This is a genomic window from Butyrivibrio sp. XPD2006, from assembly GCF_000420865.1.
Classification (GTDB): domain Bacteria; phylum Bacillota; class Clostridia; order Lachnospirales; family Lachnospiraceae; genus Butyrivibrio.
In genome coordinates, this window is sequence record NZ_ATVT01000003.1 from 229,980 (window position 1) to 287,650 (window position 57,671).

Consider the following 57,671-nt stretch of genomic DNA (forward strand, 5'->3'; position numbering starts at 1 on the left):
GACTTTAATCTTCTGCCAAACGACAAGCTCTCAGAGAACGGCGTTATGGCTGAAAGAACCATGAATACAGCGCTTCACGTGCTTGAGGCCTACACGCTTTTATATGAGGTGACAGATGATCCTGATATAAAAAGGTGCATAGGAAAGAAGCTTTCTGACCTGCTCCGTATCTTTAAGGACAGGATCTACAACAAAAAGAAACACAGGCAGGAGGTTTTCTTTGACATAAACTACAACTCTCTGATAGACCTTCACAGCTTCGGCCATGATATAGAAGCATCCTGGCTGATCGATCTTGCTCTCGATACCCTTGGCGGTGAGTACTTAAGGGCAAAAGATATAGAGGAGATTCGGAGCATGACTTTGGAAATGGTTGAGAATACCTATAACAAAGCCTTGATTGACGGATCCTTTGTAAATGAGTGCGAAGCCGGAAAAAGAGATGATACCAGGATCTGGTGGGTACAGTCGGAGGCTATGGTAGGTTTTGTAAATGGTTATCTGAGGAGTGGAAAGCCTGAGTATTTACAGGCTGCAAGGAGCATATGGCAGTACACAAAGAGTAATATCATCGACAAGAGAGAGGGCTCTGAGTGGTTCTGGCAGGTTGATGAAAACGGGAATCCGGGCAAAAGACCTATAGTAGAGCCTTGGAAGTGTCCCTATCACAACGGCAGAATGTGCTTTGAAATGATGAACAGACTTAAAAAAGGAGCAATAGATGATTCACGAAAAGTATTACGAGGAGCTTGAAAAGCAGGAGAGGCTTATCACAAGGAGGAATGAGCCATCTGACTTCTATAACGGCCTCTATAACAGATATATAAATCCTGTTCTTACAAGAGAACATATTCCGCTTACCTGGAGATACGATCTTGATAAAGACGAAAATCCCTACTTTATGGAGAGACTTGGCGTAAATGCAGTAATGAATTCGGGTGCTATCTATTTAAACGGTAAGTACTACCTTGTTGCTCGAATCGAAGGAAATGACAGGAAGTCATTCTTTGGAGTTGCAGAGAGTGATAATGGAATAGATGGATTCAGATTTTGGGATCATCCGGTTCTTTTGGAGGATACCTGCAAGGAAGAGACAAATGTTTATGACATGAGACTTACGCAGCATGAAGACGGATATATCTACGGAGTTTTCTGTTCGGAGAGTAAGGATACATCAGTCAGTGACCTCTCAGCTGCAGTGGCTTCTGCGGGAATTGTAAGAACGAAGGATCTAAAGAACTGGGAGAGACTTCCAAACCTTGTCACCTTGAGAAGCCCCCAGCAGAGAAACGTTGTTCTTCATCCGGAATTTGTCGATGGCAAGTATGCCTTCTATACAAGACCGATGGATGATTTTATTGAGACGGGAAGTGGCAGCGGAATCGGCTTTGGGCTTTGCAGTGATATAACGCAGGCGGTGATCGACGAGGAGAAGATGACAAGCCTTCGTAAGTACCACACCATCACCGAGGCCAAGAACGGAGCCGGTGCTGTGCCTATAAAGACAGCAAAAGGATGGATACACATAGCTCACGGAGTCAGAAATACAGCAGCGGGACTCAGATACGTTCTCTACTGCTTTGTGACAGATCTTAAGGACCCGTCCAAAGTGATCGCTGAGCCGTCAGGTCTTTTAATAGGACCAAGAGGCGATGAGAGAGTAGGAGATGTCTCCAATGTTGTGTTCACGAACGGAGCGATAGTTAATGAGAAAGAAGAGGTGTTTATTTATTATGCATCATCAGATACAAGAATGCATGTTGCAACAACCACAGTGGACAAGCTTCTTGACTACTGCTTTAACACACCGCAGGATCCCGGCAGGTCGGTCCTGTGTGTAAGACAAAGAGACGATTTGATAAACAGAAACCTTGAACTATTAAGGAGAGAAAACTAATGAAGTACGAGATTTTCGGACCGGGTACAACGCACATGCCCTGGCAGGATAAGCCTGAGGGACTTAAGGAAGCTCCTATCTGGAGATACAGTGCTAATCCCATAATTGACAGAAACCCTGTGGAGGGAGTTGCAAGAATATTTAACAGCGCAGTAATGCCTTATGAGGATGGATTCATAGGTGTATTCAGGGGAGAGCAGACAAACGGTATCCCTGCGATCTACATGGGTAGAAGTGCAGATGGAATTAAGTGGAATATAGATAGTGAGAAAATTCCTTTTACGGATGAAGAGGGAAATCCCTTTATGCCTCAGTACGCCTACGATCCGCGACTTGTAAAGGTTGAGGATGATTACTATATCATCTGGTGCCAGGATTTTTACGGCGCATCCATAGGAATAGCTAAGACAAGAGACTTTAAGAAGTTTGTGAGAATTGAGAATCCTTTTATTCCCTTTAACAGGAATGCGGTTCTTTTCCCGAGAAAAATAAACGGAAATTATATGCTGCTCTCAAGACCTTCAGATTCAGGTCACACTCCTTTCGGAGATATCTTTATAAGTGAGAGCCCTGATATGACATACTGGGGAAAACACAGACATGTCATGGGACCAAACGAGAACTGGTGGGAATCACTCAAGATAGGCGGAGGAGCAACTCCCATTGAGACAAGCGAAGGCTGGCTTTTGTTCTATCACGGTGTTACCGGAACCTGCAACGGATATGTGTATTCCATAGGAGGAGCAATCCTTGATATTGATAATCCTTCTGTTGTTAAGTACAGGTGTGAGACATTTCTTTTGACACCGCAGGAGTGGTATGAGGAGAGAGGTTTTGTGCCAAATGTATGCTTCCCATGCGCAACGGTACAGAACAAAGAAAACGGACAGATCGCCATATATTACGGAGCTGCCGACAGCTATGTCGGACTGGCGTTTGGTTATACCGATGAGATCATTGACTACATCAAGGATCACAGCAATACTTCCGAGAATGACCGTGAGATCGGAAGGCGGTGATGATAGAGATGAGTAAAAGACCTGTCATCACATATTCAAAAGAGCCTGTGCTTGAACCCAAAGAGGGCTGCAAGTGGGCAGATACCATGGTCCTTAATCCGGCACTGGTGCTTGATGAAGACGGGAAGACCATACACATGCTCTTTAGGGCAACAGGTCCCTGGCCTGAGGCTAATCTTAAGGGGAAGTCGGATCCATATCCGATTTTCCTGGGATACGCAAAGAGCACCGATATGGGAGAGAGCTTTGAAGCTGACTTTGAAAGACCTGCTCTTGCCCCGAAGCTTGCCTACAAAGAGCAGGACATGTACGTGATAAATGACAAAGGAGAGAGAGTTCTGAACTATGCAAACGGGTGCATAGAAGATCCAAGGCTCTTTTACGTGGAAGGACAGCTCTATCTGACCGTTGCCTGCAGACTCTTTCCTCCGGGACCTTACTGGGAAGGGGATAAGAGAAAAGACAACCTGCCTGACTGGGTGATGGATCCGGATAGCCCGGTGGGCGTTCTTGCCAGGAGAAATGATACTGTCACGGTTCTTTATAAAGTCGATCTTAATGAGCTGAAAGAAAGAAAATACGAAGAAGCTTTCTCTTATGTAGGGCCGCTTACGGACGGGAATCTTAGTGATAACAGGGACGTTTTCTTTTTCCCGAAGAGAATGAATGTCGGAGGAGCAAAAAGGCTCGTTATGCTCCACAGACCTGAGAGAAGCTATGAGTTTCCTACGGGCGAAGGCGTTATGACGCCTGCGATCTTCCTGGCGGCAGCAGATGAGTTTGAGGATTTTGTAACTAAAAGCGCTTCTCACAGTCTGCTTGCCAAAAGCGAGTTTGACTGGGAACAGGAGAGGGTTGGAGCAAGCTTTCCTCCGATAGATTTAGGAGATGGAGAGTGGCTTGTATCTTATCACGGAAAAGAACTTCCAAATTACGGCTACACTCAGTCTTTTATGATACTTAAGGAAAGAGACGGTGACTTTCCCGAAATAAAACACCGTATGTCTGAAAGACTGATTTATGCAAGACAGAAATGGGAACTTCCCGATAAATTCCCATGTCCCTGTATCTTTACAACCGGAGCGGTGGTGGCAGGTGATGAACTGATCATGGGCTATGGAGCAGCTGATCAGAAGATCGGGATAGCTAAGGTAAATCTAAAAAATCTGACGGACTATGTTCGCAGATTTGACGCATGCGGAAACAGGACGGATTGACCAAGTAAACAGCGATTGAATTTGCGGTTTTGCAATCGCTGTTTTTTTGTTGCCCAAAATTGGAGGAGAAAATGAAAGAAAACAATCTTGAGATACTATTTTTGGAGCCTGTCTGCAAGCACACCATCTGGGGTGGAACAAGGCTGAAGGACGAGTTTGGATGCAGAGAAGAAGGAAATGATATAGGAGAGTTGTGGGGAATATCGGCCCATCCGAATGGGGATGTCACGGTAAAAAACGGGAAGTATAAGGGCATGCATTTGTCTGAACTTTGGGAGAAGCACAGAGAGCTCTTTGGAGATGTGCAAGGTGATGTGTTCCCGCTCCTTGTCAAGATCATTGATGCCAGGGACGATCTCAGCATACAGGTTCATCCCGATGACGGATATGCTGCAGAACATGAAAACGGAGCTCTTGGAAAGACTGAATGCTGGTATGTCCTTGACTGCCCGCCTGAGGCAAGTCTTGTTCTCGGTCACAGCGCCAGAGATAAAGGTGAGCTGGATGAGCTTATAGATCAGGGCAGATGGGGACAGCTTATAAAAAGAGTTCCCGTAAAGAAAGGGGACTTTTTGCAGATAGATCCCGGAACGGTGCATGCGCTTACGAAGGGCTGCCTTATTCTGGAGACTCAGGAAAACAGTGATATCACCTATCGCGTATATGATTACGACAGACTTGAAGACGGGAAGAAGAGAGAGCTTCACCTTGAGCAGAGTAAGGACGTCATCATGACTCCGGCAAGACCAATAGAAGAATGCCTGGTTCCTGCATGCAAAAGGGACAGAAGAGCAAACACCCTTCACAGTGTTTACGGATGTGAGTATTACCACGTCTATGAGATGAAGGTTGAAGGACGGGCACAGATTTTGGGTGTGTCTGAATTCATGCTGGTAAGTGTTGTGGAAGGATACGGAGAAGTGGAAGGATGCGCCATTTCAAAGGGAGATAGTTTTATCATACCAAAGGGATATGAGAAGGCGGGCTTTTTAGGCAACATGAAGATCATAGCATCAACACCGGGACAGAAGGAACAGAGGAGAATAGGATGAAAAGAGATTACAGAGATGAGTTTGGAAAATGGAAAGAGGCAAGTCTTCTTGATGATGATCTTGTAGCTGAACTTAATGTTATGGAAGAGAATGAAGCAGAAATGGAGGATGCCTTTTATAAGGATCTGGCTTTTGGGACGGGAGGCTTAAGGGGCGTTATAGGAGCCGGTACAAACCGTATGAATGTCCATACTGTCATAAAGGCCAGCAAGGGAATAGCGGATTATTTAAATGACGAATTTGGTGATGAAAAAAAGAGCATCGCTATCTCTTTTGACTCAAGGATAAAGTCGGAGCTCTTTGCAAAGACAGCAGCGAAGGTCTTTGCCGGATGCGGAATCGATGTGTACATATATAAAGAGCTGATGCCGACTCCCTGCTTGTCTTTTGCGGTGAGAAAACTTGGGTGCAAAGCAGGAGTTATGATCACAGCCTCCCACAACCCGGCCAAATATAACGGTTACAAGGTATACGGCTCTGATGGATGCCAGATAACCACCGAGGCTGCAGAAAAGATACAGGGGTATATTGATGAGGCAGATGCTCTTGATGTGAGAATGGTCAGTGAGCATGATGAAAGGATTTCTTTTGTACCTGATGAAGTCTATGAATCTTTTATCAATGAGGTGTTAGGACTCTCGCTGATCGGCGAAGAAGATGGCGATAAAAGTGCTAAGATAGTCTATACTCCTCTAAACGGAACCGGAAGAAAGCCTGTTACAGATGTACTTAAAAGAGCCGGATTTGTGGATGTCCATATTGTAAAAGAGCAGGAGAATCCCGATGGTAATTTCCCGACATGCCCTTATCCCAATCCTGAGATTCCTGAAGCGATGAGGTTAGGAATGAACTATGCGGAGGAAATAGGTGCAGACATTCTTCTGGCGACTGATCCCGACTGCGACAGAGTTGGAGTTGCGGTAAGAGATAAAGAAGATTTTGTCTTGCTCACCGGAAATCAGGTTGGATGTCTTTTGCTAAACTACGTATGTGAACGCAGGATCAGCATGGGAACTATGCCAAAGAACCCTGTTATGGTAAAGACTATTGTCACCAGCGATCTAGGTGAAAAGATTGCTGATCACTACGGCGTAAAGACCATCAATGTCCTCACGGGATTCAAATTCATTGGAGAGCAGATCGGGCTTTTGGAAACTCAGGGAAGGAAAGATGATTATGTCTTTGGATTTGAGGAGAGCTGCGGATATCTTTCGGGTACTCATGCAAGGGACAAGGACGGAGTTAATGCTTCTCTCCTTATTTGCGAGATGTTTGCATATTACAGGAAGATGGGTAAGAGTCTTGCTGATGTTCTTAATGAGCTTTATGAAAGATACGGCTACTATCTGAATACACTCTATAGCTTTGAGTTTGAAGGCCCTAAAGGGCAGGAGAAAATGAAGAACATCATGGAGAAGTTCAGAAACCTTAAAGGAGAGCTGTGCGATCAAAAGGTCATAAAGACTCTTGATTATCTGGAAGGAGTAGATGATCTTCCAAAGTCAGATGTACTTAAGTTCTCTCTTGAAACAGGTGCAGGCATAGTCGTAAGACCCTCAGGCACAGAGCCCAAGATCAAGATATATCTCTCGGTTCCGGGAGATGATAGGGCCGGTGCACAGAAAGCGGAAAAAGACTTGGCTGTTCTGATTGAGAAAACCATAACTGCTGTGGTATAAAAGTATTATGAACACTTATATGGTTGAAAAATACAGACATCTTAATAAAAATATCAGGAAAGGACAGATTCTGTTTGTTGGTTCATCTCTCATGGAGCATTTCCCTATTAATGAGATTCTGGTAAACAGAGGGCTTGATCTGGCAATCTATAACAGGGGCATAAGCGGATATACTATCCCTGAGCTTCTTGAGTCGATGGATGAGCAGATATTTGATCTTGAGCCTTCCGTCATCTTTATTAATATCGGAACCAATGATATAAGCAGGCCCGAGGAGACAGAGGAGGATCTGCAGAGGGATTATAAGGAAGTTTTGCGGCAGATAAAAGAAAAGCTGTTTTCTACGAAGGTCTATATGATGGCATATTATCCGGTAAATCCCGCCATGGCACAGGAGATACAGGCCTGGCCCGAGGCTGCGGAGGCTGCAAAGCTTCGAAAAGAGCGCCTTCCCCGGGCAAATGATGTTGTAAAAAAACTCGCAGCAGAATTTGGATATGAGTTTATAGATGTAAATGAAGGGCTCTGTGATGAAAAGGGAGAGCTAAGGCGTGAGCTTTCGACCGATGGAATTCACATGTGGCCTGAAGCTTATGAGATCATTTTTGATAACATGAAGGATTACTTGTTAAAAACAGTTGAAAAATGATTGTGGATAGTTTATACTATCTTAGTTGTTTGAGTTATGTAATTTAGGAGGAATATTTATGATTTCTGCAAGTGATTTCAGAAATGGTGTAACCATCGAGATCGATGGCAACGTATGTCAGATTATTGAATTTCAGCATGTTAAGCCTGGTAAGGGCGCTGCTTTCGTAAGAACCAAGCTCAAGGATATCATCAACGGCGGTGTTAAGGAGACAACATTCCGTCCTACTGAGAAGTTCCCTGCAGCTAGAATTGACAAGAAGGATATGCAGTACCTCTATCAGGACGGCGATATCTTCAATTTCATGGATTCAGAGACTTATGAGCAGATCGGTCTTACATCAGACCAGATCGGCGATTCTCTTAAGTTTGTTAAGGAGAACGAGACCTGTAAGGTTATGTCTTACAACGGCAACGTATTCGCAGTTGAGCCACCTATGTTTGTAGAGCTTACAATCACAGAGACAGAGCCCGGCTTCAAGGGCGATACAGCTACAGGTGCTACAAAGCCTGCAACAGTTGAGACAGGTGCTAACGTTTCAGTTCCTCTTTTCGTTAACGAGGGAGACGTTATCAAGATCGATACAAGAACAGGTGAGTATCTCTCCAGAGTTTGATAATACGTAACCATATCTGACGCAGTATAGGTCATATTTTATAGAAACTAACTAAGACAATAGGAATCACGATTTTATCGGGAATACTATTGTCTTTTTATTTTGCAAAAAATTGATTTTAAAGGAGATTATTCAGGTATGGAAATTAAAGAATTCAGCCGTGTTATGGCTAGAGAAGTGAGCGATAAACTGGGGAAGGGCATTGATATTGAGTGTTCGGAAGTTTTAAAGAACAACGGAGTGGTGTATCACGCCCTTACTATTAGAAAGGAGGGAGAGTGCATCGCTCCTACAATCTACATCGATCAGTTGCTGGAGAGATATAACAGGGGGACTCTTTTGATGTCACTGGTTGATGATGTGGTAAACATGTACAGAAAGTGTGCTCCCGCCACAGATACAAACATAGACTTTTTTGATGATTTTTCGGTGGTTTCCCAGCATCTTTTCTTTAAGGCTGTGAATTATAAGAAGAACATGAAAAAACTTGAAAATGTGCCCATAAAGAGGGTTTTGGACCTGGCGCTTGTACCGCTTGCGCTGTTTGAGCATCCAAGACTTGGTTCCGGGACAGTAATGATAGAGAATTCTTATCTTGATATCTGGGAGATATCAAAGGATGAGCTATGGGAAAATGTAGTGGAATGTGCTTCGAAAGTTGCACCTCCCAAGATCAGAGGGCTGATGGATTTTCTTTCTAAGGTAACGGGAAATGAAGAAGAAGTGGATGAGCTGTGCGGTATTTATGTGATTTCAAATACTGCCGGCAATCTCGGCGCGGGGGTTGTGTTCTATCCGGGGCTGTTACAGGGCCTTGCCGATGATCATGAATGCAATCTGTTCATAATTCCCTCATCAATCCATGAGTGTATTGTTATACCGGATTCCAATATGTGTACAGAGACCGGCTCATTAAGAGACATCATCAGAGAAGTCAACAGATCTACTGTTGCGGATGAGGAGGTACTAAGTGATAACCTGTATATGTATGACAGGGAGACTGATAAATTCTTTATTGTAAAAGAAGGCTGAGCCTGCAGGTGGTATATAAAAAGAGCTGTCCGGCTTATGCCGTCAGCTCTTTTTACAAGTGCACCCGACTGGACTCGAACCAGCAACAAAGGCGTCGGAGGCCTACGTTTTATCCATTAGACTACGGGTGCAACATAGATTATGATATCACACAAATCAGTACTAGTCACTATCCGCATCCTGTGCGTTGTGCAGAGCCGACGTGCTCTGTCAACTTGACTTGACCTGTGTTTACCATTAAAATCATTTTGGTGGAATGCGCCAAACCAATATTTTCGAGGTTTTATTATAATGAGAAAAAAGAAGAACAATGTAACAAATTGGAGAAATGAAAAGAAGGATATATTTGCTATCCTTGGAGATAATAAGAAGTACCTGATGCCGGCTATCTTAGTGGTAGCAGTTGTTTTGACAGTAGTAATTGCAGTAAGTGCCAATCACAGGGCTACAGAGATTGCAGCAAGCACTGCCACAGAGGCTGAATCAACGGTGTTTGAAGTGCCGGATGTAGCGATGGAAGAAAACACATCTCCGGAAGTAAATGCTCTTGTGGAGAAGTATTACACAGCATCAGCAAACGGAGATGCAGATACTCTTGCAGCAATTTATAAAGGACTTGATGAGACAGAGATTCTTAAGGCAGTTGCAGCCTCAGAGTATATTGACACAATAGATAACATAAAAGTGTACACTAAGCCTGGACCTGTAGAGGGCAGCTATGTGGCATATGTATATAACGAAGTTAAGCTCTATGACTACGAAGGACGTGTTCCAGGACTTGAGATTCTATACATCTGTTCTGACGGAAACGGAGACCTCTATATCAACGGAGATGTTGTGGATGCAGGAGAGCTTGATTACCTCAAGCAGATCAATGTTCAGGCGGATGTTATCGATCTGAACAACAAGGTTGCATCAAGCTATAACGAGATGGTAAGCGGTGATGAGGCTCTTGCTGAGCTTCTTACCAGGATGCGTTCCGGTCTTCAGGTATCAGTCGGAGAGGCTCTGGCTACTTCTGAGGCATCCACACCTGAGGAGAGCGCAGCAGAGGCTTCTTCTGAAGAAGAGGAGACGGTATCAGATACAGTCACAGTTACCACAAGAACAATTAAGGCAACTGATGTTATAAATATCAGAAGTTCCGATTCCGAGACGGCTGATATCCTTGATAAGACAACACAGGGACAGGAGTTTAAAGAACTCGAGGCTCTTGCAAACGGTTGGAGCAAGGTTGAGTATAAGGGCAAGGAAGCATATGTTAAGACAGAGTTCTTTGAGGTTGTATCCGAGGAGACTACTGTAGTTGATAACGGAGATGAGGGAGATACAAACGGAGAGGATGAATCCGCATCTGCGGCGTCATCTGCTTCTACACAGGAATCATCTGCAGCTTCTTCAGCTTCAACAGAGACCCAGACCAAGGTTTCTTCATCCAAGACCGGCAAGATGACTCTTACGGATTCTGTTAAGTTCCGTAAAGGTCAGAGCACTGACAGTGAGGCTATCACAACTATATACGCCGGTTCAACTGTAAATGTAATAGAGCAATATGCCAGCGGATGGGCTAAAATAGAGTATAATAATAAGACAGGATACGTTAAATCCGAGTTCCTGCAGGACTGATAAATACATAATTCCTTTCAAGGAGGTAACATCTATGTTTGGACGTTTGAAAGTAGCTATTATGGGTACAGGCAGAATTGCCGAGATAATGGCCAGGACACTGAAAGATACCAAGGGTGTTACATGTTATGCAGTTGGATCACGAACAATAGAAAATGCCGAGAAATTCGCCAGGGAATTTGGCTTCAAAAAGGCCTATGGTTCCTATGCGGAGCTTGTTTCCGACCCCAAGGTCGATCTGGTTTATGTAGCCACTCCGCATTCGGAACACTTTGAGAATGTTAAGCTTGCTATATCCGCAGGCAGAAATGTAATCTGTGAGAAAGCTTTCATGCTCAATGAGAATCAGGCCAAGCAGATCTTTAAATTTGCTGAGGAAAAGGGAGTTCTTGTAACAGAGGCAATCTGGACCAGATATATGCCTATGAGAACCAAGCTGGCTGAGATCCTTTCCAGCAATGTCATCGGTGAGCCCACTATGCTCACAGCCAATCTCAGTTACAATATTGCATATAAAGAGAGAATCCAGAAGCCGGAGCTGGGCGGAGGAGCTCTTCTTGATCTGGGTGTATATTGCCTTCACTTTGCATCCATGGTTTTTGGTAACGATGTCAAGGATATTGCGTCAATATGCACCTTCAACAATCTTGGAATGGACATGCAGGACAGCATTACCCTGAGATATTCAGATGGTAAGATGGCTGTTTTAAACTCGACGGTTCTTTCAACCGGAGACAGAAACGGTGTTATCTACGGAAGCAAGGGATTTATTGTTGTTGAGAATATCAATAATCCCGAAGCTATCGCAGTTTATGACAATAATTACAACAAGACCGCATATTATAAGAGACCCAAGCAGAAAACAGGTTATGAATATGAAATCGAAGCCTGTGTAAGGGCAATTTCCGAGGGATGGCTTGAGTGCCCTGAGATTCCGCATGCCGAGACGCTTAAGATTCTTAACATGATGGATTTCATCAGGAGCAATAACCATATCGTTTTCCCGGGGGAGAATGATAATCCGGCTGTTAGTGCAGCTGAAACAGCACTTGAGACTGAGATTAAGCCTGAAGTTGAAACAGAGACTGTAACAGAAACTGAAGCAAAGACAGAAACAGAGCTTCCGACAGAGGATCAGGAAGCTGTGGAGCAGGGAGAGTATGAAGAAGAAGTTAATTCTGGGGATAATTCTTCTGGCACTGACGATTAATCAGTTTTCTTTTGTCAGCCTTGCGGATGAGACTGATGATGCTATTTCTGAGATGAAGGAGGCAGAGGCAGAGACACAGGCTGCCATCTCCAATCTTCAGAAACAGACCAAGGAAACCAAGGAAGCAATCAGTGCACTTGAAGGACAAAAAGAACAGACACAGCAAAGCGTAAGCAATCTGGAAAACCAGAAAAGCTCTCTTCAGAGCACCATAAACGGTTATTCCAGTAAGCTTGAAACGCTTAATACAGAAATTGATGAGGCTGAGGCTGCAATGGCCGTAGTCTCTTCTGAAATAGTCCGCCTTAACAATGAGCTGTCAGAGGCTCAGAAACAGGAACAGGACAGATATGAGCTTCTTAAAAAACGTCTGCAGTCCACCTACGAAAGTGGTGGAACATCGGGATTACTCCGTGTTCTTTTGGAATCGGGGTCTATTGGTGAACTTCTGACCAAGTTTGAATATCTAAATGCCATTGTCAGATATGATCGCACAAAAATAGCTGAATATCAGGAACTTCAGGCCAAAATTGAGGCTCAGAAGAAGGAAGTCGAGGAGAAGGAAGCTGAGCTTGATGCTTATCAGGATGAGCTTGATGAGAAACACGAGGAGCTTTCAAATCTCACCGATGAAGTAAAAGGCCAGCTTTCATCAACCAAGAATTCCCTTTCCAATGAGAAGAATAAGCTTTCAAGTTATGATGAACAGTTAAAAGAGCTGGATAAAAAGATGAAGGACCTTGAAGCACAGACTGCAGCAGCGCAGGCTAAACTGGCTCAGCAATTGGCTGAACGTCTTGCTCTTTCCAAGGAAAACCTCGGTGGATCATACGATGCCAGCGAGCAGGAGCTTATATGGCTCGCAGCCACGATCCAGGCAGAATCAGACGGAGAATCCTATACAGGTAAGCTCGGCGTCGGTTCCGTTATCATGAACAGGGTAAAGAGCTCAGCTTTTCCTAACAGTGTCATAGGAGTAATTACGCAGCCTATGCAGTTTGCACCTTACAGATCAGGTAAGGTTGAGTTTATCATTGCCAATGGTCCCAATTCCACATGTATAAGAGCTGCACAGGAGGTTTTGGCAGGAGCCCGTATCGGAGACTACCTCTTCTTTATGACTCAGTACTGGGCAGATTATTACAGAATTAAGAATTATACAATGATAGGAAATCATGCATTCTTCTATCGTTGGGATACTTATGATCCTCCGCCAGAGGAAACACCTTCTGAGGATGAGGTTCCGGCAGAGGAAATTCAGGATAACAGCGGGGAGTCATCAGAGAATCAGGACAGCGGAGAGTCGTCAGAGAATCAGGACAGCGGAGAGTCATCAGAGAATCAGGACAGCGGAGAATCATCAGAGAATCAGGACGGTAGCGGAGAGTCATCTGAGAATCAGGATAGCGGCGGAGAGTCGTCAGAGAATCAGGATAGCGGTGGAGAATCGTCAGAGAATCAGGATGGCGGTGGAGAATCATCCGGAGAAAGCACGGATTCCAACACTGATGAAAACAGTTCTGATGGCGGAGAATAGCGGAAAAATCGCTGTTGAATAAGTATACAAAAAAACTCTTGCGCTTTAAACCATCAAAGTGTATAATTGTATACAATTATTGATGTTAATGATTTACAGGAGGAGTAAAGCTATGTCATACGTAGATGAAGTCTACAACTACGTTGTAGAGAAAAACCCGGCTCAGCCTGAGTTCCATCAGGCAGTTAAGGAAGTGCTTGAGTCACTTCGTGTTGTTATCGAAGCCAATGAAGATGAGTATCGCAAGGACGCTCTCCTTGAGAGACTTGTAACACCTGAGAGACAGATTCTTTTCAGAGTACCATGGGTTGATGATAAGGGACAGGTACAGGTTAACAATGGTTTCCGTATCCAGTTCAATTCAGCAATCGGACCTTACAAGGGAGGACTTCGTTTCCATCCTTCAGTAAACCTTGGTATCATCAAGTTCCTTGGCTTTGAGCAGATCTTCAAGAACTCTCTTACAAGCCTTCCTATCGGCGGCGGTAAGGGTGGTTCCGACTTCGATCCTAAGGGCAAATCTGACAGAGAAGTAATGGCATTCTGCCAGAGCTTTATGACAGAGCTTTTCAGACATATTGGTGCTGATACTGACGTACCTGCCGGAGATATCGGTGTAGGCGGACGTGAGATCGGATTTTTGTACGGACAGTACAAGAGAATCAGAGATACATACGAGGGAGTTCTTACAGGTAAGGGCCTGACATACGGCGGATCACTTGCTCGTACACAGGCTACAGGCTATGGTCTTCTTTACCTCACAGAGGAGCTTCTTAAGTGCAACGGCTCTGACATCAAGGGCAAGACAGTAGTTGTTTCAGGAGCAGGTAACGTTGCTATCTACGCAATCGAGAAGGCTCAGCAGCTCGGCGCTAAGGTTGTTACATGTTCTGATTCAACAGGATGGATCTATGATCCTGAAGGAATTGATGTAGCACTTCTTAAGGAAGTTAAGGAAGTTAAGAGAGCAAGACTTACAGAGTATGCAGCTGCAAGAAAGTCAGCTGAGTACCACGAGGGCAAGGGTGTTTGGTCAGTTAAGTGTGACGTTGCTCTTCCTTGCGCAACTCAGAACGAGCTTCTTCTTGATGATGCTAAACAGCTTGTTGCTAACGGCGTTCAGGCTGTATGTGAGGGTGCTAACATGCCTACATCTATCGAGGCTACTGAGTACCTCCAGAGCAACAAGGTTCTCTTTGTTTGTGGTAAGGCATCCAATGCCGGCGGTGTAGCAACATCAGCTCTTGAGATGAGCCAGAACAGCGAGAGACTTTCATGGACCTTCGAAGAGGTTGATGCTAAGCTCAAGCAGATCATGGTTAACATCTATCACAACATTGATGATGCTGCAAGAAAGTACGGCATGGAAGGCAACTACGTTGCAGGTGCTAATATTGCAGGCTTCCTTAAGGTTGCAGAGGCAATGAAGGCTCAGGGTATTGTTTAATAAAACACATCACTGATGATAGAAGGTCGGAGCGATATATGCTCCGGCCTTATTTTATTTTGTATGTCTGTTGTGGTAAGATATTCATTGGAAATTTGAAGACGTAAGGACTTGTTGATGATTATGGGAAGATTGGTTGATTCGGTAAAAAGGGTTGGAAGATTTCTTTTTGATAAAGAGACACGCTTTAATTACCTCTGTATTTTAGGTGCATATAACGGTCTCAGTGACGAGGCGTTTCTTAAAAAGAAGTTCAAGATTGCCATGGGATATGAACCGGATTTAGAGAATCCGCTTACCTACAGTGAGAAGCTTCAATGGTTAAAACTCCATGACAGAAAGAATATATATACACAGATGGTAGACAAGCATGAGGTCAAGGCTCTGGTTCGCGACATGATAGGAGAAGAGTACGTTGTACCTGAGTATGGCTGCTGGGACCATTTCGATGATATAGATTTTGATAAGCTGCCTGATAAGTTTGTTCTTAAATGCACACATGATTCCGGTGGAATCTACATCTGCAAGGACAAAGCGAGGATGGACAAGGCGGCTGTTAAGGAATTCATGGAAAAGAGGCTTAGCAGGAATTCATATATCTTTGAGAGAGAATGGCCTTATAAAAACGTCAAGCCAAGGATACTTGCGGAGAAGTTTATTGAAGAGATTGCAAGTGACGACCTTAGAGACTATAAGTTCTTCTGCTTTGACGGAAATGTTCCGTATTTGTTTGTCGCATCTGAGAGAATGGGTGATAGCGAGACTAAGTTTGACTTTTTCGACAGAGAGTATAATCACCTCGATCTTATAAACGGCCATCCAAATGCTGCTGTAATACCTGAAAAGCCTGCAAATTTTGACCTGATGCTTGAATTGTCCGAGAAGATGTCTAAGGGAATTCCGCAGGTCAGAATAGACTTTTATGACACCGGAGAACACGTTTATTTTGGTGAGTTTACTTTCTCACATTGGGGAGGGACTAAACCCTTCGAACCGGAAAAGTGGGACAGGATCTTTGGAGACTGTATCAAGCTTCCATCCAAAACACATGAATAAAATTTTAGCCGGAGACAGTTATTTAACTGCCTCCGGCCTTTTATATTTAGCTTTATTATTCTTTTGCGGATTCTTTTAAGAGCTTTTGTATCTCTGCTTCGGTTTCAAGGCTCATAACCTTGCCTGCGAGATCATCGGCTTCTTTCTTGGTCCATTTGGAGATGATACATCTCGCTGTAAGGACAAGAACCGGGTTCACAGAAAATTCCGTGAGACCGAAAGAGATGAGCAGAGGAATCATAAGTGGATCGGCAGCTGCTTCTCCGCACATTCCTACAGGTATTCCGGCTTCTACACCACATTCTATTATGTGCTTTATAGAACGGAGAACTGAAGGCTGGAAAGTGGAGTACAGATAAGCAACATCAGCATTTCCTCTGTCAACACTCATGGTGTACTGAGTCAGGTCATTGGTTCCGATTGAGAAGAAATCGGATTCTTTGGCAAGAAGATCGGCAATCAGAGAAGCGGAAGCAGTCTCTATCATGCAGCCTATTTCAATATCCTTGTCATAGGCGATATTCTTTGCGTCAAAGTCCTTTTTGATCTCGGCAACCATCTCTTTTACCGCACGAATTTCTTCTACGCAGGTAACAAGAGGAACCATGATCTTAACCTTGCCAAAAGCACTGGCTCTTACAATGGCGCGGAGCTGGATCATATAGTTGTCTCTGTTTCCGAGGCAATACCTTACAGCTCTGTAACCAAGGAAAGGATTCTCTTCCTTCTTGATGTTGAGGTAAGGAATATCCTTGTCACCGCCAACATCAAGGGTCCTGATGATAACAGGCTTGCCACCGAGAGTTTCGGCAGCTTCCTTGTATGCAGCAAACTGCTCATCCTCAGTAGGCATCTTGGTGTTGTCCATGAACAGGAACTCGGAGCGGAAAAGACCTACACCTTCACCGTCACATTCAACAGCTTTTTTGGCATCTTTTGGAGTACCTATGTTGCAGAACAGTTCAAGATTGATTCCGTCGGCAGTCACTGTCTCTTTTCCAAGGAATCCCTTAAGCTCAGCCTGCTTTTTGATATAGTCTTCGCGCTTTATGATGTACTGGGAAAGGATGTCTCCCTCAGGGTTGATATATACATTTCCCTCTGTGCCGTCCACGATAGCTGTATCCTTGTCTTTTACCAGATTTGTAATGTCCGGTACAGAGAGTACAGCGGGAATCTCAAGTGCTCTTGCGAGGATAGCAGAGTGGGAAGTCTTGCCTCCAACCTCTGTAATGATACCTGCTACATTTTCCTTGACGATCTGTGATGTCATGGAGGGAGTCAGATCTCTTGCTACCAGAATTGTTCCGGGAGCAACCTTGCTTATGTCTATGTCTTCTATGCCGAGAAGGATTTTAAGAAGACTTACCTTGATATCGCTGATATCAGAAGCGCGCTGACGCATCATATCGTCGTCCATCTTTGAAAACATTCCGATGAACATGTCGCAGACTGCTTCTACCGCAGATTCAGCACACTGGCCTGCAGCTATCATTTTGCCCATTTCTCCGGACATTGAAGGATCTGACATCATTACAAGGTGTCCCTCAAGGATTTCTGCTTCCTTGGGACCGATACGCTTTCTGATATCTTCAGCCATCTCTGCTGTCTCTTTTTTGAATTTTTCAACAGCACTGTCAAAGCGGGCTTTTTCGCTTTCTGTATCTTCGACTTTCACTGCATCATATTTGAGTTCATGCTCGGCAATAACGCAGATACTTCCGATTCCGATTCCGCGTGATGCGGCGATTCCGTTGTACATGTAAAACCTCCCAGTTTCATAAGGTCGTCAAGTGATATTAATCACCCAGACCTGCCTCTACTAATTCGATAGCCTTTTTAAGTGCATCCTGTTCGTCAGCGCCGTCGCACTGGATCTCAATCTCAGCACCGCATTTGATGCATGCGCTCATGAGCATCATAACGCTCTTTGCATCGTAAGCTGTTCCGTTAAAAACAACCTTTACATCGCTGGCAAAAGGTGTCATAGCCTGTGAGAAGACACTTGCCGGACGCATGTGCATGCCCTGTTCGTTGGTTACTGTAATTTTCTGTGATACCATAATAAGTTTTCCTTTCTGTTAATCAAACAATAATAAAGCTGTCAGTAAATTTTATTTATGCTTCCTGAGCGTTCTTTTTGAGTATTCCGAGAAGGACAGCTCCTACCAAAGATCCAACCAGGAGAGCTACAAGGTACATTACAACGTTTCCTACTACAGGGAATACAAAGATTCCGCCGTGAGGAGCCATGAGTGTACACTTGAATGCCATTGAAAGAGCACCTGCAACGCCTGATCCAATAAAGAGTGAAGGAATTACGTGAAGCGGATCAGCTGCTGCGTAAGGAATAGCACCCTCTGTGATGAATGAAAGTCCCATGATGAAGTTTACAGGACCTGATTTTCTCTCAGCTGCAGTAAACTTGTTCTTGAAGACAAGTGTTGCGATTGCAATAGCGATAGGAGGAACCATTCCGCCTACCATAATAGCTGCCATGATCATGTAACCTGTCTCGTTCTGATTTGCAAGTGATGCAAGACCAAAGGCATAAGCAGCCTTGTTGAGAGGGCCACCCATATCAGTTGCCATCATTGCGCCAAGAAGTGCTCCGAGAAGGATTATTGATCCGCTTGACATTCCGGTAAGAACGTTGGAAATCCATGCGTTGAGTGCACCAACAACAGGGTTGATGAGGCACATAACAAGACCGATAAGCAGTGTTCCGATGAGCGGATAAATAAGTACCGGCTTGATACCTTCAAGAGCAGGAGGAAGAACCTCACAGATCTTGCGAAGACCAAGTACAATGTAACCACCAACAAATCCTGCTACAAGAGCACCGAGGAAAGCTGAAGGAACATCTCCGCCGGGAGCAGCAAAGGTTGCACCGGTTGATGCAAGATATCCGCCTACAAAACCAACTGCAAGACCTGGACGGTCAGCAATACTCTGAGCGATAAAGCCTGCAAGAATAGGAAGCATGAATCCGAATGCGGCGCCACCTATTGACTTAAACCATGCAGCTACAGGTGTGTTTGAACCAAAGTTGCTTGGATCGATTGAATAGTCATCTAAAAGGAATGCAATAGCTATAAGTATTCCACCACCGATAACGAATGGAAGCATGTGTGATACACCGTTCATAAGGTGCTTGTATGCTTTTCTTCCTACGCTTTCGTTAGCAGAATCGTCAGCCTTGGTAACAGTGCCTGTGTGATGATATACGGAAGCTGAACCTGACTGAGCCTTTTTGATAAGATCCTCAGGACCATGGATAGCTTCTTTGGTTGAAGCGATGATAACCTTCTTGCCGTCGAATCTTCCCATATCGATGTTCTTGTCAGCTGCAACGATAACAGCATCAGCTTCAGCGATTTCTGCAGCAGTGAGAACATCCTTGGCTCCGCCTGAACCGTCTTTCTCAACCTTGATATCAAAGCCCATCTCTTTTGCCTTGAGCTCAAGAGCTTCAGCGGCCATGAATGTGTGAGCTATTCCTGTAGGGCAGGCAGTTACGCCGACAAGCTTTTTGACAGAAGGAGTGGCAGGAGCAGCAGCTGCTGCTTTCTTTGCGGCTTCGGCTGCATCTTTTTCTGCTTCCTTTTTATCAATTATATCAAGAAATTCTTCAGGTGTTTTGGCATCAATGAGCTTTTGTGAAAAACTCTGATCCATAAGAAGTGTCATAAGTTTTGAGAGCACTTCAAGGTGTGTGTCAGCTGCTGTGTCAGGAGCAGCGATCATGAAGAATAACTTGCTTGGATTTCCATCCAGTGACTTGTAATCGATTCCCTCGGGAATTGTAATTGCAGTTACGCCTGCGCTTACAACAGCTGCGGATTTTCCGTGCGGAACAGCGATTCCCATACCAACTGCTGTAGAACCTTTTTCTTCTCTTGCAAGGATTGCTTTTTTGAACTCCTCCGCATCCTTAAGATTTCCAACCTTTGTATGCAGTTCGATGAGCTTGTCGATTGCTGCATTCTGGTCAGCGGCACCAACACCGAGTGCGATGCCATCCTTTCTTAGTAAATCTGTGATTTTCATAGACCCTCCTTTTGGCATTTTTTGCCTACATAGTATCCCCTTTACAAAATCTTTTCCTCTTTAAAGATTTTTATAAAGCTCTAGAATTGCCTCTCCTGTTGCGAGATCGTCTGAGAAAGCAGTGGCGCTTCCTGCTGCGGTACCCATCTTAAGAGCTTCCTCATAACTCCTGTTCTTGAAGTAACCGGCAACAAATCCTGCTACCATTGAATCTCCGGCGCCAACCGAGTTCTTGACTTTGCCCTTTGGAACTCCGATACGGAATTTTTCTCCGGTCTCGGCAATGAGCATCGCACCGTCTCCGGCCATGGAAATGAGAACATTTCTTGCGCCCATTTCCTGAAGCTTCTTGGCGTGAAGTTCAATCTCGTCATCAGTCTTAAGCACTGTGCCAAACATCTCACCAAGCTCGTGATTGTTCGGCTTTATTAAGAATGGATGATATTTAAGGACATTTTTTAAAAGATCCTTTGTCGCATCCACAACGACATCAACTTTTTTGTCTGCTACCAAAGCGATGAGTTTTTCATAAACATCATTTGGAAGAGAGTTCGGAATGCTGCCTGCAAGGATGAGCATGTCGCCGTCCTTAAGGTCTGCAATTTTGTTAAAGAGCTTTTCTCTGGCTTCTTCCGGGATTCTGGGGCCCTGAGCATTGATCTCAGTTTCGGCCTCTCCCTTGATCTTTACATTGATTCTTGAGATTCCCTCATCCAGATGGATGAAATCTGCGATAATGCCTTTTCCGATAACGCTTTCCTCAATAGCCTTACCGGTAAAGCCTGCAGTGAATCCAAGAGCAGTATTCTCAAGGCCCAGGTTTTTAAGAATCGTTGAGACATTAATGCCCTTGCCACCGAAGTAACAGTCCTCAGACTCGGAACGATTTGTCATTCCGGGAAGGAGCTTGTCGCTCATCCTTACGATGTAATCAATGGCAGGATTAAATGTAACCGTATAAATCATTTGTGCCTCCCTTTTTATTCAACTACCTTGATAATGGTTTTACTGTGGTAGTTCTTGCCGACTTCTTTGTCGGTGATAATGCAGCAACTGGATATGTCTGCAAAAGTAACTGAACTTATCTGTCCGAACTTGCTGTGATCAGCAAGAACGTAGGAGATGTATGCATGCTTGACCGCTTCTTCCTTAACAAGGGCCTCGTCCACGTCGGGAGTGGTATATCCTGCGTTTATTGAGATACCGTTGGTGCCCATGAAAGCTTTTGTGAAGTGATATTTCCTGATTCCTTCGATGCAGTCGGGACCTATGATGGCTTCTGTTGCTGCCTTACATCTTCCGCCGATTATCATGGTATTGAGATTCTTCTCAAGAAGCTTCTTGGCGTGAACAATACCGTTGGTGATATATTTGGCCTTTGTATTTTCGATGTACTTGATCATCTCCAGTGTAGTAGTGCCGGAGTCGATATAGACGAAGTCATCATCATTTATCAGTGAAGCTGCATATCTGCTTATCAGGTCTTTTTCTTCAACATTTAATGTGGCCTTGGCTGAAACCGTCGGCTCCAATGTGTTGACATCGCTTGCGGATAGAGATGTGGCACCGCCAAAGACCTTTAAGATCCTGCGCTCATCGTGAAGCACCGAAAGGTCTCTTCTGATCGTAGCCGCCGATGCATCAAATTCTTCCATCAGCTCTGTGACTGTTACAGCGTTTTTTTCATTGATATATGCAACTATCAGATCTCTGCGTTCCTGAGTGAGCATTCTGATCCCTCCAAACATAGTCAGCTATCTTATAACTAGAGAATAGCACCATAAAAAATCAAAATCAATCAAAATAAATCACAAATAATCAATAAACTTTTTATTAAATAATCACAAAATAATATTAAATGATAAAAATCAATCAACTAATATGCACCAAATGATCACTCATTATTTCATAAGATAATCTAAAAAAAGCATAAAGCTTTGCTTATAACCGTAAATCTGCCTTTACAAAAACCGCCAAAATAAACTAAAATAGAATAGGATTCTGTACAAAAACAATTGGAGGTGACTGGCTTTGGAAGAATTTACACTGAATAATGAACAGATTGATATCCTCGGTGAGATTGCAAATATCAGTATGGGTAATTCAGCTACAACACTCAGCATGATGGTAAACAGAAAAGTTGACATCACTACTCCAAACGTCAAGGTCATAAAGAGAAGCGAAGCTCTTGATGACTATGAAAAGACATGCATCTTTGTTCAGATTCATTATGTGAAAGGTCTTGAGGGCAACAATGTGCTTGTCCTTAAAGAGCATGATGTCAAGGTTATGACAGACCTTATGATGGGCGGAGACGGAACCAATACTGCTGGAGAAATAACCGATCTTCATCTTTCGGCAGCATCCGAAGCCATGAATCAGATGATGGGAACCTCTGCGACCAGTCTTTCATCCATGCTTGGAGTGGCCACCGATATCAGTACACCGATTGTTAATCAGATAGATGTAGAGAGTATTAAAGTTTTTGAAAAAATGTTTGATACTACTTACGATAAATTTGTTAAAATAGCATTTAGGATGACCATAGGTAATCTTATTGATTCCGTTATGGTCCAGCTTTATCCTGTGCAGTTCGCAGAGGATATGTGCGACAAATTTATGAGTAAAGGAAAATAACGTATCAAATGAACAAGGCAGAAACACTAGAGATCAAGAAACAGTTTACACAGGAGAGATGCACTATCGACCACATCTGCGGATGCTATGTGGATCATGAAAAGAATAAGAAGCTGACCTTTAGAAAGGCCTTCGGATCACTGCCGGAGGAAGAGACCTTCAAGTACCTGGATATTTTCCAGCACACGCTTGCAGGTACTTTTGGCAAAAACCTTATAAGTCTTGAGTTTCCGTTGGATCAGGAACAGCCCGGAGGCACTCAAGACTTTCTTTTGACTCTCAGAAATTCTAAGCTCGAGGATGATGAGCTTGTTGACGAGTGTTATGACAAGATCATTGCGAATTACGTAAACGGTGAGAATTACTATATTATTCTGGTCCATGCGGCCTACGATGTTCCCGGTATCACCAAAGACGGTATCGAGATGGAAGATGCATCAGACAATGTCTATGACTACATTCTCTGCAGTATCTGCCCTGTTAAGCTCTCCAAGGCAGGCCTTGGATACAATGAGTCCAAGAATGCCATCGAGGAGAGGTACAGAGACTGGATAGTAGAAGGTCCGGTGAAAGGATTTCTTTTCCCGGCATTTATAGAGAGAAATACAGATATACACAATATGCTTTACTTCACCAAAAAGCCCGAGGATCTTCAGCCTGAATTTGTTGAGGCTATGTTCGGCGGAAGAGCTCCTATATCAGCACCTGAGCAGAAGGACATCTTTGATGCGGTTGTACAGAACACTATAGGTGACGAGGCTGACTATGACATCATGAAGAATGTCCACGACAATCTGAATCAGATGATAGAGGATCACGTGGATGATCCGGAGCCACTTGAGCTTTCCAAAAAGGATGTTAAGCAGCTCCTTTCAGACAGTGGTGTATCCGAGGAACGTTTGGGATACTTTGACGAGAACTATATTAAGTGCGCAGGAGACGAGGATTATCCGCTTCTTGCCAGCAATATAGCTCACACCAAGAAGTTCGATATTGAGACACCCGATGTTGTGATCAAGGTTAAACCTGACAGGACAGATCTGGTGGAATCCAAGATCGTAGACGGAAGACAATGCCTTGTAATAGCAGTGGATGATCATATTGAAGTCAATGGGATCAATGTACGAACATTCATGAACAGGTAATATGATCAGTTTACTTTGGAATTACATCAAAATTAATAATGCTGAGCTTAGAGAGATAAAAGAGTATTTTGATAAGTGCAGCGATGAAATAGATAAAAGCAATCTTTTTATGCTCCGCAGAGTGTGCATGTACACATCTCTGGTTTTTCTGGGCATGATGGCTTTGTCATATATAATTGTGCCCGGATTCAGGATAACTCCCGGGCACATTGTGATTATTCCGGTATTGGGCATTTATTTGGTTATAAATTCATACACCAGAAGAAAGAGCAATATCACCGGGATTAAAGCAAAAGTAATCTGTCTGGTTTATTACACACTGATGTGTGCAGCATTTATCATAATGGATCTGGCTTACAGCGAGAGACCGGTTCTATGGGTCCCGCTGGCCTTAATGGTCTTTCCTGTTCTCTACATTGACAGACTGATTCTGTATGGAGTTGAAGAGACTATAGCAGTTTGTGTCTATGGATTCATTTCCTATCAGGAAAAGGGATACGTATATTTTATCTGGGACATGTATATGGTCATAGCGGCTTATGTTATTTCGATGATCATAGGGAGGATAATACTTGGCGTCAGAAGTAAGGAAGGACTTGCACTGGAAGAAGTGCGCAGGTTCAGTCAGGTGGACAAGCTTACTAATGTCCTTAACAAAGGCGCTCTTATTGCTGAAATAGAATCGTATTTAAAGCGCAGAAGCGATGATTCCTACTGTGCTATGTGCATTTTTGATGTTGATGATTTCAAGCAGGTTAACGATGGAATCGGTCATACCGGAGGCGATGCTCTTTTGGAACACATAGGAGAGCTGCTTTTAAAGAACTTCAGACCTACCGATATCATCGGAAGATTTGGAGGGGATGAGTTTGTTGTTTTCATGCCTAACATGAAGGAACTTTCTCTTGTGGAATTCAGATGCAGATCCCTCCAGATGATGCTTGAAAGCTACAGAATTGAAGATAACGGTCCATTTACACTCAGTATCGGAGCTATAGTGGATAAGGGAGATCATTGTTGGGAGGACATGCTCCGGATGGCTGATGATGCCCTGTATAAGTCTAAAATGTCCGGCAAGAACAGATGCAGTGCATGGGTTGTAAGAAAGGATATTAAACTGACAAAACCCGGACTTGTCTTTCTCACAACTCTGGATGAAGAAAATGCGCAGGTGCTTTTAGCTGAGGAGTCTGATCGCTTTGATATTCTCGCCTGCAATGACAACGACGAGGCTATTGGCTATGTGAGCCAGTACCACAATGAGATAAAGATGGTTGTTATCGAACTGAACAATGAAAGCCTTATGGGCAGCCTCGCAATAAGATATATCAAGGAACGTGAGATATTCAGTTCTATACCTGTCCTTGCTGTTGTGGATACGGATGAAGCCATTCCGCTGGCAGAAGAGCTCGGAGCAGACCGGGTTCTTAAGACAGAAACTCCAAATGAATTATTTGCTATTACTATCAAGGAGCTTTCGGGTGTATGATAGTATAGTTATCTACATATAGAAGGGAAGATATAAATGTTAAAGACGTTACTAAAACAGGTCAAGCAGTATAAGCTTGCATCCATACTGACGCCACTGTTCATGATCGGGGAAGTTATTTGTGAAATGATAATACCCGTTCTCATGGCCAGAATAGTGGACATCGGTATTTACGGAAACAACATGGGATACATCTTTTCCACAGGCGGAAAGATGATCGTCATCGCAGTTTTGGGACTTCTGGCAGGACTTCTGGGAGCGTATTACGGCTCCATGGCTTCCACCGGATTTGCCAAGAATCTAAGAAAGGCAATGTTTGATAACATACAGACCTTTTCTTTTTCAAACATCGACAAATTCTCAACTTCAGGTCTTGTAACAAGACTTACCACCGATGTTTCCAATATTCAGAATGCCTACATGATGATCCTCAGGATGGCCATGAGAGCTCCCGCATCCATGATAGTTGCTATGGTCATGAGCTTTCTGATAAGCCCCGAGCTTGCAAGGATCTATCTGGTGGCTGTAATCTTTCTTGCTGTTGTTGCAGTTTTTCTCATGAGAAGGGCAACCAGATACTTCAAGGAAGTTTTTGAAAAGTACGATGAGCTCAATGAGAGCGTTCAGGAGAATGTTTCGGCCATAAGAGTTGTCAAAGCTTATGTGCGTGAAGACTACGAGAACAATAAGTTCAAAAAGGCAGCTCTTAATATCTACAACATGTTCGTTAAGGCAGAAGGTAATGTAGTATACGTGGCGCCTTTGATGACAGCCACTGTTTATGCCTGCATTCTTCTTATCAGCTGGTTTGGCGCTCGTATGATAGTTGCAGGAAACCTCTCAACAGGTAACCTTATGAGCCTTCTGACCTATTGCATGAGCATACTTATGAGCCTTATGATGCTGGCCATGATATTTGTGATGATGACCATGGCCGAGGCAAGCGGAAAGCGAATTGCAGAAGTTATCGAGGAGAAAGCAGATCTGACCAATCCTGAGAATCCGGTCATGTCAGTTGCGGACGGAAGCATCTCTTTTGACCACGTATTCTTCTCATATAATAAGGGTTCTGACGAACCTGTGTTAAAAGACATTACTCTGGATATAAAGTCCGGAGAGACCATAGGTATTATCGGAGGAACGGGTTCGGCAAAATCCTCCCTTATAAATCTTATAAGCAGGCTCTACGATGTAACAGACGGTTCTGTTAAGGTCGGCGGAGTTGATGTCAGGGACTACGACATGGAAATCTTAAGAGACCAGGTTTCTGTAGTCCTTCAAAAGAATGTCCTGTTCTCCGGAACCATTATGGAGAATTTGAGATGGGGCGATAAAAATGCCTCTGAAGAAGCTGTAAAAAGAGCCTGTGAAATGGCCTGTGCGGATGAATTCATTGAGAAGATGCCCGATGGTTACAACACTGTGATAGAGCAGGGCGGAACCAATGTGTCCGGAGGTCAGAGACAAAGGCTTTGTATCGCAAGAGCTCTTTTAAAAAGACCTTGTATTCTTATCCTTGATGATTCCACAAGTGCTGTTGATACAGCAACTGATGCCAAGATCAGAAAGGCATTTGCGGAGATGATTCCGGGAACTACCAAGCTTATAATAGCGCAGCGTATCAGTTCCGTGCAGGACTGTGACCGTATTATTGTTATGGATGACGGCAAGATCAACGGATTTGCAAGTCATGAAGAACTTCTTAAGACAAACGATATCTACAGAGAAGTTTACGAGTCACAGACCGGTGTAAGCGGCGATGCTGATTTTGACGCAGCTACACAGCAGTAATTGGAGGTAATATATGGCAGAACCAAAAGCAATTAAAGGGGGACCAGGTGGCGGCGCAAGACGCGGAATGCCAAGGCCCAAGATAGAGAATCCCGGCAAGCTGTTCGGAAGGCTCATGGGATATGTTTTTAAATATTATCCGATACACATGCTGACAATTGTGGTGTGTATTCTTTTGACAGTATTTTCATCGGTCCAGGGAACTCTTTTTACCAGAACCCTGATCGATTCCTACATTCAGCCGATGATCGGAGCAGCTGATCCTGACTATGGACCGCTGCTTGGTGCAATGGCAAGAGTAGCTGTCTTTTATGCACTCGGCGTACTCGCAGCTTTTGTACAGGCCAAGGTGATGATCTATATCAACCAGGGAACGCTCAGAAGACTCAGGGAAGAGCTTTTTGTACATATGGAATCTCTTCCCATCAAGTATTTTGACACACATGCACACGGCGATATCATGTCGATCTACACCAATGATATCGATACCTTAAGGCAGATGATAAGCCAGAGTATTCCGCAGCTTTTATCAAGTGCTATTACCATCGTTTCTGTGCTGGCATCAATGATAGTCCTCAGTCTTCCGCTTACGGGAGTAACTCTTCTGATGGTGGCTGTTATGCTTTTCTGTTCAGCCAAGGCCACAAAATCATCAGGCAAGAACTTCGTTGCCCAGCAAAAGAATATCGGTGAGCTTAACGGCTTTATCGAAGAGATGATGACAGGTCAGAAGGTTGTTAAGGTATTCAATCACGAAGAAGAAGCCATTGCCAGATTTGATGAACTCAATGAAAAACTCTGCGAGAGTGCCTTTAAGGCCAATGCTTATTCTGGAGCTTTGGGCCCCATCAATGCACAGCTTGGTAATACCAGCTATGTTATCTGCGCCATGATAGGTGCAGCGATTGCTCTTTCGGGCAGCGTGGCAGCAGGCTTTACTGTAGGTATGCTGGCGAGCTTTCTCACCTTCAACAAGAGCTTTTCGATGCCTATCAACCAGGTCAGCATGCAGTTCAATTCCATCATAATGGCTCTTGCAGGTGCCGACAGGATATTCAAGCTTCTTGATGAACCTTCGGAGACTGATGAAGGCTATGTAATGCTGGTTAATTCCGAGAAGAGAGACGGCGAGATCGTTGAAGCGGATCACCACACAGGACACTGGGCTTGGAAGCATTATCACAAGGCAGACAATACAACCACATATCAGCCGATGGAAGGCGATGTTACCTTCAATGACGTGGACTTTGGATATACCGATGAAAAGATGGTACTGCACAACATCGTGCTTCATGCAAAACCCGGACAGAAGATCGCTTTTGTAGGATCAACCGGAGCAGGCAAGACCACTATCACCAATCTTATCAACAGGTTCTATGATATTCAGGACGGTAAGATAAGATATGACAACATCAATATCAACAAGATCAAGAAGGCAGACCTCAGAAGGTCTCTTGGAATAGTTCTTCAGGATACACACCTGTTTACAGGTACTGTTATGGAGAATATAAGATACGGCAAACTTGATGCCACAGATGAAGAGGTTAAGGCAGCAGCCAAGCTGGCCAATGCCCACAGCTTTATCAAGAGGCTCCCTGAAGGCTACAATACAATGCTTACAGGAGATGGAGCAAATCTTTCTCAGGGCCAGAGACAGCTTCTTGCAATCGCAAGAGCAGCCATCGCAGATCCTCCGGTGCTTATTCTTGATGAAGCTACATCATCAATCGATACCAGAACAGAGAAGATTGTTCAGGACGGAATGGATAAGCTCATGAGTGGCAGAACAACCTTTGTCATCGCTCACAGGCTCTCGACCGTCAAGAACTCCGACTGCATCATTGTTCTTGAACATGGACGTATTATAGAGCAGGGAACACACGATGAGCTTATTGCAAGGAAGCAGAAGTACTACCAGCTTTACACCGGCATGAAATCCGAGACGGCATAAGATCAGATAAGATAAAGACAGCCCGGACAGAATTGTCCGGGCTTTGCCATGCATCATATTATTTTTGATTTCTGAATTCACCTGGATCTTTTAAAAGAGCCAGCTTTAAAAAGTAGTTCATAAGTCTCTTGTCATGACCGGAGAGCTGATGATAGTAGTAGACTATCTCCCGGTCTTCTATGGATGTCCACTGATTAAGTTGAGATGGGGACATATCCGAACATTCGTTAAGAAAATCCTGATATAGCTTCTCAAACTGAAAATCCATGTCATCATCGGAGATTATGTATTCTGCAGCCTTGATATCCTTGTTGCCCTTGCCGGAACTTAAGACAGAGAGTCTTATAAGCTTGGACAGTGAGGTCTTGTAGAAAGCAGAGAGCTTGTAGAGAGAATCTGTTGATGGCATAAGCCGTGCAGTTTCATAGTGTGAATATGTTGCTCTGGTCACGCCAAGATATTTGGCTATTTCACTCTGGGTGTAATCATTTTTGGTACGCAGTAGCCTTAGATATTGAGAAAGCGGGGTGTCGCTCATATTTATTCCTCCATTATATTATGATAATACTGAAGGTAGCGTATTCCTTGATTAGGCGACAAATTCTATCATAACACTTGAATTTGCTATAACTTTGCAGGAAAGATTTAATAAAATTACAATAAAAAGATTTTATATGTATCAAAATTGGGTTGCGCGATATTTTAAATAGCGTATAATAGAAGTTGATGCGGGACCAAAGAGAGGCTAGCTATCGGTCCTGCAATAGAACAAACCATCATAATTATGAAGGGAGAAACAATATGAACATGAAATTAGCCAGAAGACTCCTGGCATTCACAATGGCAGCAAGCCTTGTTGTTATGCCACTTACCGTAGGAGCAACCGATTCTGCACAGCCTTCAAGCAGTGACAGCAGTGTAACAACAGAGCAGGCTGCAGCTGTTGAGACTACCAGTCAGGTAGCAGCAGGCGGACAGGTTGTTAAGAACCAGCTTCCCGGTGCATTTGCTATCCAGAATGATCCTGCTGTATCAGGTATCGCTGTTACTGAGACACCTGATCAGATCAAGGCTTCAGCAGGTCTTGGTGCAGGTCAGACACCTTTTGTTAAGGGCTACACACTTGATCCCAAGAGGAGCAATCTTGCTTTTGCAAGCTTTGAGGCAGGTGCAGCACAGATTGGCGGAAGAGTTCTTGGCGGACTCAATCTTGACTTCGGCGCACTTACAGACGGTAAGTACACTCAGCTTCCTGAGGGAGTTACAATTCCTGTGACTCTTGGAATCAAGAATTACAATCCTAACCTTACATACTATATTGTTAAGGTTTCAAAGGGTGGCAAGGTTGAGCTTATTCCTTGCGAAGTAGTTGACGGTATGATCAAGTTTGAGGCAACCGGCGGACTTTCTGCTTATGGTCTGATTGCAAAATAATCGACCGGAATTATATTGCTCTATAGCTGGGAAATGGCCGGCGAAGTGCCATTTCCCAGTACTTTTTAGGGATGACAGCCGGTGAGGAGAGTATGGGAAAAGAGGAGAACAGACAAACGTGCAATTTAATAAGCATGATCATTGTCTTGTCTCTTGTTTGCCTGTGCATGTATGGAATCCTGGGGGTATATGGCTTTTCGCTTTTCCCGGACGAGTTCGGGTACTGGGCCAGCGCAGCGAGAGCTTTGGGATATGACTTCTCTGAAGTTGCATCTATGGGCTCGTATTATTCTTATGGGTATTCCCTGATTCTAATTCCACTTTTATCGGTTTTTAAAGACTCAGTTATCTGCTATCGGGCAGCGGTTGTGGTCAACCTTGTATTGCAGATATTGTCTTTCTTTATTATGATCCGTATCCTCGATGATCTTGCAAAGGGCATTAAAAGGCCTGTGAGGATCATCCTGGCCGGGAGTGCAGTGCTTTATCCCTCCTGGGTCTTTTACACTCAGATGACTATGTCTGAGGCACTTTTGTTTTTTCTTTACACTCTGATCATTTTTATCATGATCCGCTTTCTTAAGGAACCGTCCGTATTAAAAGGCATTATCCTGACTCTTTGCACGGTCTATATATATACCGTGCATATGCGGACCATAGGAGTAGCTTTAAGCGTATTTATCATGCTGATGATAAAGCTCATCCGGGGAAAGGACAGAGAGAGGGCAGCCTGTATAGTGAGTGCTGCTTTGCTGACCCTGGGATTTGTTTTAGCTCTTTTTGCAAAAGATATTGTTCAGGGCCTTTTGTATAACAGCGGGCCTGTTATCAGAACTTCCGTAAACGACTATTCAGGACAGAGCGGTAAGCTTATAGAGATTTTGACGCCGAAGGGCTTTGCAAGATTTTTTGTGAGCATGTCGGGCAAGATATTATATCTTGGCTGCGCCACCTTCGGAACAGCATTCGTAGGAATATACAGTCTTTTTAGAAAAATGCTTAAGAAGGATAAAAATGCATTTTTTATCCTGATGACATCGGCTTTTCAGTTCCTGGTCATGTGCGTGTATTTGCTTCACAGCGCAGACCCCGGAGAAAAGAGATTTGATCTGTTTGTGCATGGCAGATATTTTGATTTTGCGATTCCACTGCTTGGGGTGTTAGGTATATACGCTTTCCTTGAAAACAAAGAATGTCGCAAAACAATTGTCTTTTCCAGTGTCTTAACCGCTCTGAGCAGTGTGGTCGCTGTTTTGATAGTAAGCCTCAACAGAACAGGAATGAGCGATCCCCACGGAATGCTGATGATAGGAATGAGCTATTTCCTGGATCTTGACGATTACAGGCCGGTAAGAACGATCATCCTGTCTGTGCTTTTTTCCTTTGCGGGAGCGGCAGTTCTTATCTTTCTTGTGAGTATATATCACAGAAAGCACAATGCCTATGTCCTTCTGTGCATTCCGCTTATGCTGGTGGTACTGGGGTATAGCGCATGTAACCACTTTATATATGTCTGCCAAAGTTATATCTACGGCGACATCCAGGTGGCGGATAAGATCACGGACCTTCGCATTTCAGGGTTTGGCGGGGACATAATCCTCCTGTATGAGGGAGGGCTTGAGTACATAGATACAGTCCAGTTCAGATTACGGGATGAACATATTAAGGTTTATTACCCGGGAAAAGACATTTCAGATCATCCTGAAGCCCTGAAGAAATATATAAGTGAGATTCCGCAAAAAGCCATTGTGCTGACAGATTTTGAAAGCAGTATAAACCTTAGCCTTGATGAGAGCTATAACAGCTCATGGGAGGCGGGACATTTTTGTATACACTATAACAGACCTGACGGAGACATATGATGAAGCTGATCATCCAGATACCCTGTTACAATGAAGCGCAGACGCTGACCATAGCACTTGACCATCTTCCGAAGCATATCGATGGAATAGATGAGATCGAGTACCTCATCATCAATGACGGCAGCAGGGATAACACCGTGGAGGTTGCCAGAAACTGGGGAGTCAACCACATAGTCAACTTCAAGCAGAATCAGGGCCTCGCAAAAGGATTTATTGCAGGTCTTGACGGGTGCCTTAGATGCGGTGCGGACATAATCGTCAATACTGATGCCGATGACCAGTACAGGGGAGACGATATAGAGAAGATAGTAAGACCCATTCTCAACGGGGAAGCGGATATTGTCATAGGAGCAAGACCCATCGATGATACGGAGCACTTTTCCTATATCAAGAAAAAGCTTCAGCATTTTGGAAGCTGGACTGTGAGAAGAGCCTCCAATACCACAATACCGGATGCTCCCAGCGGCTTCAGAGCCTTTAGCCGCGAAGCTGCCATGAAGCTCAATGTGGTCAATGATTATACCTACACTCTTGAGACCATAGTTCAGGCCGGCAGAGAGAAGATCCCTATTACGAGTGTCCCTGTAAGGACCAACGCGGAGCTCAGACCTTCAAGACTGTTTAAGAGTATATGGGGATATGTAAAGAAGTCGATGCTGACGATCCTGCGAGCTTATGTGATGTACAAACCTCTTAAGGCTTTTTCTCTGATAAGTGTTCCCTTTATCATAGTCGGAACAGGTATCGGCATCAGGTTCTTGTACTTTATGGCCCGGGGTACCAGCGGCGGACATATTCAGTCTTTGATTTTGGGATGTATGCTGATAATCATAGGATTTCTTACTTTTGTTGTGGGAATCCTTGCAGATACTATTGCATCCAACAGAAGGATACTTCAGGATGTCCAGTATCATGTCAAGCGTATAGAGTACGGTAGCAGTGAGGAAGATATAGATGATTCTAAGCAAAAGAAATGTGTATAAGAAAATAGCTGCGAGACTGATGGCATTTGCATTTGTTCTGCTAACTCTTTTGACAGGACCTTGCATTTGCAGCAGGGCAGCAGAAGGAGAGCAGCTATCGGGAGAACTCATAACCCTTTCGGAAGATGCCGGTGCATACGCTCTTCCTTCCGAGACCTCGGAGATCGTAAAAGAGTTTAAAGCCGGAGATGTGGTCCTAAAGACCAATGATACTCCCAATTATATTGAAATCTACTACCAGGACCAGACCTTATATATTTCAAAGAAGAACTTATCTGTTGAAGCTTCTGCAAATGAGGCTCTTGCGGCTGAGATGGAAAAGCAGTCACAGATCGACAAGTCCTGGATCGAATCTTACGTATCCCAGATGAAGGCCATCAGAAACGCCAGAATCTGGAGAACAGTCATAATCATCCTGATCGTGGCAGTCGTGGCTGTGATCATATTTAAGAGTGTGACACATAAAGAAAAAAGTTAACTTTTTTAGTTTTTGATAGATAGTCAGAAAGGGCACCTTGACAATTTCATATCTGATTTTTGCTTTACACAAATTCATATATTAATTATTTGACATTTAGTATTGTGTAACTTTTTTTATTCTTATCTCTTTGATTCTCTGTCTGTCTGATTGCATGTACAGAAAGGAGGATGAGCCAGAGATGAAAACACAGAATGAAAGGAGTATAATAATAATTGTCAGTGAAAGAAAAAATGGTAGCAAGACTTTTGTCAAAACCAAGTGATTATACATTTCTTGAGCTAAAAGGACTAACATCAAAGCTGGGGTGTACGATTATACAAGATAGGAATGGCTCTCGTTGCGAGATAATAGCTCCAAGCGGATCTAAGTTCATTGTTCATAAACCTCATAGTTATAAATATTTTAAGTCATACGTGATAATAGCTTTGATTTCATTTTTGAGAAAGGAGGGATTGATTTGAGCGATTTGACAACTTGTTTGAAGTATAAGGGTTATGAAGGAAGTATAGAGATAGATTTTGACGAAAACATTCTTTATGGTCATGTACAGAATTTGGATAATCCTAATGATATGGTTACATATGAGGGTGAAACCATCAAAGAATTAAGAGAAGATTTTGAAGGAGCGATTGATTTCTACCTTTCAACACTAAATGAAGAAGCATTGAAATGATTAACTGTTTATTATATATAAACAAAGCATAACTGAACAATAACTAAAACAAATCCCAGCGTAGAGCAAAAATGAGATATGAAATTGCTCTGAGCTGGGATTATTTATTGTGGGAAAAGATGAGAAAAAGAAGGAGTCTAAACCGGAGGGTGTACTATTACGGGAACTTGTTTGCAACAAAAAAGTTCTCTTTGTCACAACCAAAAATATCGATTACATACGTAACCAACAGGAAATAAAACAGCTCCAAGAATTGGCATTTAAACTTACAATTGTTTCCTCTAATAAAGCAAATTATCCTGCAAGGCTTATCGAAATATACAAAAAAATCTTTGTACTTGCCATATGCAAGCTAATTAAAAAGGGTAATCTACAGGAATATGACGTTGTGTTTATTGGATTTGCACCACAGCTCATACTTCCTTTTTTTCGAAAAACCTTTAGTGGAAAAAAAATAATAATAGATTTTTTTATTTCTGTCTATGACACCTTGGTATCTGATAGGCAAAAATTTAAGCGAAACAGTATAGCTGCCAAAATTTGCCATTATATAGACAGCACTACACTTAAAAATGTTGATCTTGTAATAACAGATACAAAGGCACAGGCTAATTTTTTTATAGAGGAATTTGGAGCTGACAGCAAAAGGATTGAAACCATTTACCTTGAAGCTGATAAGACTATTTATTACCCTCGAATGCAAAAAAAATCTGACAAATTAAGGAATAAGGTTGTAGTGCTTTATTTTGGCAGTGTGCTTCCTTTGCAAGGAGTAGATGTTGTTCTTGAAGCAATCAGAAAATTCAAAGATGTATCAGAAGTCTTTTTTGATATTATTGGCCCCATTTCATCAAAAATGAACAAGCCAATACAGGAAAATGTTAGGTATATTGATTGGCTATCACAAATCGAACTTGCAGAACATATTTCTCAAGCTGACATATGCCTTGCCGGACATTTCAATAAAGTTATTGAAAAAGCTGATAGGACAATTCCCGGAAAAGCATATATATATGAGGCCATGAAAAAAGACATGATTCTAGGAGATTCAGCTGCAAATAGAGAAATATTTTCAGAGGACTCACACCACATATTTTCTAAAAGAGGTGATGCGATTGAATTGTCCACAAGAATCAAGGACTACATCAGTGATTATATGAAAAAAACAACTGGATCAGAAAAGGCACTACCGTAGTGTTCTAATAAGGTGATATCTTGACGCAAAAAATGTGATGTGGCGCTTTATATCAAGAATCCTTAGATGCAGGAATTGGGTATTTGTATTCTATTTAGCAGGTCGGTATTCAGCACAGATAATAGAAAGATATATATGAGTATATGCGTGAGCACATAAAAAAACTAGCAAAAAGTAATAAAATAATAGAGTTTTTAGTCTTAATAGGATACTTGCTTATCAGTTTATTTAGGTACTTATTATTTACTATTTTTTTGATATTTAAAATTGACGATATGAAAGTGGTTTTTAGTTGTAATAAAGGATTAAGGTATGGCGACAATCCACGGTATATTTCTGAAGCCCTTGCAATTAAAAGACCAGAATACAAGATCATATGGCTGCTTGATAAGGATGTTAATTGTGTAGTTCCATCATACGTGAAGAGAGTTCCCAGCTCTTTTCTTCATACAATATATGAATTATCAACCTCAAAAGTATGGGTTGATTCTAATACCAAAGAAATTGGAACTCGAAAAAGGAAAGGACAGTTATTTTTATTCACAATGCATGGTAGTTATGGTCTGAAAAAAATAGGTTTAGATTTAGGGAAGAATAATTCTTTGCATAACAGATTATTATTGCCATTCAATTCTCGCATAGCAAACATAATGTTATCAAATAGTTATGCCACATCAGCTATTTACAGACGGGCTTTTAATTACAAAGGGCGAATAATCGAAAAAGGCAGTCCCAAAAATGATATTTTCTTTCAATCAGGAAATGAAATCAATATAAAAGTTAAGAATTATTATAAATTACCAATTGATAGTCATTTAATAATGTATGCACCTACGTTTAGGGATGATATGTCCTATGACTTTTTTAATATTGATCTAAAAAATGTTTTGTCAGCTATTAAAGAAACATATAGTGGTGAGTGGTACTTTTTGGTGAGAGTACATCCTCAAAATTCACAATTAAATAATCATATTGTTTGTTCTGAAAAGATAATTAATTCTTTTGATTACAGCGATATGCAGGAATTACTAATGGCAACAGATATTCTAATAACCGATTATTCTAGTTGCATGTTTGACTTTATTACTAAACCAAAACCATGCTTCATATATGCTCCTGATCTAGAGGATTATGAATCCAAGCATGGCAACTATTACAAAATGTCGGAATTGCCATTTCCCGTAGCAGGAAGTAATAACGAACTTATAAACAACATAAAAAATTTTGATATTGATAACTATATCAAAGCTATTGAAGATCTTCATAAAAATGTGGGGCTATGCGAAACCGGCAATGCATCAGAAAAAGTCGCCGATGCGATTATTGATTTTATAGAATCCCATAAAACATAAATGGACAAGCAAGTGGAATTAAGAACAGTAAAATATGAGCATTATAGAATAACACAGTGGATAAGAGCAATGAATGCTTTTGTTCTTTAGCATAAATACGTAACCACCGGAAAATTTAGCGCTTACTATAAAAAAGGAGAAAGATAGTAAATCAGAAATGAATATCGCAATTATTATTGCCGGAGGTGTAGGCAACAGAATGGGACAGGATATCCCAAAACAATTTATTAATGTATACGATAAGCCTGTTATTGTATACACATTGGAAGCATTTCAACGCCATCCACAAGTAGATGCTATTGAAGTCGTTTGTATTGAAGGCTGGGAGGCTATGGTATGGGCTTATGCAAGGCAATTCAATATATCTAAGTTGCGTTGGGTTACTGAAGGCGGACGGTCAGGACAAGAGTCTATAAGAAATGGCGTATTTTTTCTGGAAGATAAGTGCGATGAAAATGACATCATAATTATACATGATGGTATAAGACCTGTTGTAAACAGTGAGGTTTTAACCGATGTTATAGATAAATGTAATCAGTATGGGAACGCTGTTACATCATCTCCTTGTAATGACCAAATGTTTCTTGTTGACGAATCTGACGAAAAATCAACAACCGACTATATTGTTAGAGAGAGGATTAGAAAAGTCACTACTCCACAGGCATATCGCTTTTCTTTAGTAGATAAGGCTTATCATGACGCATTTAATTCAGGAAAAGGTCTTCATTCTTCATCATATACAAACACAATGATGGTAGATTTGGGTATAAGACTATATTTTGCCGAGGGCTCCGAAAAAAATATCAAACTTACAACAGTAGAGGATCTTGAAATTTTTAAAGCAATACTAAAATCAGAAAAGCAAAATTGGATAAAGAGTAAAGATGAATTATAACAGTATATACCGCTCAGATTTACTAGAAACCGTAAAAAAAATACCAGGTTTAGATACACTGTTCACAAAAACCATTATGATAACAGGCGCAAATGGAATGATTGGATCTGCTATAATTGACGTTCTTATGCTTGCCAATGAAGTATACAACTTAAATATACAAGTCATTGCAGCTGTTCGTTCGATAGAAAAAGCAAAAAAAAGATTCATAAACTGGGAAACCTCGAGTTTTATTGACTATATTGAGTATGATGCTGTTGCTTTTGATACTAAACCTTCTGGCATTGACTTTATTATTCATTCAGCAGGTTATGCTTCTCCAATTTATTATGGAACAAATCCCGTAGAAGTCATGAAGGTAAATATTTTAGGCATAGCAAAATTACTAGATTATGCCAAAGAAAACAAAAATACTCGTGTTATCTATATTTCTTCAAGTGAAATATATGGCAGATTATCTTCGAAAGTCCTATGGAGTGAAAATGACATTGGGGCAATAGATATATTAAATCCTCGTAACTGCTACTCTTCTTCCAAGCGCGCTGCTGAAACGCTGTGTATATCTTATTTTCAAGAATATGATGTAGATACTGTTATAGTAAGGCCTGGACATATTTATGGTCCAACAGCTATTGCCAGTGATAATAAAGTATCATCTTACTTTGCAAAATGTGCGATGGCAAAAAAAGATATACATTTAAAAAGCTCCGGCAATCAGATTCGTTCCTACTGCTATGTTTTGGATTGCGCAGGAGGGATCATTGCAACCATGCTTCACGGCAAAAGTGCAGAAGCATATAATATCGCTAATCCTGATAGTAATATCAGCATACGTGAGCTAGCATTTGCCTTTGCGGATGCCGGGAATGTGCAAGTGAAATTTGATAATCCATCTGATGCTGAGATTAGCATATTTAATCCAATGGATTGCTCTGCGCTAGATGCTCAAAAGCTTACTAATATTGGTTGGATGAGTTCCTTCACTAAGGAGAAAGGAGTTTATTCTACATTGGCGGGTATATATAAGTAAACGCATAGAAATTTATAGAAATACTTTATAGAAGGATATTGTTAAAGCATGAAAATAATAGCGTTTTATCTTCCACAGTTTCATACTTTTCCAGAAAATGATAAATGGTGGGGAAAGGGATTTACAGAATGGACTAATACAAAAAAAGCGCAACCATTGTTCAAGGGTCATTATCAGCCACATACCCCGTTAGATGAAAAATACTACGACTTATCTGACCCCAAGACGATGAAAACTCAGGTTGACTTAGCAAAACATTATGGTATTTATGGCTTTTGTTTTTACCATTATTGGTTTAATGGAAAGTTACTGATGCAAAAACCGGTTGAAGAGTTTCTTTCTAACAAGACTATTGATATGCCTTTCTGTTTATGCTGGGCAAACGAAACATGGACACGGCGTTGGAATGGTGGAAAAGGAAAAGGTGAAGTTCTGATTAAGCAAGAATATGGAGACGAAAACGATTGGAAAGAACATTTTTATTACTTATTGCCATTTCTTAAGGACAAAAGGTATATAAGGATTAATGATATGCCTATCCTTCTTGTTTATAGACCGGAGATAATGCCTTGCTATGAAAAGATGGTATTTCTATGGAAAAAACTTGCTAAGGATAACGGTCTTAATGGTCTATATATAATGGCTCAAGGCAGCAATTATTGTGCCAAAAACAGATACACAAAATCTTTAGGCGTTACAGATGCATGCATAATGTATGAACCTGGATACACTATCGCCGCGCTTAAACAGTGTAATATCAAACATTTTGTTGCTGACTTGATAGAATTCTTTCCGTTCAATTTGTATTACTACGCAAAAACTATTATCCGTATGCTTTCATGTTTTATAGCCAAAGTATGTGACTATAAATGTCCAGCCTTCATAAAGCGACTAATAATAAATCGCATTAGTTATGATTTGGTCTGGCGCACAATATTGAAACATCGAGTGATAGAGAATTATTACCCCGGAGCATTTGTAAGCTGGGATAATACTGCACGAAGAAAATGGGAAGGGCGCGTGGTTTATGGTGCCACCCCTGATAAATTCCGCAAATATTTTGATTTGCATATTAAACGCATTCAAAAAGAATACAAAAAAGATTATATTTTTGTTACCGCTTGGAATGAGTGGGCTGAAGGAGCACATCTTGAGCCAGATGAGAAGTTCAAGTTCGGATATCTAAACGCTATTAAAGATACTCTTATGAAAAATGGTGAATGGGAGTAAATGAGCTAATAATATGTGAGCAGACAATATTCATGAACTTTGATACATTATATTGATTAGGACTATTAGAACATATTTTGCGTCTGCAATAAGATAGGGGCAGAGAACTCAATATGTCTTAGCGATAGTTGATCTGAATTAACGTTTTTTAGTTATCTGATTTTAGTTGCATTAATTCTCTTATGCTTTTTTAATTCTGCAGGACTAATAGAAATAAAATAGCTAGGCACCAACAAACTACACTGGAGATGAGTATATTATTATTATTTTACAATTGTCGAGAATGCTTGAAGTGAATGGATATACCAAAAACTCATTGAAAGAGTATAAATTATACTAAGACTCCAAAAGATGTTTTATGGGAGGCGAGAAATGAAAATAAAAAAAATACTGTTTGTTTCTCATGAATCTGGTGTAGGTGGATCAACTCAAAGTCTTATCATGTTAATACGTGGTATACAAGAACTATATCCAGACATTCATTGTACAGTAATAATTCCAAAAAAAATCGGAACTAAAATAGCAGCAAAAGAACTATTTGCTGAAAATAATATAGATTGTACTGAAATGTTATTCCGAAAGAATTATAGAGAAATTGGAAAAAAGTATTCTTTCAAATATCTAATATTTGATGTGATAAACTATCTGTCAAAGTTTTCTATTACAAAATATATAAAAGAAAATAAAATTGATCTTATATGTACAAATTCTTCAGCTGTTGATGTTGGCGCACGTGCGGCTTTTGTGATGAATAAGCCACACGTGCAATATATTCGCGAAATGATGGAAGATGATTATGGTATAGAGTACAGAAATAAGAAACTCATGAGAAATATTATTGAAAAGTCAAACGGTGTCATTTTTATTTCACAGTTTGTGAAAACTAAGTATATGCAATTATATAATATTCGTCATAGTACTATTTTTTATAATGGATTTGATGTGCATAGGTATTATAACCCAGACCACATTATTTTCAATAAAGAATATATTAGTATTGTCCAAATTGGTGCGATAAGAGCTGGTAAAGGGGTAAAAGAGTCAATTGAGATAATGAATCTATTAAAAAATAAAGGCTTTATGTCTTTTAAGATGGTATTTATTGGGAAGGGAATGAAGAGTTATATTAGTGAAGTAGATGAGCTCATTGAAAAATATGATCTTACAGGTCATGTAAAAATCGAAGACTTCACAAATGATATATCAGGAGTATTAAAAAACAATGATATTCTTTTAATGAATTCTAAAGCCGAAGGCTTTGGAAGGGTTACTGTTGAGGCTATGTTAGCTGGATGCTTAGTATTAGGTAGGAATAAAGGCGGAACCATGGAAATACTATCTAATCAAAAAACAGGTATTCTTTTTGATACATATGAAGAAGCTGCTAATAGAATAATTGAGAGTTTCGCAGCCATTGAAAAAAGTCGTCTAATTGCTAAAGAGGGACAGGACTTTGCCTATACTAATTTTCATTATAGGAAAGCATCTGCTAATTTTATTCAATTTTGTAGAAGTATATGAAAGAGTGATAAATAAATGAAAAATGAGGGTTACAGTAATTTTATAGATGTTGTTATCACGTTCTTCATCGTAACTTTTGTCAGATTTATAATTACTCCTCATGGTCTTCCTGTCGCTAGTGGATGTGATCAAGTTTCACTAATATCACCAGCTGCATTTCTTGCTGGTTATGATTGGCGAGATGTTGTTACTACTGCAGGATACTATGGTATAGGAGTTTCGTGGCTTTTAGCGCCTTTCTATTATTTAGGATTGAAAAGTATACATATTTATTGGCTTTTGGGCTTTTTGTCTGATCTTTTATTTGGATTATGCGCATGTGTGTATTACTGCATTATTGCCAAATTTACAAACATAAATAATCGCGTTAACAGAGTCGCTATTGCAGTTATTGTTTCCTCAACAGCTTTATCAAGCAATTATTCTGCCGTAGCTGGTACTAATGAGGTGATGTTAGATTTTATTGGTGCCATCATATGTTATATGCTATTTGTTATGCTTTGTTGTCCTCAAGGGAAAAAAACAAAATATGAAATAGTTTTATTGATGATATTTGCATATATGTACACTGTCCATACAAGGGCAGTGATTTATTTGCTTGCATTTGCTTTATTATCAATCGCTTTATGGTTTTCACATAAAGAGCAATTAGTCCACAGATGGTTCTGGTATCTTTCCGTTATCGAGTACTTTAGTGTTCAGATTTTACTTAAATATTACCAATCGTTTATTTGGGTCGGTACTGCTAGAAATTCCTCAATTGCTGCCACATTATCGGGTAAGTTAACAGCGAGTGATTACTTTCTTAGGATCAAGGTTATGTTCATGATTGTTATTTCAACATTGATCAATCATTATTCATTAACACTTGGTGTTGGCTTTATTGCTATTGTCACATTTTGCATTCTTATTTATAAGATAGTGAAAAACCATGAAAATATTTATATGACTACAGAATTCTTTGTCGGACTTTATTTCTTTTTTGCATACATTGTATGCTTAGCTGGTATGGCTTATATATGGTCTAAAGGTGCTGCGGATGGAATTAGCTCGGGAGCTAATTATGTAACCCAATATAGGGCTTTTTATTATCCAAGATATGCAGGCACTTTTATTCCGGGAATGGTCTTAATGGCGATACTTATTATTTACAATAACCATTATTTACGAAAAAAGGCAGTACTTATCTCTTCCCTTTCAATTATTGTCATGAGCATATACTATCTTCAAAAGGTTGTCCCATTTATAGATAATAAAAGAATTCGCTTTTTTCTAATACATGCTATCCAAGATAAAGGGGTTAAGGCAGACCATATGCTTTGGACTGCCAGTATTCAATTCATCATATTTATCGCCATTGTTTGGGGAATGACTTTTTTTCTATCAAATAGGAAATATCTTGATATATTGGCTGGCGTTATGTTAGTGTATGTAAATTTTCTTTTATGGAATATGTACTTTAATGATAATCATCTTACGGAAATAAAATACTATTCGTATGCTAATTCCGGATATGAATTATTATGCTCAATATCAAATGAAATAGACAATCCTGATATTTATGTTATAGATATACGGAATAAGTCTTCTGATGAAATATGGCATATGTATCAGTTTATGAATTACTCGATGCATATCGTTCCAGGACTTCCCCCCGATGGTATTGACAACTGTATATTGTTCAGTAACGGAATTATAAAAAGCCATTTCTTGAATAATTATTCTTATATTCAATTAGATGATAATGAGTATGTATATTATTGTGGAAATGAATATGCAAGAATAATAGAAAGTGTGTTGAAATGAAGAATCCTTATGTTAGTAGATTATCATTTATTACTTCATTCTTGCTATTAGCTTTTTTGCTTCATTCCATTAGTGAGAAAATAAGTTTTTCAAACGCATGTGATTCTTTTTATTCAGGAAATATTATACTTGATCACAAAATAATTGATGTTAACCCTGAGAATAACAAAATCCTTTTTATTAGCGGAAATAATAACAATATAGGAACTGCTTGTCTAAGCATCAATACAATTACTAAATATGGAACATATAGATTGATTGGAAATGAAGAAGTTGTAGGGATGTATTCAGGACGAATTGATTCATCCGGGCAGCCGATGGTTATACAAATAGCCGGTTATACAGATGCAGCTAATGCGGATATTAAAATTTGTATTTCTGGTCACGAATTCAGTTTGCATTTAACCGATAAACCACAATTATACACATATCTCATAGAAGAGGGAACTTCAAGCGGCGACTTTTATTTATCTGCAAATGCAACACAGGATTCTAAAATATACATTGATCAAATTATGTGCGCTTACTACCCCAAAAAATATATAAAAGATCTCGCAATTGGTACTTATTATTATTCTTATAGGTGATTACTATTTATGAAAATTGGTATAGTGACTCTTTATGCAGCCAACAACTATGGAGCTTATCTTCAAGCATTTGCACTTCAAAAATATTTGAGAAATTGCGGACATCATCCTGTCTTTATAAAACATAACGCCAGAAAGCCAATTCGAACTCTGTTAGCACATTTAAAAAATGAGCTGACACATTTTCGTCTGAATAATCTTTTTTTTGTCTGCATTAGACATGGCGGTAATATTCCATATCTTAACAAGTTTGATTATTGTTCTATAAAAAAAGCAAACTCTTTAGATATGGTTATTTTAGGAAGCGACGAGATTTGGAATACTAGTCGTAAATCCATATATGAGAATAAAGTATTATTTGGATATGGAATTAACAATATAACTATATCGTATGCTCCTTCTATTAATAATGCTAAAGCAGAGGACTTTCAAAAAAAACCGGAAATAATTGATATGTTAAAAAAAATAGATTGTATTTCCGTCAGAGATGAAAGAAGCAGAAAAATCATTTCATCTTTGCTAGATAGAAAAATAGTAACAGTTGTAGATCCTACACTTTTATTAGAAAAGAGTAAATGGGAATCTTTTGAAAAAAAAATCCTATTGCCAACTCGTTTTATGATGTTGTATCTATATGCCATTGAAGATTATGCGCTGGACTTCATTGAACAATTACAAGATTATGCAGATGAGAAAAAAATTATTACTGTATCTTCTTTTGCTAAAATAAAGTGGGCAGATAAAAATATTGGCATGACACCATTTCAATTTCTATACGCAATGCATCACTCAGATGTTGTGGTTACAGATAGTTTTCACGGGTTAATGTTTGCTCTCATATATCAAAAGAACTTTATTATCCCCAAAGCTGCATCATCTAAATTACAAGATACTATTACACAATATCATTTGGAGGACAGAGTTTTTTCTAGCGAAAGAAAAGTAAAAAATATCCTTCAGCAAAATCCAGATTATAATAAAATAAATAAATTAATGAATTATAACGTAAATAGTTCAAAACAGTACTTAAGCCATTGTGTCCAAAAGATTTGTGATTTAGTTACTCCTTCTATCACTGAGGAAAAATAGTTTTGTAGAATATAAGGAAGTGAGATTAATAAATGTACACTATTAAAAAGGTATTCTATCGTGTGCTTAGATACACATATCTGTTGCGTACTCGGGCAAAGAACAGAAACACAGATTTTACACTAATATCTCAGAATTGTATAGGGGGTGTAATATATAAAAACCTAGGTTTAGAATTTAAGTCTCCTACCATTGGCATGTTTATAGAAGGAGAGAATTTCATTAAACTTGTTCAGAACTTTAAATATTATATGAGCATTAAAGCTGTTCCGCTTAACGATGAATATATAGATCCAATAGACAGTTCAATTCATTATCCTAAAATTGCTGTTGGTGATCTGGAAATATGTTGCCTGCACTACAAGAACTGCGAAGATGCAATTGATGCATGGGAAAGAAGACGTAAAAGAATTAATTATGATAAAATCTATGTTCTTGGTAATTCGTGGAATATGCACAGTGATGAACTACTTGTAAAAAAACTCTTTGAAGTATCTCCATATAAGACAGCAGTGTTTGTAACTAAAGAGTGCAATTGCGAGGGGGCTATTTTGTTGCCAGGTGATTATTGGCATTTAGATAATCGTGGTATAGTACGTCCTAATATAACAGACAACATGCCTAGAGGCTTTCATAAATATTTCGAAACCTTTTTTGATTATGTTTCTTGGCTTAATTGACGATATGATTTAAATTTCTTAAGAAGGTTAATCCCTTTTAAAAGGTACCCCATTTATGGATTGATACTATGTACAATTTTGTTGAATAAATAGATATATTCAGATCTAAAATATCCCCAATACTGGTACATTCTGGGAAAGCACAAACTAAATAGAACTACAATATAGAAAGAACAATATATAGATGTCTAGAGAAAAAGAATTTGCCAAAAATACGTTTATTCTGGCTTTAGGCCAGTTCCTTCCAAATTTGTTTAGTATTCTTTATATTCCATTAATAACAGGGCATTTCAGTACTTCAGAATATGGAGAATATGATTACCTTCTTACAATTATCTCGCTCTTGCTACCTATAGCAACATTACAAATTCACTCTTCCGCGTTTCGTTTCTTGATTGAAGCAAGAGAGAATAAAGAAAAAAGCAAGTCAATAATAAGCAGTATTTTCTTTTTCACACTTATTGTTTCTTTGATAACTGTACTGATATTTGCATGTATTTACACTAATGCTACATTCGAAAGAATCATCATAGGAATGTACATTATTTCTGATGCTTTTTTCACCCTTCTTTCATATATTGCCAGAGGACTCGCGGATAATGTTGGGTATTCAATTGCATCATTTATATTATCTGGGCTAAAGACAATGTTTGTATTTATTTGTCTTGTATTCCTAAAATCTGGATTATGGGGAGTTCTTACGGGAATATGCTTGAGCTATATTCTAGCAATGCTATTTATATTTATTAAAGAAGATTTACTTTCTTATATATCTGTTAAATCGGTTTCATTGTTAGTGATAAAAGAATGCATTGCTTATTCCTGGCCAATGGTTCCAAATAACCTTTCCAACTGGGTATTAAAAGTATCAGATAGAATTGTAATTACATTTTTCCTTGGGGTTGAAGCCAACGCTATATATGCAGCTGCAAATAACATTCCAAATATTCTAAATATGGCTAAATCGGTTGTAGTAATGGCATGGCAGGAAAATGCATCTATTGCACTTAATGATAAAGATGCCGCCGAATACTATTCCAAAGTTTTTAAAGATATGCTTTCATTGATTGCAGGTATAACGGCATTAATAATTGTATCCTCACCATTACTGTTTATATTACTTATACGGGGCTCATATGAGGATGCCTATTATCAGATGCCAATTCTTTTTCTGGGTGTATTCTTTGGATGTATGTCCAGCTTTCAGGGTGGGATTTACATTGCACACAAAAGAACTGTTAACGTCGGAGTAACAACTATTATAGCAGCAGTAATAAATCTGTTATTAGATCTGCTCCTTGTCAATAGCATTGGCATATCTGCAGGATCTGTTTCTACACTGGTAAGCTACCTGTTCCTGTTTGTATTTAGGCTTTTCGATATTAAGCGTTTTCAGGAAATCAATTACTCTTATATACAGATTATTGCTTATTCCGTTTTTTTAGGCGCTATATGCATTTTTAGCTTATTCAGAACACCTTTTATATATGTGCTTAATGCACTATTAGGCTTTATATTTGCAATAAATATAAATAGAGCATTTCTCTTAAATATTTCAAAAAAACTTCTAAGGAAATCATCAATGTGAGTTTGAACGTTTTGGAAAGGAATTACTGTGAAAGTATTAATTAATGAAAGACTAAGTGGTCACACCACATTTAAAACAGGTGGAATTGTAAAGGAATATTACATACCAGAAAATGCACAGGAACTTATAAGTATATATAGCGATGAAGCCAGAATAATAGGTGGAGGATCCAATATCCTCGCAGCAGACCATGATTTCAACAAAGTCATTGATGTCGGATCATTTAACACTGATTTTATTTCATATGGGAAAGGCAAATACAAGGTTGGGGCATCCGTTAGGTTGCAGCAATTAATCAAGAGAATAAACTCCGAGGGGTATGGTGGAATAGAATATTTATACTCTGTGCCCGGTTTAATCGGAGGTGCCACTGTTATGAATGCAGGCCGTGGTAAATCCTATCATCAGTGTATCTCAGATTATATCGATAAGGTAGTAGCTATAGAAGGCGGTAAACTCAAGTATCTAACAAAAAATGAATGTAATTTTGGCTATAGAGATTCTCTTTTTAAACATTCTGGTATGGTAATAGTATCGGTGGGGTTCTCTTTCCCCGAAATAACTTCTGAAGATAGCGAGAGGCTCATTCAACAGCGTATAGATCATTGTAGGCTGACTCAGGACAACTCTTGCCCGAACTTTGGATCTGTTTTCTGTAAGAGTAATAAGTACATTATGAAGCTTGCGAAAAGGTTTTCAATTAAAAGTGGGAACTGCCACTTCTCGAACAAGACTACCAATTGGCTTCTTAATGATGGTGGAACATTTGACGATGCTATGAAATGTATTAAAAAAGTAGAGCGTATGCATGAAATCCTTGGGCAGGAATGCAAGCGAGAGGTTATTGTGTGGGAATAAAAAAATAAGTCATAGAAATGGAGACACTATGAAGAAAATCATTACATTATTCGTTGTTTTACTCTTGGCGTTATCAATTCCGGTAACAAGTTCCGCCGCCGGAGTAACCAAGTACTCTTCCTGGTCAAAGTCTACAGCAAAAAAGATTCGTAATGCTGATGCTAATAAGAAATTGACCATTAAGGCTGGCCAGTTCACATCTTTCTCTCCGGAGATCAGAGATGCTATGATTGAGCGCCCTGATGTCCAGGTAACTGTAAAATGGAATAAAGATGGCACAGATATGAAGTTTGTTATTCGTGCCGGTACAGATGTAACGCAGGTTTTTGATGAGAAAGGATATGCTGGATTTGAATACCTTCAAGGTTTCTTTGGCGAAAAAGGAAATACTAAGGAAGCAAAAGCAATTCAGACCAGAAAGGGTGACATTGCCAATGCGGTAACTGTTGTTGGATTGAAATCCTATGCGGGTAATAGTGAGGAATTCAATGCTTATCAATATTACAGTAGGTATGAAGATCTTCAGACTGCCATTGGCCCGGATGGGGATAAACTTTTAGAACACTATAACTCTTTTGGAAAAGCAGAAGGACGAGTAGGGAACTGACTAAATCAAGACCGCCTGTAAAGGCGGTCTTGAATGACATGACAATTACTGAAAGGGTGACAGGCACTTAGTAGAATTTATCACAAAGTTCAGTAAACAGATATGTCTTTTACCCAAGAAAAAGGAGCAGCTATGCGCTGCTCCCTAAATGACAATCAATTAGCGGTTACTGCCAAAGTCTCCTTCGTATCAGCCTTTGCGAAGAGTTCATCGATTTTTGAATTGGTAAGATTGTAATCATTAACAAGGTTTTCACGAATCTCTTCATCCGGTATATGGTGCCTACGGGAGAAACAAATGAGTTTTAATGCAGCATCTTCCGTAACTTCGCGGGTAACTTCACGAGTAACTTCACGGGTAACTTCACGAGTAACTTCACGAGTAATATCTCGTTTTAATGACAATTCACGATCCCATTGTTGCATATATTTGCCGATGACCTCCTTCCGATTTTTTACTTTTGTAACGATATTTTCTATAGCATCAATATCGTTGTTTGGAACAGAGGGTTTCTGTCCTGTTACTATGTATTTTAACATCTCTTTAAGCTTTTTACTATGCTCAGATGATATTTTTACCGGACTGCCAAGGGCATCAAAGTTAGAATTTCCATTGCAGTAAAGGTAAATGTGACGTATTCCGTCATCATAGGCTATGTTTGGATGCGTTAATAAACAAGTACTTGCTTCGTAATACATGTCACCGGCCCCAAATGGGTCATAGGAGAGGATGGTAACGGATACAAAGTTTGGAAGCTCGTCATAGTCGTTTCCGGATTCAAGGCTTTTTACGTCGTGCAGGGCTCCGTAGTATCTGAATCTTTTGGGAAGATACTTTCTGTCAGATTCTCTGTTTTCCATTTCTACATCATAAATTGTGGCAATAAAATTGTTGTTTTGTGTATCTTCCTCGATATAGGCATCAAAGCGAATTCCATGATAGGAAGTGTCGATAGCCTGATACGATTTCTGGGACGTAACATCATCGATGACAAAGTCTTTGTTAAAGACTGCTTTTAAGATGCTTTTCATTATTACTTTTGCGTCATCTTTGTTTTCAAGGGTGCTGTCAAAGAGGAATCCATCAATAAGGTTCATAGAGGCGACACTTTTCTTCGCTTCATTAAAAGATAGTTTTCCAGAGTTTCTTGTTCCTGTGTTCATAAAAGTCCTTTCAAAAATGTAAAAAATGTGAATAAACTCAGCGAAAATGCTGATGCCGTCACGAATGTGACAACTGGCTCGGAATGAGCATAGAAACAATCGTAACAAATAAATCTTAAGATTTACCGTCGAAATTTCTTAAGATTTTTTGTAGAATTCTTAAGATTTTTTGTAGAGCAAATGGTCAGGCAGACTTACGATACTCCAGGTATAGTAAAAGAGAAGTGCATTTTGTCTTGAAACATCACCCATATCCCAGATAGAACGTCGCATATCTGGTGGCGCAGCAGGCGTCAACTTTCAGGATTATATTAACAAAGCTCACGACGTAAATATATAAAAAGCAGCTGAGCAGGATCATGGCACACAGCCTGAAGTTTCCTGAATGTGAGAGGACAAGGATTATCACAAATATGATAAATGAAACAATACATGCAATGATAAGCGCCGTGGGAAGGTTATCTATAACATCCTGAGTCATAGTGACACTACGGGCATCGAAGCAGTAGTTCATAGACATCAGTGAATGAACATAGCAGTCGGCTCCCTTCATGGCAGGGGCTATCCTGACTCCGAAATACAGGGAAAAGAACATATACAGGGCAGTTGCCGGATAAACTGATTTTGGTGTTATCCGCTCTTTTTTTGCGATAAGTGAGTACGTCCCCATATACATGAGAACCGGGTACATGCTTTCCAGGTATCTTCCAAATACGAGGTGGTCGCACCTGCTGACAGCAGTGCCATCCCAGTAAGCCATAGCTGTCCGGAAAAAGAATAAAAGCCCCAGTAAAAAGGCTCCTGCAAAAGTAAGCAGGCTAAAGAGGGAGATAATAGAGAATCGTTCTAAAGAAGCACCTTTTGATCTTCGCGAAGCAAACCCAAAGACAGAAACCGTCCCGGCTATAATTCCAATCATCGTGATCCCCATTCCGGATACACATACATTCATCATCCACCCACAAAACGATTTAATTAAAACAATCTGACCGGACAGGGAAAAGAGCTCTCTGTATAGCTGGGGATCAAAGAAGCTGTCCAGCAGGTTGTAGGCAGGCTTTATACCAAGATAAACATATTCCCTTAAGAGATGATTACAAACTCTGTCCAGAAGAATAGATACAATGAAACTGATACCAAAAAATCTCCCCGAGACAAGAGTCCTTTTGGCCATGATCCTTATGAGTAAAAGTGTCAGAAGAGTTGATAGTACAATAATAATCCCCCTTTGGTGACACATAAATGCGTAAACGCAGATAAAACCAAGTGTTGCGCTGAGCATGTTCTTTTTTCTGCCGGAATCTGTACCGGCCGAGTATAACTCCAAAAGAAGATATATGATAACCCACGGAACCAGGAAAAGAGCGGGCTCAGCCCAGGTGTATTTTGTATACAAAAGAACTGACGGCATCATTCCGCATATCAGGGACAGCCAAAAGGATTCTTCTTTTTCAAAGCCAAAATGTTTTTTGGATATTCTGAAAATGAGAACAGGAATAAAGGCATCCAGAGCACTGTTGCAACAAAGAAGGAATTTGTATCTGATAACAGGATCTTTGATGAAGAGAAAAGCCGGAAGATAAAAACAGGTCATTCCGTACTTGTAAAAGAATCCGTCTGTAGATAGAAAACTGCTCCAGTCGTAACCTGCCAGATAGGCAGCAGCCCCCATAGTCCCAAGGGCATCTTCCACCGGAGGTGCCGACAGAAAGAGGCTCGGCAGCGCAGATATGATAAAAGAAATAAAAAGTAGTATGAGTCCCATGAGATTATTGTACTACATCAAGATGGAAAATGTATCACATAAGCTTGAAACGATATTAAAAATACCATAGAATTGTTTATAGTATAAAAAATCTGTGGGTTTTAGGTGAGATGAAAAAAATAAGATTTGGTCTAAAGATCGATTGGAAGAGGATTTACTCCGTTGTTTTTCCTGCGAGCATTAGTGGTACGGATTCTTTAGTTGATTATCTTTTCAGGGTTATCATATTTCTTTTCCCGTTATATACATATCAGACTAAGGCGCTGATGGGATTATCCGGCAAGGATATTCTTGTGGGCATTGTTGTGCTACTTCTGGGGCTTAGGTGCCTTTACAGATTTATCAAGGAAAAAGAGATTGTGAACATAACATCGGATTACAGAATGGCGTTTGCAGTTGTCATATTCCTTCTTATCCTGTTTAACTTTGGTAGGCAGTTCATATCCAATAATAAGGAGATGCCTCATACATATCTGTATATTGAAGCAATACTTCTTTTGTTCTGCTCTTTATATATAAATAAAAACAGCACATTGCACAGGTATTATCTTCAGCTCATGACAGCATCCTTTGCGCTAGTGTACCTTAGCATGTACAGATACATATTTACTGCAACGGCAACAATTCTCGGCGGGGAAAATCTTCTAAAAAGTCCAAGATCTTTAATCCCACTTCTCATGCTTTCTGTACTGGCCGGTTCTGTCCTTTATTTGAGTGAGCAGAATGACAGGATGCAAAAACTCTATCTGGTGGCAGTAGCAGCCGGGCTTGTCCTTTTCTTTCTCTATGGCGATATGATGGCATTTTGCATTATGATGCTCCTTATAATGGGACTTTCATTTATAAAAGAGCCAACATCCCCAAATATGAAAAAGAGCATTATCCTCATATTCCTATATGGATTTTGCGCTTCAAATGCGCCTCTTCTGACATATTTTGGAGCAAAGGGAATTACAAGGGAGTTTGACCTTGAGTATAGTATCTACATAGATATCGTGATAGCTGTCGCCGGGCTTTTAGTGAGCAGTTTCTGGGAAAAGATGGAAGGAAAAGAACAGGATGAGAAGGATGGTTATGCCGCTGCACTTTCAGCAAGATGCAGAGGGATCATGCTGATCATAAGCGCGGTACTATTCATAGCTTTCATATTTGGAAGCAAAGGTGCGGGACTTCAGAAATCAGTCGGAGGTAAGGCACTGTATGGAGTAACAAACGGTCTTTGGGAGTCGGTCAAGGGTTCATCCGGAGAGATATGGCATGTTCTGCAGGTGTATGGAGTTATTGGAGTAGCTGTTCTGGTGGCCCTGATGAGCATCGCGCTATACAGAGTGGCAGATATATATAAGGATCCTGAATGCAGTGAGGTGGAAAAGGGGTATCTTGCAATTACAGTTCTTTTCCTGGCACAGAGCCTGTTTTACCCATTTTCAAGTGCTTCCCTTCCAATATATGCGATCCTGGTTGGATTGGCTTTGAAACTTGCAGTACAGGAAAAAGAGGTTGCCGGCGAATTGCAGAGCAATGAAAAAATAGCAGATAAGAAAGCTGCCTGGAATTTGCATCTGCAGCGAGGTGCGATGGTGCTGGGATATATTACTGAGTCAGCGCTTGCTGCAGGACTTATAGTGCTGCTGGTGGCAGGTGTATACAGATTTATCAATCCTGTAGATAGCGCAGGAGCAGTCGAATCAATGGTTCAGGTTGCGATAGATGAGAGGCAGGAACAACTTCTTGCTGCGGAACTTGCCAATGCAGAGTCTAAAACTATCACGGAGCCCGAAGAGCAAGGCGAGTCTGATGAACAGACAGGTGGTGGGATAGGGACAATTCCCAATGCCTGGACAGCACAGAAGACACAGGCAGATGATCAAACGCAGGCAGAGCAAGATGCGCAGACAGAATCCCTATCACAATGGGAGCAGGAGCTTGAGGAAGAACAGGCTGGTGATGATCAGCAGATCCCGAAAGAAGAACCTGAAGATCAAGAGGCCCCGGTAGGAGATCCGGATCCCGGAGTAAGCGGCGGAGATTACCACATTTACGATCCTAAGGCTTCGTATGCGACTGTAGATGAAGTGGTCACCGGAGCAAACGGAGTTGTTAATTTGAGATCCATTCCCAGTATCGGTGCGGATTCTGTGGTGGTTCATCCACTGGAAACAGGGGAAACTGTAACAAGAACTGCCATAGGTGAAAACGGCTGGTCAAAGGTAAACTACAACGGGCGGGAGCTCTATGCTGTTACCGAGTTTTTGACGGTTTATACGGAGCCTGAGCAGCAGGCAGAAGAACCCGGACAGGAAGAAGAGGCAGAGAACGAACAGGAGGCTGCTCCGGAGGATGGTCAAAAGGAGCAGAACACTCAGCAGCAGGCACAGAAACAAAAGCCACAGCAAAAGGCGGGGTATTCGGTTCAGTGGACTGAAGATAACAGGAAGTGTTCAATCTGGAGCGCAGGAGTTTTGCAGGGAACCCTGACCATTACTGATGGAGAGGGAACACCTCAGACTATTACATATTACGGGACCTACAATCAGGGGAGTGAGAGGGAACAGAAGAAATACTTTAATCTCTCGGTGCCTCAGGGAGATGGCACTTCGGTCATAAATGTTGATCCGGGATTTATAGCAGCCATCAAGGATATGGGATATTCCGGAGTCTATTTAAACAAGCAGATACATAACTGGTAATAAGGCAGATTTCATGGATAAGTCAGAGCAGAAAATAATCAAAAATCAAAACAGAAAAAAGTTTATATCACAGACGGCACTTTTAGTGGTGGTGACAGCAGTGTTTCTCACAGTGCTGTGTGGAGGATTGTTTGCCGTATTTAAGACCTACACAATTTCTTTTGACCTGGGAGACGGAAGTGAAGTGCTGACACAGACATATGGGATCGGCTCGGGCGAGATCAGTCTTGGAATACCTGAGAGGAAAGGCTTTAGGTTTACGGGCTGGACAGGGTCAAACGGCAAAGATCCCAAGGTAAATGTCAAAGTGGGAGCGGGACAGCTTGGAGATCTTTCCTATAAAGCACACTGGTCTGATAAGCTGGATGTAATATGTGAGGACTGGCTTGTAGACAAAGATGGGAATCTCATTTCCAACATCACATCTGATGTGGATAAGTTTCTAAAAGCCGGTAACAGCGCCAAGGATTACAAGGTGGTAGACAGGACCATGCAGGTCAAATACGGCTCCAAGATCAATCCCTCCAAATGGGGGAACGACAAAGGATACAAGGCTTATTCCGATAAATATATTTATATCGGCAACTCGGGGGATACGAAGGTTTCTGAGAATGGAACCAGGGTTTTCAGATATTTTTATCCGGTACTTGATGTGAATTATCTGCTTGACGGAGGAAGTTGCAAGGATGCCGGGGTTAATGATGCGGATGTGGCCCTTTTTGATCTCTATGTTGATGGTGAAGTGGTAAAAGAGAGGATCAGTGATTATTGTTCGTCTGTTCCCTGCGGATCAACGTATCAGATCAAGCCATGTTGGGTAGGAGTTGAATATTTGAGCATGGACGATGAGGATATCACAGGTACCATGGGAACTGACAGAATAAATGTCGATCTGTCTTTTGCCACAAGGCCGGGTGATGTTTCAGTAACCTGTCAGGACTGGATTGTAGACAAAAACGGCGTCAGGCTGATGGAAATCACAGACGTGGTGGACAGATATCTGGAGGCCGGCAACAGCAATGGAAAACACAGCGCTGTTCCAAGAAGTATAAATGCCTCTCCGGGAGATGTTATTGATGGCTCACTGTGGGGAGATGACCCTCTGCCGGGAGCATATCATAACAATTACTGCTATGTGGGCTCATCTCGAAAGATCACGGTTGGAAGCAGGAATGAAACGGTATACAGATATTTTTATCCGGTACTTGACATAGGCTCACTGGTAGACGGAGCCAAAAAGAATAATACTTCAAAAGTGGCAAAGTTCACTGTTTTTGTTGACGGAAACCCCGTGGCTGAGAATGTCACTGACTATTATGACGGGATTCCCTGCGGATCTTCATACAAAGTGGAGATAACAGAGTATCTGAATTATGATATTAAGCATATAAGCAGCGCCTATGATGAGGGGGAGATGGGCAATTACGCCAAAAGCCTCACACTCAGATTTGAGACAAGAGCAGGGGATAACTACCTTATCCTTGAGGACTGGCTTGTTGATGATGATAATAACAGGATCAGGAACATTTCTGAGGAGATAGATTCATATCTGAAAGATAAAAAGAGCACAGCAGAATACAGGCTTCAGAACAGGACCATCAAGGCCGCTGCAGGAGAGACTATAGACTGCAGCCTTTTTGGGAACGATGAAAATATCGGAGCATTTTCCGATGAGTATATCTATGTCGGATCTTCGGGAGAAGTAACTGCAGGTGCAGGCGAATCCAGAATATACAGGTATTTTCACCTGTGTCCGTGATCTCTGAGCATCTTAAGGATCTCAAAAATAGCATCTATGAGAAGCAGCATTCCGCAGGAAAGCATGTACCATCTGTTTTCAATGTCCGGTGTGATCAGAATGTAACCACCCAGGAAAACTGTCACAATGCCCTCAAATGAGGATCTGAAGCGTTCAAACGCCTTGGTGTACAGCCTGAAGTTAATGACGTTCTGATATGCAAGAGATAGGAATACGATTCCGATTATCATGCTGGAAATGACAAAGAGGGCCTCGGGTTTAATCAGGATGGCCGATGTCAGAACCAGCAGAATGATGCATAGCATAACTCTTGGTCTTTCTTTTCTGAATTCAAGCCCTGAATCTCGTAGGTGTTTGATGGTAAGTACTAATTCATAGATACATACTATGAGCAGTGCAAGGAACACCACGGATTCCATTGCAAAATCAGGAAACGCAAAGCAGAGAGCGGAGAGCACAAGGGACAGTGCGATCCTTATCAGCTGTTTTCTGTTTATCAGTCCCCATAATCTTACAAACAGTCCCTTTGAATCATCATCCTCTTTTTTTATCTTTTTGACTTTGTTCTTGAGATTCAGGGCGTCGTTGCCTGCCATCTTCATTATCAGTTCTTCAAAGGCTGACGGCCCAAGCGCTGCAAATTCTTTTATCGTACTGACGCCGGTCTCGGACATGGAATCAAAGAGCGTATCAACGAAGTTCTCTCTTGCCCCCATATCCATACCTTCAACAAATCTCTCAATAAGATCATTTAAAAGATGGCTTTCGGGTGCGTGATCATCGCATTTTACCGGACCGTCCGGTTCAATTACCCAGGTCTGTATACTGTGCTGAATAAGCGGGTTTGCGGAGCTTTTAATGATAATACTCTCGCCTGCAGGAGGCTCGAAAATTCGGCCGATAATGGAGTATTCGGGCGTGATCTTGGTGATCTTGCTGAGTATCCTGTAGATGAGGGATTTATCAAGAATATCGGGACAAAACCCGGGGCCGTCGTTGAGGTATACATGAAGTAGCTTGTCCTGCTGACTTCCCTCAAGATGAGCGGCAGAATAAAGCGCGAGATGAGCGCCTTTGGAATGCCCCAGGATATAGACATCAGAGCTTGCGGCATCAACATGCTTTTGAGCATAGGAGAGTGCAAGCTCCTGGGAAGGAACATGAGTATAGCTTATCATGAAATCTTCCTTCCATCCGATGATGGTGGCGTCAGTGCCTCTGAATGCAATGATGGTCGGCCCGCCGGGGATAATATAGGTTACAGCTGCAAACTGTTTGTCCTGGCTGTCGTAGATATCCTGAAAATCCACAAGCTGCACATCC

At 41.1% G+C, this 57,671-nt stretch carries 48 protein-coding genes and 1 tRNA gene (2 of these 49 cut by a window edge); 39 read left to right on the top strand and 10 right to left on the bottom strand.

Annotated features, from left to right (window positions below):
• From G590_RS18450 to G590_RS0104855, 9 genes are all read left to right on the top strand, one after another.
• Positions 1–753, top strand: partial view of an AGE family epimerase/isomerase gene (locus tag G590_RS18450; protein ID WP_022764541.1) — the 3' portion only. It extends 471 nt beyond the left edge of the window; the window shows 753 of its 1,224 coding nt (coding positions 472–1,224); the start codon falls outside the window, past its left edge; it ends in the stop codon at positions 751–753.
• Positions 722–1,897, top strand: coding sequence for a glycoside hydrolase family 130 protein (locus G590_RS0104820; protein ID WP_022764542.1), 1,176 nt, complete (start codon positions 722–724; stop codon positions 1,895–1,897). Before G590_RS18450 ends, G590_RS0104820 begins: the two co-directional genes overlap by 32 nt.
• Positions 1,897–2,916 (top strand): glycoside hydrolase family 130 protein, encoded by a 1,020-nt coding sequence (locus G590_RS0104825; RefSeq protein ID WP_022764543.1) that lies wholly within the window; start codon positions 1,897–1,899, stop codon positions 2,914–2,916. Before G590_RS0104820 ends, G590_RS0104825 begins: the two co-directional genes overlap by 1 nt.
• Entirely contained in the window at positions 2,916–4,133 is a 1,218-nt protein-coding gene (locus G590_RS0104830) for a hypothetical protein (RefSeq protein WP_022764544.1), read from the top strand. The genes G590_RS0104825 and G590_RS0104830 overlap by 1 nt, the downstream gene beginning before the upstream one ends.
• Positions 4,134–4,204: 71 nt before the next feature.
• Positions 4,205–5,185, top strand: a complete 981-nt coding sequence (locus tag G590_RS18455) for a type I phosphomannose isomerase catalytic subunit (protein ID WP_022764545.1) — start codon at positions 4,205–4,207, stop codon at positions 5,183–5,185.
• Positions 5,182–6,864 carry a phospho-sugar mutase gene (locus G590_RS0104840; protein WP_022764546.1) on the top strand — a complete coding sequence of 561 codons (1,683 nt, stop codon included), beginning with the start codon at positions 5,182–5,184 and terminating at the stop codon, positions 6,862–6,864. Before G590_RS18455 ends, G590_RS0104840 begins: the two co-directional genes overlap by 4 nt.
• 7 nt (positions 6,865–6,871) lie before the next feature.
• On the top strand, positions 6,872–7,513 hold the full coding sequence (locus tag G590_RS0104845) for a GDSL-type esterase/lipase family protein (protein WP_022764547.1): 642 nt from the start codon (positions 6,872–6,874) through the stop codon (positions 7,511–7,513).
• Between the two features lie 58 nt (positions 7,514–7,571).
• The gene (gene efp / locus G590_RS0104850; RefSeq protein WP_022764548.1) at positions 7,572–8,129 is read left to right on the top strand and encodes an elongation factor P; all 558 of its coding nucleotides are present in this window, start codon (positions 7,572–7,574) and stop codon (positions 8,127–8,129) included.
• Between the two features lie 138 nt (positions 8,130–8,267).
• Positions 8,268–9,161 carry a DUF5688 family protein gene (locus tag G590_RS0104855; protein ID WP_022764549.1) on the top strand — a complete coding sequence of 298 codons (894 nt, stop codon included), beginning with the start codon at positions 8,268–8,270 and terminating at the stop codon, positions 9,159–9,161.
• Positions 9,162–9,220: 59 nt separating this feature from the next.
• Here G590_RS0104855 and G590_RS0104860 read toward each other — a convergent pair.
• Positions 9,221–9,292 (bottom strand) — tRNA-Arg (locus tag G590_RS0104860).
• A gap of 160 nt (positions 9,293–9,452) precedes the next feature.
• Between G590_RS0104860 and G590_RS20440 the strand changes: the two genes are divergently transcribed.
• From G590_RS20440 to G590_RS0104885, 5 genes are all read left to right on the top strand, one after another.
• Positions 9,453–10,787 (top strand): SH3 domain-containing protein, encoded by a 1,335-nt coding sequence (locus tag G590_RS20440; protein ID WP_022764550.1) that lies wholly within the window; start codon positions 9,453–9,455, stop codon positions 10,785–10,787.
• Between the two features lie 46 nt (positions 10,788–10,833).
• The gene (locus tag G590_RS18465) at positions 10,834–11,997 is read left to right on the top strand and encodes a Gfo/Idh/MocA family protein (RefSeq protein ID WP_081640995.1); all 1,164 of its coding nucleotides are present in this window, start codon (positions 10,834–10,836) and stop codon (positions 11,995–11,997) included.
• The gene (locus tag G590_RS0104875; protein WP_022764552.1) at positions 11,948–13,534 is read left to right on the top strand and encodes a cell wall hydrolase; all 1,587 of its coding nucleotides are present in this window, start codon (positions 11,948–11,950) and stop codon (positions 13,532–13,534) included. The genes G590_RS18465 and G590_RS0104875 overlap by 50 nt, the downstream gene beginning before the upstream one ends.
• Before the next feature lie 112 nt (positions 13,535–13,646).
• On the top strand, positions 13,647–14,981 hold the full coding sequence (gene gdhA / locus G590_RS0104880) for an NADP-specific glutamate dehydrogenase (RefSeq protein ID WP_022764553.1): 1,335 nt from the start codon (positions 13,647–13,649) through the stop codon (positions 14,979–14,981).
• A gap of 123 nt (positions 14,982–15,104) precedes the next feature.
• Entirely contained in the window at positions 15,105–16,037 is a 933-nt protein-coding gene (locus tag G590_RS0104885; protein ID WP_051142119.1) for an ATP-grasp fold amidoligase family protein, read from the top strand.
• Between the two features lie 55 nt (positions 16,038–16,092).
• Here G590_RS0104885 and ptsP read toward each other — a convergent pair whose 3' ends face one another.
• Genes ptsP through G590_RS0104910 form a run of 5 tightly spaced genes read right to left on the bottom strand, consistent with a single transcriptional unit; the run spans position 16,093 to position 21,817 of the window.
• The gene (ptsP, locus tag G590_RS0104890; RefSeq protein ID WP_022764555.1) at positions 16,093–17,799 is read right to left on the bottom strand and encodes a phosphoenolpyruvate--protein phosphotransferase; all 1,707 of its coding nucleotides are present in this window, start codon (positions 17,797–17,799) and stop codon (positions 16,093–16,095) included.
• Between the two features lie 37 nt (positions 17,800–17,836).
• On the bottom strand, positions 17,837–18,100 hold the full coding sequence (locus G590_RS0104895; protein ID WP_022764556.1) for an HPr family phosphocarrier protein: 264 nt from the start codon (positions 18,098–18,100) through the stop codon (positions 17,837–17,839).
• Positions 18,101–18,155: 55 nt separating this feature from the next.
• A complete protein-coding gene (locus G590_RS0104900) occupies positions 18,156–20,087 on the bottom strand; it encodes a PTS fructose transporter subunit IIABC (protein ID WP_022764557.1) in 1,932 nt (643 codons plus the stop codon).
• A gap of 60 nt (positions 20,088–20,147) precedes the next feature.
• Entirely contained in the window at positions 20,148–21,053 is a 906-nt protein-coding gene (gene pfkB, locus G590_RS0104905; protein ID WP_022764558.1) for a 1-phosphofructokinase, read from the bottom strand.
• A 14-nt stretch (positions 21,054–21,067) separates the two neighbouring features.
• Positions 21,068–21,817, bottom strand: a complete 750-nt coding sequence (locus G590_RS0104910; RefSeq protein WP_022764559.1) for a DeoR/GlpR family DNA-binding transcription regulator — start codon at positions 21,815–21,817, stop codon at positions 21,068–21,070.
• Positions 21,818–22,118: 301 nt separating this feature from the next.
• Between G590_RS0104910 and fliY the strand changes: the two genes are divergently transcribed.
• From fliY to G590_RS0104935, 5 genes are read left to right on the top strand one after another with little or no spacing between them, the layout of a single operon-like run.
• Positions 22,119–22,724 (top strand): flagellar motor switch phosphatase FliY, encoded by a 606-nt coding sequence (gene fliY, locus G590_RS18470; protein WP_022764560.1) that lies wholly within the window; start codon positions 22,119–22,121, stop codon positions 22,722–22,724.
• Positions 22,725–22,732: 8 nt separating this feature from the next.
• A complete protein-coding gene (locus tag G590_RS0104920; protein WP_022764561.1) occupies positions 22,733–23,869 on the top strand; it encodes a DUF4317 domain-containing protein in 1,137 nt (378 codons plus the stop codon).
• A 1-nt stretch (position 23,870) separates the two neighbouring features.
• Positions 23,871–25,358, top strand: a complete 1,488-nt coding sequence (locus G590_RS0104925; protein WP_022764562.1) for a GGDEF domain-containing protein — start codon at positions 23,871–23,873, stop codon at positions 25,356–25,358.
• Positions 25,359–25,394: 36 nt separating this feature from the next.
• Positions 25,395–27,149, top strand: coding sequence for an ABC transporter ATP-binding protein (locus G590_RS0104930; protein WP_022764563.1), 1,755 nt, complete (start codon positions 25,395–25,397; stop codon positions 27,147–27,149).
• 13 nt (positions 27,150–27,162) lie between these two features.
• Positions 27,163–29,100, top strand: a complete 1,938-nt coding sequence (locus G590_RS0104935) for an ABC transporter ATP-binding protein (RefSeq protein ID WP_022764564.1) — start codon at positions 27,163–27,165, stop codon at positions 29,098–29,100.
• A 58-nt stretch (positions 29,101–29,158) separates the two neighbouring features.
• On the opposite strand, the gene G590_RS20445 is transcribed toward G590_RS0104935, so the two are convergent.
• Positions 29,159–29,638, bottom strand: a complete 480-nt coding sequence (locus G590_RS20445; protein ID WP_022764565.1) for a helix-turn-helix transcriptional regulator — start codon at positions 29,636–29,638, stop codon at positions 29,159–29,161.
• A 263-nt stretch (positions 29,639–29,901) separates the two neighbouring features.
• Between G590_RS20445 and G590_RS0104945 the strand changes: the two genes are divergently transcribed.
• From G590_RS0104945 to G590_RS0105035, 18 genes are all read left to right on the top strand, one after another.
• Entirely contained in the window at positions 29,902–30,534 is a 633-nt protein-coding gene (locus G590_RS0104945) for a hypothetical protein (RefSeq protein WP_022764566.1), read from the top strand.
• Positions 30,535–30,626: 92 nt separating this feature from the next.
• The gene (locus G590_RS0104950; RefSeq protein ID WP_022764567.1) at positions 30,627–32,396 is read left to right on the top strand and encodes a hypothetical protein; all 1,770 of its coding nucleotides are present in this window, start codon (positions 30,627–30,629) and stop codon (positions 32,394–32,396) included.
• Positions 32,396–33,379 carry a glycosyltransferase family 2 protein gene (locus tag G590_RS18480; protein WP_022764568.1) on the top strand — a complete coding sequence of 328 codons (984 nt, stop codon included), beginning with the start codon at positions 32,396–32,398 and terminating at the stop codon, positions 33,377–33,379. Before G590_RS0104950 ends, G590_RS18480 begins: the two co-directional genes overlap by 1 nt.
• Complete coding sequence (locus G590_RS0104960) at positions 33,351–33,857, top strand: hypothetical protein (RefSeq protein WP_022764569.1); 507 nt, start codon at positions 33,351–33,353, stop codon at positions 33,855–33,857. The genes G590_RS18480 and G590_RS0104960 overlap by 29 nt, the downstream gene beginning before the upstream one ends.
• A 460-nt stretch (positions 33,858–34,317) precedes the next feature.
• Positions 34,318–34,533, top strand: coding sequence for a hypothetical protein (locus G590_RS18485; protein WP_155828725.1), 216 nt, complete (start codon positions 34,318–34,320; stop codon positions 34,531–34,533).
• A gap of 109 nt (positions 34,534–34,642) precedes the next feature.
• Complete coding sequence (locus G590_RS18490) at positions 34,643–35,728, top strand: glycosyltransferase (RefSeq protein WP_022764571.1); 1,086 nt, start codon at positions 34,643–34,645, stop codon at positions 35,726–35,728.
• Between the two features lie 143 nt (positions 35,729–35,871).
• Positions 35,872–37,080 (top strand): CDP-glycerol glycerophosphotransferase family protein, encoded by a 1,209-nt coding sequence (locus tag G590_RS0104980; protein WP_022764572.1) that lies wholly within the window; start codon positions 35,872–35,874, stop codon positions 37,078–37,080.
• Between the two features lie 157 nt (positions 37,081–37,237).
• Positions 37,238–37,975: an IspD/TarI family cytidylyltransferase gene (locus G590_RS0104985; protein WP_022764573.1), complete on the top strand. Its 738-nt coding sequence runs from the start codon at positions 37,238–37,240 to the stop codon at positions 37,973–37,975.
• Positions 37,965–39,005 (top strand): NAD-dependent epimerase/dehydratase family protein, encoded by a 1,041-nt coding sequence (locus G590_RS0104990; protein ID WP_022764574.1) that lies wholly within the window; start codon positions 37,965–37,967, stop codon positions 39,003–39,005. The genes G590_RS0104985 and G590_RS0104990 overlap by 11 nt, the downstream gene beginning before the upstream one ends.
• A 48-nt stretch (positions 39,006–39,053) precedes the next feature.
• Positions 39,054–40,235, top strand: coding sequence for a glycosyltransferase WbsX family protein (locus G590_RS0104995; protein ID WP_022764575.1), 1,182 nt, complete (start codon positions 39,054–39,056; stop codon positions 40,233–40,235).
• Positions 40,236–40,607: 372 nt separating this feature from the next.
• Complete coding sequence (locus G590_RS0105000) at positions 40,608–41,756, top strand: glycosyltransferase family 4 protein (protein ID WP_022764576.1); 1,149 nt, start codon at positions 40,608–40,610, stop codon at positions 41,754–41,756.
• A gap of 15 nt (positions 41,757–41,771) precedes the next feature.
• Entirely contained in the window at positions 41,772–43,562 is a 1,791-nt protein-coding gene (locus G590_RS0105005; RefSeq protein WP_022764577.1) for a hypothetical protein, read from the top strand.
• Complete coding sequence (locus G590_RS0105010) at positions 43,559–44,149, top strand: hypothetical protein (RefSeq protein WP_022764578.1); 591 nt, start codon at positions 43,559–43,561, stop codon at positions 44,147–44,149. Before G590_RS0105005 ends, G590_RS0105010 begins: the two co-directional genes overlap by 4 nt.
• 9 nt (positions 44,150–44,158) lie before the next feature.
• Positions 44,159–45,238 carry a polysaccharide pyruvyl transferase family protein gene (locus tag G590_RS0105015; protein ID WP_022764579.1) on the top strand — a complete coding sequence of 360 codons (1,080 nt, stop codon included), beginning with the start codon at positions 44,159–44,161 and terminating at the stop codon, positions 45,236–45,238.
• 32 nt (positions 45,239–45,270) lie between these two features.
• A complete protein-coding gene (locus G590_RS20450) occupies positions 45,271–45,918 on the top strand; it encodes a DUF1919 domain-containing protein (RefSeq protein WP_022764580.1) in 648 nt (215 codons plus the stop codon).
• Positions 45,919–46,102: 184 nt separating this feature from the next.
• Positions 46,103–47,506: a lipopolysaccharide biosynthesis protein gene (locus G590_RS0105025; RefSeq protein WP_022764581.1), complete on the top strand. Its 1,404-nt coding sequence runs from the start codon at positions 46,103–46,105 to the stop codon at positions 47,504–47,506.
• 27 nt (positions 47,507–47,533) lie between these two features.
• A complete protein-coding gene (locus tag G590_RS0105030; protein ID WP_022764582.1) occupies positions 47,534–48,364 on the top strand; it encodes an FAD-binding protein in 831 nt (276 codons plus the stop codon).
• 28 nt (positions 48,365–48,392) lie between these two features.
• On the top strand, positions 48,393–48,971 hold the full coding sequence (locus G590_RS0105035) for a hypothetical protein (RefSeq protein ID WP_022764583.1): 579 nt from the start codon (positions 48,393–48,395) through the stop codon (positions 48,969–48,971).
• 155 nt (positions 48,972–49,126) lie between these two features.
• Here G590_RS0105035 and G590_RS0105040 read toward each other — a convergent pair whose 3' ends face one another.
• Together G590_RS0105040 and G590_RS0105045 are read right to left on the bottom strand one after the other, a co-directional pair.
• Entirely contained in the window at positions 49,127–50,134 is a 1,008-nt protein-coding gene (locus tag G590_RS0105040) for a hypothetical protein (RefSeq protein ID WP_022764584.1), read from the bottom strand.
• Between the two features lie 244 nt (positions 50,135–50,378).
• Positions 50,379–51,899, bottom strand: a complete 1,521-nt coding sequence (locus G590_RS0105045) for a hypothetical protein (protein WP_155828726.1) — start codon at positions 51,897–51,899, stop codon at positions 50,379–50,381.
• Positions 51,900–52,009: 110 nt separating this feature from the next.
• On the opposite strand from G590_RS0105045, the gene G590_RS0105050 reads away from it, so the two are divergent.
• On the top strand, positions 52,010–54,589 hold the full coding sequence (locus G590_RS0105050) for an SH3 domain-containing protein (protein ID WP_022764586.1): 2,580 nt from the start codon (positions 52,010–52,012) through the stop codon (positions 54,587–54,589).
• A gap of 13 nt (positions 54,590–54,602) precedes the next feature.
• Positions 54,603–56,348, top strand: coding sequence for a hypothetical protein (locus G590_RS0105055; RefSeq protein ID WP_022764587.1), 1,746 nt, complete (start codon positions 54,603–54,605; stop codon positions 56,346–56,348).
• Here G590_RS0105055 and G590_RS0105060 read toward each other — a convergent pair.
• On the bottom strand, positions 56,333–57,671 hold the 3' portion of the coding sequence (locus tag G590_RS0105060; RefSeq protein WP_022764588.1) for an Mbeg1-like protein. The gene runs 260 nt beyond the window's last position; only the last 1,339 of its 1,599 coding nucleotides appear in the window; the start codon falls outside the window, past its right edge; its stop codon occupies positions 56,333–56,335. The genes G590_RS0105055 and G590_RS0105060 overlap by 16 nt on opposite strands.

What these genes read in the sequence shown, in the direction of transcription:
- G590_RS0104820 (WP_022764542.1), top strand. Translation starts at nt 722, where the DNA reads ATGATTCACGAAAAGTATTACGAGGAGCTTGAAAAGCAGGAGAGGCTT.
- G590_RS0104825 (WP_022764543.1), top strand. Translation starts at nt 1,897, where the DNA reads ATGAAGTACGAGATTTTCGGACCGGGTACAACGCACATGCCCTGGCAG.
- G590_RS0104830 (WP_022764544.1), top strand. Translation starts at nt 2,916, where the DNA reads ATGATAGAGATGAGTAAAAGACCTGTCATCACATATTCAAAAGAGCCT.
- G590_RS18455 (WP_022764545.1), top strand. Translation starts at nt 4,205, where the DNA reads ATGAAAGAAAACAATCTTGAGATACTATTTTTGGAGCCTGTCTGCAAG.
- G590_RS0104840 (WP_022764546.1), top strand. Translation starts at nt 5,182, where the DNA reads ATGAAAAGAGATTACAGAGATGAGTTTGGAAAATGGAAAGAGGCAAGT.
- G590_RS0104845 (WP_022764547.1), top strand. Translation starts at nt 6,872, where the DNA reads ATGAACACTTATATGGTTGAAAAATACAGACATCTTAATAAAAATATC.
- efp (WP_022764548.1), top strand. Translation starts at nt 7,572, where the DNA reads ATGATTTCTGCAAGTGATTTCAGAAATGGTGTAACCATCGAGATCGAT.
- G590_RS0104855 (WP_022764549.1), top strand. Translation starts at nt 8,268, where the DNA reads ATGGAAATTAAAGAATTCAGCCGTGTTATGGCTAGAGAAGTGAGCGAT.
- G590_RS20440 (WP_022764550.1), top strand. Translation starts at nt 9,453, where the DNA reads ATGAGAAAAAAGAAGAACAATGTAACAAATTGGAGAAATGAAAAGAAG.
- G590_RS0104875 (WP_022764552.1), top strand. Translation starts at nt 11,948, where the DNA reads ATGAAGAAGAAGTTAATTCTGGGGATAATTCTTCTGGCACTGACGATT.
- gdhA (WP_022764553.1), top strand. Translation starts at nt 13,647, where the DNA reads ATGTCATACGTAGATGAAGTCTACAACTACGTTGTAGAGAAAAACCCG.
- G590_RS0104885 (WP_051142119.1), top strand. Translation starts at nt 15,105, where the DNA reads ATGGGAAGATTGGTTGATTCGGTAAAAAGGGTTGGAAGATTTCTTTTT.
- ptsP (WP_022764555.1), bottom strand. Translation starts at nt 17,799, where the DNA reads ATGTACAACGGAATCGCCGCATCACGCGGAATCGGAATCGGAAGTATC.
- G590_RS0104895 (WP_022764556.1), bottom strand. Translation starts at nt 18,100, where the DNA reads ATGGTATCACAGAAAATTACAGTAACCAACGAACAGGGCATGCACATG.
- G590_RS0104900 (WP_022764557.1), bottom strand. Translation starts at nt 20,087, where the DNA reads ATGAAAATCACAGATTTACTAAGAAAGGATGGCATCGCACTCGGTGTT.
- pfkB (WP_022764558.1), bottom strand. Translation starts at nt 21,053, where the DNA reads ATGATTTATACGGTTACATTTAATCCTGCCATTGATTACATCGTAAGG.
- G590_RS0104910 (WP_022764559.1), bottom strand. Translation starts at nt 21,817, where the DNA reads ATGCTCACTCAGGAACGCAGAGATCTGATAGTTGCATATATCAATGAA.
- G590_RS0104920 (WP_022764561.1), top strand. Translation starts at nt 22,733, where the DNA reads ATGAACAAGGCAGAAACACTAGAGATCAAGAAACAGTTTACACAGGAG.
- G590_RS0104925 (WP_022764562.1), top strand. Translation starts at nt 23,871, where the DNA reads ATGATCAGTTTACTTTGGAATTACATCAAAATTAATAATGCTGAGCTT.
- G590_RS0104930 (WP_022764563.1), top strand. Translation starts at nt 25,395, where the DNA reads ATGTTAAAGACGTTACTAAAACAGGTCAAGCAGTATAAGCTTGCATCC.
- G590_RS0104935 (WP_022764564.1), top strand. Translation starts at nt 27,163, where the DNA reads ATGGCAGAACCAAAAGCAATTAAAGGGGGACCAGGTGGCGGCGCAAGA.
- G590_RS20445 (WP_022764565.1), bottom strand. Translation starts at nt 29,638, where the DNA reads ATGAGCGACACCCCGCTTTCTCAATATCTAAGGCTACTGCGTACCAAA.
- G590_RS0104945 (WP_022764566.1), top strand. Translation starts at nt 29,902, where the DNA reads ATGAACATGAAATTAGCCAGAAGACTCCTGGCATTCACAATGGCAGCA.
- G590_RS0104950 (WP_022764567.1), top strand. Translation starts at nt 30,627, where the DNA reads ATGGGAAAAGAGGAGAACAGACAAACGTGCAATTTAATAAGCATGATC.
- G590_RS18480 (WP_022764568.1), top strand. Translation starts at nt 32,396, where the DNA reads ATGAAGCTGATCATCCAGATACCCTGTTACAATGAAGCGCAGACGCTG.
- G590_RS0104960 (WP_022764569.1), top strand. Translation starts at nt 33,351, where the DNA reads ATGATTCTAAGCAAAAGAAATGTGTATAAGAAAATAGCTGCGAGACTG.
- G590_RS0104980 (WP_022764572.1), top strand. Translation starts at nt 35,872, where the DNA reads ATGCGTGAGCACATAAAAAAACTAGCAAAAAGTAATAAAATAATAGAG.
- G590_RS0104985 (WP_022764573.1), top strand. Translation starts at nt 37,238, where the DNA reads ATGAATATCGCAATTATTATTGCCGGAGGTGTAGGCAACAGAATGGGA.
- G590_RS0104990 (WP_022764574.1), top strand. Translation starts at nt 37,965, where the DNA reads ATGAATTATAACAGTATATACCGCTCAGATTTACTAGAAACCGTAAAA.
- G590_RS0104995 (WP_022764575.1), top strand. Translation starts at nt 39,054, where the DNA reads ATGAAAATAATAGCGTTTTATCTTCCACAGTTTCATACTTTTCCAGAA.
- G590_RS0105000 (WP_022764576.1), top strand. Translation starts at nt 40,608, where the DNA reads ATGAAAATAAAAAAAATACTGTTTGTTTCTCATGAATCTGGTGTAGGT.
- G590_RS0105005 (WP_022764577.1), top strand. Translation starts at nt 41,772, where the DNA reads ATGAAAAATGAGGGTTACAGTAATTTTATAGATGTTGTTATCACGTTC.
- G590_RS0105010 (WP_022764578.1), top strand. Translation starts at nt 43,559, where the DNA reads ATGAAGAATCCTTATGTTAGTAGATTATCATTTATTACTTCATTCTTG.
- G590_RS0105015 (WP_022764579.1), top strand. Translation starts at nt 44,159, where the DNA reads ATGAAAATTGGTATAGTGACTCTTTATGCAGCCAACAACTATGGAGCT.
- G590_RS20450 (WP_022764580.1), top strand. Translation starts at nt 45,271, where the DNA reads ATGTACACTATTAAAAAGGTATTCTATCGTGTGCTTAGATACACATAT.
- G590_RS0105025 (WP_022764581.1), top strand. Translation starts at nt 46,103, where the DNA reads ATGTCTAGAGAAAAAGAATTTGCCAAAAATACGTTTATTCTGGCTTTA.
- G590_RS0105035 (WP_022764583.1), top strand. Translation starts at nt 48,393, where the DNA reads ATGAAGAAAATCATTACATTATTCGTTGTTTTACTCTTGGCGTTATCA.
- G590_RS0105040 (WP_022764584.1), bottom strand. Translation starts at nt 50,134, where the DNA reads ATGAACACAGGAACAAGAAACTCTGGAAAACTATCTTTTAATGAAGCG.
- G590_RS0105045 (WP_155828726.1), bottom strand. Translation starts at nt 51,899, where the DNA reads ATGGGACTCATACTACTTTTTATTTCTTTTATCATATCTGCGCTGCCG.
- G590_RS0105050 (WP_022764586.1), top strand. Translation starts at nt 52,010, where the DNA reads ATGAAAAAAATAAGATTTGGTCTAAAGATCGATTGGAAGAGGATTTAC.
- G590_RS0105055 (WP_022764587.1), top strand. Translation starts at nt 54,603, where the DNA reads ATGGATAAGTCAGAGCAGAAAATAATCAAAAATCAAAACAGAAAAAAG.